The 57,671-nt window shown below is 72.0% G+C and carries 44 protein-coding genes and 1 pseudogene (2 of these 45 running past the window's edge); 26 read left to right on the forward strand and 19 right to left on the reverse strand.

Annotated elements, in window-relative coordinates:
• On the forward strand, nucleotides 1–379 hold the 3' end of the coding sequence (locus tag QSK39_RS14265; RefSeq protein ID WP_285478208.1) for a glycerate kinase. Its footprint begins 728 nt before the window's first position; 379 of the gene's 1,107 nt are visible here — the last part of the coding sequence; its start codon lies off the left edge, out of view; it ends in the stop codon at nucleotides 377–379.
• Here the strand turns inward: QSK39_RS14265 and QSK39_RS14270 are convergent.
• The gene (locus tag QSK39_RS14270) at nucleotides 358–1,353 is read right to left on the reverse strand and encodes an aldo/keto reductase (RefSeq protein WP_285478209.1); all 996 of its coding nucleotides are present in this window, start codon (nucleotides 1,351–1,353) and stop codon (nucleotides 358–360) included. The genes QSK39_RS14265 and QSK39_RS14270 overlap by 22 nt on opposite strands.
• Before the next feature lie 88 nt (nucleotides 1,354–1,441).
• Here QSK39_RS14270 and QSK39_RS14275 point away from each other — a divergent pair, with 88 nt between their 5' ends.
• Nucleotides 1,442–2,137: a TetR/AcrR family transcriptional regulator gene (locus tag QSK39_RS14275; protein ID WP_285478210.1), complete on the forward strand. Its 696-nt coding sequence runs from the start codon at nucleotides 1,442–1,444 to the stop codon at nucleotides 2,135–2,137.
• A 270-nt stretch (nucleotides 2,138–2,407) separates the two neighbouring features.
• On the forward strand, nucleotides 2,408–4,630 hold the full coding sequence (locus QSK39_RS14280; protein WP_285478211.1) for a glycoside hydrolase family 15 protein: 2,223 nt from the start codon (nucleotides 2,408–2,410) through the stop codon (nucleotides 4,628–4,630).
• Here the strand turns inward: QSK39_RS14280 and QSK39_RS14285 are convergent.
• The 5 genes from QSK39_RS14285 to QSK39_RS14305 all read right to left on the reverse strand — a co-directional run bounded on the left by QSK39_RS14285 (nucleotide 4,618) and on the right by QSK39_RS14305 (nucleotide 9,138).
• Nucleotides 4,618–5,487, reverse strand: coding sequence for a hypothetical protein (locus QSK39_RS14285; protein WP_285478212.1), 870 nt, complete (start codon nucleotides 5,485–5,487; stop codon nucleotides 4,618–4,620). The genes QSK39_RS14280 and QSK39_RS14285 overlap by 13 nt on opposite strands.
• Nucleotides 5,484–6,809, reverse strand: a complete 1,326-nt coding sequence (locus QSK39_RS14290; protein ID WP_285478213.1) for a hypothetical protein — start codon at nucleotides 6,807–6,809, stop codon at nucleotides 5,484–5,486. The genes QSK39_RS14285 and QSK39_RS14290 overlap by 4 nt, the downstream gene beginning before the upstream one ends.
• Nucleotides 6,802–7,107, reverse strand: coding sequence for a DUF6403 family protein (locus tag QSK39_RS14295; protein WP_285478214.1), 306 nt, complete (start codon nucleotides 7,105–7,107; stop codon nucleotides 6,802–6,804). Before QSK39_RS14295 ends, QSK39_RS14290 begins: the two co-directional genes overlap by 8 nt.
• 163 nt (nucleotides 7,108–7,270) lie before the next feature.
• On the reverse strand, nucleotides 7,271–8,140 hold the full coding sequence (locus QSK39_RS14300; protein ID WP_285478215.1) for an NAD(+)/NADH kinase: 870 nt from the start codon (nucleotides 8,138–8,140) through the stop codon (nucleotides 7,271–7,273).
• The gene (locus QSK39_RS14305; RefSeq protein WP_285478216.1) at nucleotides 8,137–9,138 is read right to left on the reverse strand and encodes an SPFH domain-containing protein; all 1,002 of its coding nucleotides are present in this window, start codon (nucleotides 9,136–9,138) and stop codon (nucleotides 8,137–8,139) included. The genes QSK39_RS14300 and QSK39_RS14305 overlap by 4 nt, the downstream gene beginning before the upstream one ends.
• A gap of 83 nt (nucleotides 9,139–9,221) precedes the next feature.
• Here QSK39_RS14305 and QSK39_RS14310 point away from each other — a divergent pair, with 83 nt between their 5' ends.
• Nucleotides 9,222–9,899 carry an NUDIX hydrolase gene (locus QSK39_RS14310; RefSeq protein WP_285478217.1) on the forward strand — a complete coding sequence of 226 codons (678 nt, stop codon included), beginning with the start codon at nucleotides 9,222–9,224 and terminating at the stop codon, nucleotides 9,897–9,899.
• Nucleotides 9,900–9,968: 69 nt separating this feature from the next.
• On the opposite strand, the gene QSK39_RS14315 is transcribed toward QSK39_RS14310, so the two are convergent.
• A complete protein-coding gene (locus QSK39_RS14315) occupies nucleotides 9,969–11,102 on the reverse strand; it encodes an FAD-dependent monooxygenase (protein WP_285478218.1) in 1,134 nt (377 codons plus the stop codon).
• An 88-nt stretch (nucleotides 11,103–11,190) separates the two neighbouring features.
• Here QSK39_RS14315 and QSK39_RS14320 point away from each other — a divergent pair, with 88 nt between their 5' ends.
• Entirely contained in the window at nucleotides 11,191–11,898 is a 708-nt protein-coding gene (locus QSK39_RS14320; RefSeq protein WP_285478219.1) for a TetR family transcriptional regulator, read from the forward strand.
• Nucleotides 11,899–11,917: 19 nt separating this feature from the next.
• On the opposite strand, the gene QSK39_RS14325 is transcribed toward QSK39_RS14320, so the two are convergent.
• The 7 genes and pseudogenes from QSK39_RS14325 to QSK39_RS14355 all read right to left on the reverse strand — a co-directional run bounded on the left by QSK39_RS14325 (nucleotide 11,918) and on the right by QSK39_RS14355 (nucleotide 20,531).
• The gene (locus tag QSK39_RS14325; RefSeq protein ID WP_285478220.1) at nucleotides 11,918–12,511 is read right to left on the reverse strand and encodes a hypothetical protein; all 594 of its coding nucleotides are present in this window, start codon (nucleotides 12,509–12,511) and stop codon (nucleotides 11,918–11,920) included.
• A 68-nt stretch (nucleotides 12,512–12,579) separates the two neighbouring features.
• The gene (locus QSK39_RS14330; RefSeq protein ID WP_285478221.1) at nucleotides 12,580–15,417 is read right to left on the reverse strand and encodes a glycoside hydrolase family 2 TIM barrel-domain containing protein; all 2,838 of its coding nucleotides are present in this window, start codon (nucleotides 15,415–15,417) and stop codon (nucleotides 12,580–12,582) included.
• 9 nt (nucleotides 15,418–15,426) lie between these two features.
• A complete protein-coding gene (locus QSK39_RS14335; RefSeq protein WP_285478222.1) occupies nucleotides 15,427–16,254 on the reverse strand; it encodes a carbohydrate ABC transporter permease in 828 nt (275 codons plus the stop codon).
• A complete protein-coding gene (locus QSK39_RS14340) occupies nucleotides 16,251–17,189 on the reverse strand; it encodes a carbohydrate ABC transporter permease (protein ID WP_285478223.1) in 939 nt (312 codons plus the stop codon). The genes QSK39_RS14335 and QSK39_RS14340 overlap by 4 nt, the downstream gene beginning before the upstream one ends.
• Nucleotides 17,189–18,466, reverse strand: coding sequence for an ABC transporter substrate-binding protein (locus tag QSK39_RS14345; RefSeq protein WP_285478224.1), 1,278 nt, complete (start codon nucleotides 18,464–18,466; stop codon nucleotides 17,189–17,191). Before QSK39_RS14345 ends, QSK39_RS14340 begins: the two co-directional genes overlap by 1 nt.
• A gap of 94 nt (nucleotides 18,467–18,560) precedes the next feature.
• On the reverse strand, nucleotides 18,561–19,565 hold the full coding sequence (locus QSK39_RS14350) for a LacI family DNA-binding transcriptional regulator (protein WP_285478225.1): 1,005 nt from the start codon (nucleotides 19,563–19,565) through the stop codon (nucleotides 18,561–18,563).
• A 60-nt stretch (nucleotides 19,566–19,625) separates the two neighbouring features.
• A pseudogene (locus QSK39_RS14355) lies at nucleotides 19,626–20,531 on the reverse strand (glutaminase).
• Between the two features lie 173 nt (nucleotides 20,532–20,704).
• On the opposite strand from QSK39_RS14355, the gene QSK39_RS14360 reads away from it, so the two are divergent.
• Nucleotides 20,705–22,096: an amino acid permease gene (locus QSK39_RS14360; RefSeq protein WP_285478226.1), complete on the forward strand. Its 1,392-nt coding sequence runs from the start codon at nucleotides 20,705–20,707 to the stop codon at nucleotides 22,094–22,096.
• A gap of 58 nt (nucleotides 22,097–22,154) precedes the next feature.
• Here the strand turns inward: QSK39_RS14360 and QSK39_RS14365 are convergent, their stop codons facing one another.
• The gene (locus QSK39_RS14365; protein ID WP_285478227.1) at nucleotides 22,155–22,772 is read right to left on the reverse strand and encodes a helix-turn-helix transcriptional regulator; all 618 of its coding nucleotides are present in this window, start codon (nucleotides 22,770–22,772) and stop codon (nucleotides 22,155–22,157) included.
• Nucleotides 22,769–23,890 carry a threonine synthase gene (locus QSK39_RS14370; RefSeq protein ID WP_285478228.1) on the reverse strand — a complete coding sequence of 374 codons (1,122 nt, stop codon included), beginning with the start codon at nucleotides 23,888–23,890 and terminating at the stop codon, nucleotides 22,769–22,771. Before QSK39_RS14370 ends, QSK39_RS14365 begins: the two co-directional genes overlap by 4 nt.
• 788 nt (nucleotides 23,891–24,678) lie before the next feature.
• Here QSK39_RS14370 and QSK39_RS14375 point away from each other — a divergent pair.
• The 8 genes from QSK39_RS14375 (at nucleotide 24,679) to QSK39_RS14410 (ending at nucleotide 41,565) form a co-directional block, all read left to right on the forward strand.
• Nucleotides 24,679–31,512: a type I polyketide synthase gene (locus QSK39_RS14375; RefSeq protein ID WP_285478229.1), complete on the forward strand. Its 6,834-nt coding sequence runs from the start codon at nucleotides 24,679–24,681 to the stop codon at nucleotides 31,510–31,512.
• A gap of 5 nt (nucleotides 31,513–31,517) precedes the next feature.
• Complete coding sequence (locus tag QSK39_RS53260) at nucleotides 31,518–35,798, forward strand: beta-ketoacyl synthase N-terminal-like domain-containing protein (RefSeq protein WP_285478230.1); 4,281 nt, start codon at nucleotides 31,518–31,520, stop codon at nucleotides 35,796–35,798.
• On the forward strand, nucleotides 35,795–36,100 hold the full coding sequence (locus QSK39_RS14385; protein ID WP_285478231.1) for an acyl carrier protein: 306 nt from the start codon (nucleotides 35,795–35,797) through the stop codon (nucleotides 36,098–36,100). The genes QSK39_RS53260 and QSK39_RS14385 overlap by 4 nt, the downstream gene beginning before the upstream one ends.
• Entirely contained in the window at nucleotides 36,097–36,903 is an 807-nt protein-coding gene (locus QSK39_RS14390; protein WP_285478232.1) for an alpha/beta fold hydrolase, read from the forward strand. The genes QSK39_RS14385 and QSK39_RS14390 overlap by 4 nt, the downstream gene beginning before the upstream one ends.
• The gene (locus QSK39_RS14395; RefSeq protein ID WP_285479906.1) at nucleotides 36,903–38,072 is read left to right on the forward strand and encodes a glycosyltransferase; all 1,170 of its coding nucleotides are present in this window, start codon (nucleotides 36,903–36,905) and stop codon (nucleotides 38,070–38,072) included. The genes QSK39_RS14390 and QSK39_RS14395 overlap by 1 nt, the downstream gene beginning before the upstream one ends.
• A 45-nt stretch (nucleotides 38,073–38,117) precedes the next feature.
• Nucleotides 38,118–38,567 (forward strand): GNAT family N-acetyltransferase, encoded by a 450-nt coding sequence (locus QSK39_RS14400; protein ID WP_285478233.1) that lies wholly within the window; start codon nucleotides 38,118–38,120, stop codon nucleotides 38,565–38,567.
• A 40-nt stretch (nucleotides 38,568–38,607) separates the two neighbouring features.
• The gene (locus QSK39_RS14405; protein ID WP_285478234.1) at nucleotides 38,608–39,444 is read left to right on the forward strand and encodes an SDR family NAD(P)-dependent oxidoreductase; all 837 of its coding nucleotides are present in this window, start codon (nucleotides 38,608–38,610) and stop codon (nucleotides 39,442–39,444) included.
• Nucleotides 39,445–39,525: 81 nt separating this feature from the next.
• Nucleotides 39,526–41,565, forward strand: coding sequence for an MDR family MFS transporter (locus tag QSK39_RS14410; RefSeq protein WP_285478235.1), 2,040 nt, complete (start codon nucleotides 39,526–39,528; stop codon nucleotides 41,563–41,565).
• Nucleotides 41,566–41,574: 9 nt separating this feature from the next.
• On the opposite strand, the gene QSK39_RS14415 is transcribed toward QSK39_RS14410, so the two are convergent.
• Nucleotides 41,575–42,411, reverse strand: a complete 837-nt coding sequence (locus tag QSK39_RS14415) for a PHP domain-containing protein (protein WP_285478236.1) — start codon at nucleotides 42,409–42,411, stop codon at nucleotides 41,575–41,577.
• 39 nt (nucleotides 42,412–42,450) lie between these two features.
• Between QSK39_RS14415 and ligD the strand changes: the two genes are divergently transcribed.
• Together ligD and QSK39_RS14425 are read left to right on the forward strand one after the other, a co-directional pair.
• Nucleotides 42,451–43,401 (forward strand): non-homologous end-joining DNA ligase, encoded by a 951-nt coding sequence (gene ligD, locus QSK39_RS14420; RefSeq protein WP_285478237.1) that lies wholly within the window; start codon nucleotides 42,451–42,453, stop codon nucleotides 43,399–43,401.
• Between the two features lie 34 nt (nucleotides 43,402–43,435).
• Entirely contained in the window at nucleotides 43,436–43,855 is a 420-nt protein-coding gene (locus QSK39_RS14425) for a response regulator (protein WP_285478238.1), read from the forward strand.
• Here QSK39_RS14425 and QSK39_RS14430 read toward each other — a convergent pair.
• Nucleotides 43,786–44,982, reverse strand: coding sequence for a thiolase family protein (locus QSK39_RS14430; protein ID WP_285478239.1), 1,197 nt, complete (start codon nucleotides 44,980–44,982; stop codon nucleotides 43,786–43,788). The two genes, QSK39_RS14425 and QSK39_RS14430, sit on opposite strands and share 70 nt — an antisense overlap.
• 132 nt (nucleotides 44,983–45,114) lie before the next feature.
• Between QSK39_RS14430 and QSK39_RS14435 the strand changes: the two genes are divergently transcribed.
• The 9 genes from QSK39_RS14435 to QSK39_RS14475 all read left to right on the forward strand — a co-directional run bounded on the left by QSK39_RS14435 (nucleotide 45,115) and on the right by QSK39_RS14475 (nucleotide 56,129).
• Nucleotides 45,115–45,555, forward strand: coding sequence for a winged helix-turn-helix transcriptional regulator (locus QSK39_RS14435; protein WP_285478240.1), 441 nt, complete (start codon nucleotides 45,115–45,117; stop codon nucleotides 45,553–45,555).
• A 323-nt stretch (nucleotides 45,556–45,878) separates the two neighbouring features.
• Nucleotides 45,879–49,472, forward strand: a complete 3,594-nt coding sequence (locus QSK39_RS14440) for a discoidin domain-containing protein (protein ID WP_285478241.1) — start codon at nucleotides 45,879–45,881, stop codon at nucleotides 49,470–49,472.
• A 57-nt stretch (nucleotides 49,473–49,529) separates the two neighbouring features.
• Entirely contained in the window at nucleotides 49,530–50,324 is a 795-nt protein-coding gene (locus QSK39_RS14445; protein ID WP_285478242.1) for an SDR family oxidoreductase, read from the forward strand.
• A gap of 112 nt (nucleotides 50,325–50,436) precedes the next feature.
• The gene (locus QSK39_RS14450; RefSeq protein WP_285478243.1) at nucleotides 50,437–52,737 is read left to right on the forward strand and encodes a glycosyl hydrolase family 95 catalytic domain-containing protein; all 2,301 of its coding nucleotides are present in this window, start codon (nucleotides 50,437–50,439) and stop codon (nucleotides 52,735–52,737) included.
• Between the two features lie 61 nt (nucleotides 52,738–52,798).
• The gene (locus QSK39_RS14455; protein ID WP_285478244.1) at nucleotides 52,799–53,167 is read left to right on the forward strand and encodes a DoxX family protein; all 369 of its coding nucleotides are present in this window, start codon (nucleotides 52,799–52,801) and stop codon (nucleotides 53,165–53,167) included.
• Nucleotides 53,168–53,186: 19 nt separating this feature from the next.
• Nucleotides 53,187–53,942: an alpha/beta fold hydrolase gene (locus QSK39_RS14460; RefSeq protein ID WP_285478245.1), complete on the forward strand. Its 756-nt coding sequence runs from the start codon at nucleotides 53,187–53,189 to the stop codon at nucleotides 53,940–53,942.
• A gap of 26 nt (nucleotides 53,943–53,968) precedes the next feature.
• Nucleotides 53,969–54,820: a LysR family transcriptional regulator gene (locus tag QSK39_RS14465; RefSeq protein ID WP_285478246.1), complete on the forward strand. Its 852-nt coding sequence runs from the start codon at nucleotides 53,969–53,971 to the stop codon at nucleotides 54,818–54,820.
• 20 nt (nucleotides 54,821–54,840) lie between these two features.
• Complete coding sequence (locus QSK39_RS14470) at nucleotides 54,841–55,503, forward strand: HAD family hydrolase (protein WP_285478247.1); 663 nt, start codon at nucleotides 54,841–54,843, stop codon at nucleotides 55,501–55,503.
• Entirely contained in the window at nucleotides 55,503–56,129 is a 627-nt protein-coding gene (locus QSK39_RS14475) for a GntR family transcriptional regulator (protein ID WP_285478248.1), read from the forward strand. Before QSK39_RS14470 ends, QSK39_RS14475 begins: the two co-directional genes overlap by 1 nt.
• A gap of 423 nt (nucleotides 56,130–56,552) precedes the next feature.
• Here QSK39_RS14475 and QSK39_RS14480 read toward each other — a convergent pair whose 3' ends face one another.
• The gene (locus QSK39_RS14480) at nucleotides 56,553–57,296 is read right to left on the reverse strand and encodes an NAD-dependent epimerase/dehydratase family protein (protein ID WP_285478249.1); all 744 of its coding nucleotides are present in this window, start codon (nucleotides 57,294–57,296) and stop codon (nucleotides 56,553–56,555) included.
• Between the two features lie 191 nt (nucleotides 57,297–57,487).
• On the opposite strand from QSK39_RS14480, the gene QSK39_RS14485 reads away from it, so the two are divergent.
• Nucleotides 57,488–57,671, forward strand: partial view of an HpcH/HpaI aldolase/citrate lyase family protein gene (locus tag QSK39_RS14485; protein WP_285478250.1) — the beginning only. Its footprint extends 581 nt past the window's final position; the window shows 184 of its 765 coding nt (coding positions 1–184); the start codon lies at nucleotides 57,488–57,490; its stop codon lies off the right edge, out of view.

Below are 57,671 nucleotides of genomic sequence, written 5' to 3' on the forward strand. Positions count from 1 at the left end.
GGGCTTCGCCGCGATGGCCGTGCTGGGCGCACGGATGCGGCCCGGCATCGAGCTGCTGCTCGACCTGCTCGGCTTCGACGCGGCCCTGACCGGTGCCTCGCTCGTCATCACCGGTGAGGGTTCACTCGACGAGCAGACGTTGTCCGGCAAGGCCCCGGCGGGTGTCGCCCGGGCCGCGGCGGCGAAAGGGATTCCGTGCGTCGCGGTGTCCGGACGTTGTCAGCTGTCTTCGGTGGAGCTGGCTGAGGCGGGCATCTCGGCCGCGTATGCGTTGACCGACCTCGAACCGGACCCGGCACGGTGCATGGCGGAGGCGGCGCCGCTGCTGCGCCGCCTCGCCCACCGTGTCGCGGTCGACTACTTCTCGCTGTCGAGGTGATCCAGCAGCGCGGCGGCGTAGCGGTCGCCGGCTGCGGCGCCGGAGGGGACAGCGGCCTCGATCGTGGCCAGGTCGTCGGCTGTCAGCTCGACGTCGGCGGTGCCCAGGGACTCGGCCAGCCGGGCCCGCGTGCGGGCGCCCACCAGCGGGACGATGTCCTCGCCCTGCGCGGCGACCCACCCGATGGCGAGCTGCGCGGTCGTGACGCCCTTCCCGGCGGCGAGCTTGCCGAGGGCGTCGGTCAGCGTCAGGTTGCGCTCGAGGTTGTCACCCTGGAACCGCGGGCTGTGGCCGCGGAAGTCACCGGCGCTCAGCTCCCGCGAAGGCGTCCAGTGCCCGCTGAGCAGGCCGCGCGAGAGGACGCCGTACGCGGTGACGCCGATACCCAGCTCGCGGGCGACCGGCAGGATGTCCGCCTCGATCCCGCGGGAGAGCAGCGAATACTCGATCTGCAGGTCGGAGATCGGGTGCACGGCGGCGGCGCGCCGCAGGGTCTCCGCGCCGACCTCCGACAGGCCGATGTGACGGACGTAGCCGGCCCGCACCAGCTCGGCGAGGGCACCGACCTGGTCTTCGATCGGCACGGCGGGATCGAGCCGGGCCGGGCGGTAGACGTCGACGTAGTCGGTGCCGAGGCGGCGCAGACTGTAGGCGAGGAACGTCTTGACGGCCTCCGGCCGGCTGTCGTTGCCGAGCCAGGAGCCATCCGGCCCGCGCAGCGCGCCGAACTTGACGCTGATCACCGCCTTCTCGCGGTTGCGGCCACGCAGTGCGTCGCGCAGCAGCAGTTCGTTGTGGCCCATGCCGTAGAAGTCACCGGTATCGAGCAGGGTCACACCGGCATCGAGAGCGGAATGGATCGTCGCGACCGACTCGGTCTCATCGGCCGGGCCGTAGAGGTCGGACATGCCCATCAGGCCAAGGCCGAGGGCGCTGACGGCCGGACCGGTCCGGCCGAGGGTGCGGGTATGCATGGGGGTTCTCCCTGTTTCCGTCGTTACCCAACCGACCGTATCACCGATACTAACCGAGTGCTACCGAGGATTTGTTATCATCGGAACCATGGCGACGAAGACGGCATCGGACACCCGCGAGCGCATCCTCGAAGCGGCAGCAGCGCTGCTGGTGGCAGAGGGACGCGACGGTCTGTCGACCCGCGCGGTGAGCGCAGCGGCGGGCGTCCAGCCACCGGCGCTGTACCGGCTGTTCGGAGACAAGGACGGCCTACTCGACGCGGTCGCGGCGTACGGATTCGACGAGTACCTGACGAGCAAGCGCGCCCTGGGGTCAACGGGCGACGCGGTAGAGGACCTCCGCCGCGGCTGGGACCTGCACATCGAGTTCGGGCTATCGCGCCCAGAGTTCTACGTGCTGATGTACGGCGACGCGCGCCCAGGCCGCACATCCCCGGCAGCCCGCGAGGCGGAGTCGATGCTGCGAAGCATCGTCGAGCGAGTGGCAGAGGCCGGCCGCCTGCGGGTGAGCGTCGAGCGCGCGGCGCGCCTGGTGTACGCAACGGGCATGGGCGTGGTGCTATCGCTGATCGCAACGCCGGAGGCAGAGCGCGACGCGGAGCTGTCGGCAACAGCCCGCGAGACGGTATTGAGCCGCATTCTCACCGGCACCGAGGGGTCGGCCGGATCCGACCTGCCGGAGCGCGCGATCGCGTTGCGCGCGGGTCTCGACGGCGCGGAGGTGCTGTCCAAGGCCGAGCGGGTACTACTCGCGGAGTGGCTGGACCGCATCGCCGACGCGTAGACGAACCGGCCCCGAAGGGGCTGGAACCCAGACCCCCCGCAACCCCGATCCGAAGCCAGAACACGGCCGGCGGCACCGGGTCAAGGCATCTTTCCCGCCTTGACGCGGTGCTGTCGGCCGTAGTCACAATCAGGCGTCGGGGTGGCGGAGAGCGAGAAACAAACAGGCCTGAATCGATCCAGCCCGATCGGACATTGCTTGTCACAGCCCCAACCCCCAATATGTTGCGACCCGCAACATATTAACGACATCGCCGTCGAAGGGGTCTCGATGATCAGGTGGAAAGCGATCCTGGCCTGCGCAGGAGCAGGACTCCTCCTAACCGGAGCACTACCCGGCACAGCACAGGCAACGGGCACGGCAACGGACTGCTGCGGCAGCGGAGCATCCTGGGCAACGGGCAACAAGTCAGCCCTGGGAACCTCGACGACAACAACCAGCCCGGTGTGGTTCACGGTCGCCGACGGAGTCACATCGGAGGTCTTCTACCCCCGAGCCGACATCCCGAACATGCAGGACATGCAGTTCGTGGTCACGGACGGCAGCACCTTCGTAGACCTGGAGCGCGACGCCACGAACCACGTCGTGATCATGCCCGACGAGAAGGCCCTGCAGTACACGGTCACCAACACGGCGAAGAGCGGGAAGTACCGCATCACAACGGACTACGTAACCGACCCGGCCCGCGCGACACTCATCCGGAACACCCGTTTCCAGTCCCTCGACGGCGGAAGCTACCGCCTCTACCTCCTGGCCAACCCGTCGATGGCCGGCGGCGGCGCAAACGACAACGCCTGGTGGGACGGCAGCGGCCTCGTCTCCAGCGGAACCGAGACCCTGTTCGGCGGCACCGCCACGACGGTCGTCTCAGCGTTGCGCGTCTCGACCGGCTTCACCGCACACGACAACGGCTACAGCGGAGCGGCCAGCGACTGCCTGGTAGACCTGCGCGCCGACAAGACCCTGAACAACCAGTTCGACAACATCTCCGGCACCGGCAACGTGGTCCAGTGTGGACAGATCCCGGTCGGCACCGACACGACGTTCACCGTCGCACTCGGCTACGGCAGCACCGCGGCCGCCGCCACATCCGCCGCAAGCGGTTCGCTGAGCAGCGGGTTCTCCGCCGTGGCAACGTCCTACCGCACCGGCTGGAACTCTTACGTGGGCGGCCTGAAACCCGCACCCGCCAGCGTTTCCGGGGACACGCAACGCCGTCGCGCCTACTACGTCGCGGCGATGGCGCTCAAGACCGCCGAGGACAAGCAGCACCCCGGCGCGAGCGTCGCGGGCCTGGCGACCCCGTGGGGCAACTTCACCAACGGCGACCAGCTCAACGACGGCTACCACCGCGTCTGGGGCCGCGACCTCTACCAGCAGGCGACCGGCCTGCTGGCCGCCGGAGACAGCGCGCAGGCCAAGCGGATGGCCCAGTTCCTGTGGAACTCCCAGTGGATCGGCAGCCCGACCGCGGGCGACGGCATGATGTACCCGGCGGGTTCCTTCCCGCGCTACAGCCCGGTTTCCGGTGTCGCCGGCGCGAGCGCCCAGCAGCTCGGCTGCTGCGAACAGCTCGACCAGGACGCCGACGCGATCCTGCTGGCCTGGCTGACCGGCCTCACCGACGCCTCGACCTACGCCAAGGTCAAGACGACGGCGAACCACATCGTCGCGACGGGCCCGGACACCACCGAGCGCTGGGAGGAGCAGTACGGCAAGTCGCCGTCGTCAGTCGCCGCCGAGATCGCCGGCCTGATCGCCGCGGGCGCCCTCGCCCGGGCCAACGGCGACACCGCGAGCGCGACGTCGTGGGAGTCCACAGCGGACTCCTGGCGCAATTCCCTGGCGGGCTGGACGGTCACGACGTCCGGCTACTGGGGCGGCCACACCTACTACGAGCGGCTCGACCGCGCCGGGAACCCGAACGACGGCGCGACGATCTGCTTCGACGAAGGCTGCTTCTACGAACACGACGTGACCGACTTCGGGTTCCTCGACCTGGTGCGGCTCGGCATCCGCCCGGCCGGCGACACGACGATCGCGAACTCGGTCGCGCCGACCGCGGCGGCGTCCGACGGCAATGCGGCGATGCAGGTGACGCTGCCGAACGGCGACGTCTACTTCCACCGCTACCCGCACGACAACTACGGCGAGAACACGTCGACCTGCACCGGCTGGCCTGCGGGCGGCAGCCAGCGGTTCGGGCGGCTCTGGCCGGTGCTGTCGGGGGAGCGCGGCCAGTACGAACTGGCCAACGGCCGCTCGGCCGCGGTGTACCTCAAGTCCATGGCGGACTCGGCCAACGACGGCTACTTCGTGCCCGAGCAGGTCTGGGACCGCGCCGACGTCGGCTGCTTCGGACTGGGCCGCCCGACGGGCAGTGCGGGTCCGCTGATGTGGGCCGAGGGCCAGTACCTGCGGCTCGCGCAGAGCATGGACGCGGGCTACAACCTCGACACGCCGTCGATCGTGAAGTCCCGCTACGGCACCTGAGCGGCCAGGCCCCGGGCCCGGGTCAGCAGCTTCTCGACCCGGGCCCGCAGCTCCGGGGTGTCGCGGCCGAGGTCCGGCAGCAACTTCGCGTAGTCCGCCACGAGACTCCGGTAGCTCCGGGCGAACTTGCTCGTGCCCTTCTGCTTGGCGTAGCGCTGGTCCAGGTCGATGATCGCCTGGGCCAGCACGGCCGCGGCCGCCGCCAGCTCGGTCCGCTCGTCGGCTTCCGCGTCCCGGCGTTCGCGCCGTGCCAGCGACGTCCGGGTGGCCCGGCGCGAGACGAGGTACAGCGCCAGGGAGCCCAGGACGACCGTGCCGACCGCGGCCGCGGCAATCAGGTACCGCGGCAGCGACGGGCTGACCGTGCGGCCGCCGTCGGGGATCGCGCCGGAGCGCACCAGCAGGTCGTAGTTGACGACCATCACCTTCAGCGCGTCCACCGGGCGGTCGGTGAAGGCGTCGATGCCGTTACCGATCATCGACTCCGCGACGAACGCCTTGCCGAAGTTCTCGTCGTCGCTCCCGGGCAGCCGGGAACAGCCGTACTTCTTGAAGTCGTCGCCGTCACGGCTGAGCATCACGGCGAGGGTGCCGTCGACCGCACCGCCCAGGCTGTCGCACGCGTCGCTGAGGTCCGCGCCCGGCTCGAGGAATCCGACCACCAGCCGCCGGTTGCCGATCACACGTTCCGCGGCCGGCTGGTCGAGCGTGACCCCGGGCGCGACGTACACCGACGCCGACCGGAGCTGCCGGGCGACCGCGCCGTCGAACACGCCCGCCGACCACACCGCCCAGCCCGCCAGCACGAGGCAGCCGAGCACCGCGACCCCGAACGCGGAGCGGAAGAACCGGTTCACGCGAGCCTCCCCTGCAGGAACTCGGCGGGCCGGTACTCGGGGCGGCCCAGCAGCCCGGCGGTGGTGTCCAAATCGGACTCGGCCGCGTCGAGCAGGCCGTGGACGTGCTTGTCCGGCAGCTTCTCGGTGAACGCCTCCCGGGCCGCCGTCAGCCGGGTGATCCCGCGGGTCAGGGCCGCGGCCGACGCGCCGTCGGTCAGCCCCGAGATCTCGACGGCGAGCGCGGTCAGCCCGGCCAGGCGCGCCGGCACACCCGTCCCGGCGGGCCGGCCCGGGCGCACCACGCGGCGAGCCGACAGCACGAGGAACCCGGCCGCGCAGGCGGCGAACAGCCACGGCAGCGCGGGCAGCGCGACCCGGAGCGGGTCGAACGGGGTGTAGGGCAGCGGGCGGTCGAACAGCCCGGCGTAGCGGATGGCCGTGACCCGGTCGAGCCACGCGCCCAGGACGTTGCGCTGCGGGTAGGCGTACGTGCTGAGCCGGTCCGCGAACTGGCCGTAGAAGCTCGCCGTCGCGATGTCCGCGAATGCGGCGGCCGACGGCCCGTCGTACTCCACCCATTGGCCGTACATCGCGACGATCGGGCGGCCGGGGAACTCCTTCGCCAGCGCCGGTCCGAAGTGGACCAGCGGCTGCCCGGCCGGCTGTTGCGGCAGCGCGACGTACAGCGGCTGGGCGCCGGGGAACGCGGCCGTCGTCGCCGGCGTGTCCTTCAGCGTCGCTCCCGGGGCGATGAACCGGCCGGTGCTGCGCAGCTGGGCGGTGACCTCGGCCAGCTCGGCGGCGGTCGGGTCGCGCCGGGCGAGAGCGGGCTGGTCCGGCGGCTCGGGCTGGTGGTTCAGGTGGGCGATCAGCGTGGTCAGCGACTCGGTGACGTCGCCGGTGGCGAACTGGTGGATCCACTCGCTCCCGCGGTCGGCCGAGGCCTGCAGGATCCCGCCGCTGACCTCGGTGCCGACGACGCGGACGGTCGCGGCGTCGACCTCGTGCACCCGCTGCCCGTCTTCCTTCTTCAAGCCGGGTGGCGCGACGAGGATCCGGTACTCGGTGCCGCCGGCCGCGGCTTTCACGGCCTGGTCGTCCCAGGTTGCGATCGAGCCGGGGAGCCGCACGACGGGAGCGGCCTCGACCATCGCGGTCATCTGCTCGGTCGAAGGGACGCTCGCGCCGCTCAGCTCGCCGGCCGAACCTTCGGGGATCGGGTCTTTCGCCGCCGGCGCCTGGCCGTAGCTGACCTGGGTGCTCTGCTGCTGCACGAGGAGGAACGTCACCAGCACGGCGGCGGCCGCGGCGAGCAGGACCCAGCGAATCCGGTCAACCACGGGCGGCCGCCTGCCAGAGGGCGTCGGCGCGGCGCGCGTGCTGCTCGGCGGTGTGCGCCGCTCGTTCGCCGCCGTGCGCGGCGGCGATGGTCTCCGCCCGGGTCAGCAGCTGCTCGGCTTCGGGCAGGGGAGCGTCCGCCGCGTCCCGGCTGACGCCGGCGCTGTCGATCGCCGCCCGCGCGGCCGACCAGGCGGTCCGCCGGCGCAGGTCCCGATTCCGCCACCAGGGCAGGGCGACGACCCCGGCCCCGGCGGCCGCGATCACCACCGCGCCGAGCACCCACACGAGCCACGTCATCCCGGTCACCTTCGCACTTCGATCTTCGGCGAGGACGTCATTCTGACCGCCCGGGCCCGCGAATGTGACAACGTTGCCGCATTGTGTCCCAGTCGAACACCGGACCAAGTGGACAGTCCGGGACGGGCCCGGCACGCCCCCTCGGTGTGCCGGACCCGGCTCGTCACCGGACCAGGTGGACCGTCTTCGCGGCGGGGACGAATGTCGCCGTCTGGCCACGGGTGAGGGCGACCTTGTCGGCTTCGAGGCCGTCGCCGAACGCGACCAGGCGGTCGGACTCCACTTCGATCGTCAGCGGCGCCGACGTCAGCTCCCCTTCGGTGCACGTGGTCCCGGTCGTCGGCGACGGCCACGCCTCGCGCACGAACCAGACCAGCCGGGCCTCGCCGGGCGCGGGCAGCCGGAGGCCGCTCCCGCGTTCCCGCCACACCGAGCCGCACCAGCCGGTCGCGCCGGTGCCGGTCCCGACCAGGATCCCCGACGACGCCTGACGCTCCGCCGGCCCGCCACCGACCCCCAGCCGGTAGCGGGCGGTCTGGTGCCCGGCGTGGCCCAGGTAGATCTCGTTGAGCGCCAGCAGCCGCTGGCCGTCGTCCGCGGTGAGCTCGGCCATCGTGCGGTGCTCGACGTCGCCGGTGGACCGCACGAGGTCCGCGACGGCGGCCGGCGGGTGGCGCACCAGGACCCCGGGCGCGCCGGGCGTCACGCCGATCACCGGCTGGCCGTCGAGGTACTTCGCGACGTTGGCGATCAGCCCGTCCTGGCCGACCACCACGACGACGTCTTCGGGGGTGAACAGGAACCGGTCGAGGTCCGCCCGCTCGACCTCGCCGCGGCGCCAGTCGAGCGGGATCGCGGCGGAGGCCGCGGTGAGTGCCGCGCGCACGGCGGCGTCCGCCTCGGTCACTTCGGCCAGGTCACGGCCGCGCGTGCGCAGGAAGAACTCAGCCTGGCCGCGCGTGCCGTGCCGGGCGAGCAGCTCGTCGAGTTCGGTGCGCCGGTGCACCAGCACGACGCGCGGGGCGAGGCTCACGACCGCACGCCCAGCTTCGTCAGCAGCGGCGTGAGCAGGTCCGGCGTCAGCACCAGGGTGTCGATCTCCGGCAGGTTCCCGGCCAGTTCCTTCAACGCCAGCCCGGTGAGCACGCCCTCGGGCAGGTCGCGGTACGCCGCCAGCCGGGCGGCTTCACCCGCCGCCTCCGCTTCGCCGAGCGCCCGCTTGCCTTCGGCTTCCACGAGCGTCAGGCGCTCCTTGCGCGACGCCTGCGCCTCGGTCTCGATCCGGTTCGCCGCCGCTGCTTCCTCGGCCTGGCGCCGGGCGTTGGCCCCGCGCTGGGCCACCAGCTGCTCCTCGCGACGAGCCAGCTCGATCTGGCTCTGCAGCTCGTTTTCCCCGATCGCGCGTTCGCGTTCGACGGCCAGCGCACGGCGTTCGAAGGTCGCCCGGTCGGCCTCCTGCTGCACCTTCTCCCGCGCGGTCGTCTGCAGTGCCTTCTCGACCTCCGGCTCGGCCCGGATGGCGACGACGCGGACGTCGACGACGGCCGAGCCGGTCTGCGCGAGCCGGGTGTCCTCCTCGGCGAGCCCGGCGCGGATCCGGTCGCGGACCGCCCGGACGCCGTCGACGAGCGCGGTCTCCAAGGGCGTGCGGGTCAGGACCTCGACGGCGTACTGCTGGACGTTCTCCGTCAGCAGCCCGCTGATCTGGGCGAGGGGATCGCTTCTCCAGCGCCCGGTGTCGGGGTCGATGGAGAAGTCGATCCGCTGCGCGGCCAGCGCCGGGTCCTCGATCCGGAACGTCAGCGCGAGCTGCACGGTGACGTCCTGGAAGTCGGCCGTGCGGGCGTGGAACAGCAGTGGCAGCTCGCGGTCGTCGACCGGGACCTCCGAGACGACCGCGGTCAGCGGCCGGTACCAGAACGACAGCCCGACGCCGTCGTGCGCGAGCTTGCCGCGGCGGTAGTGGCGGATGTGCACGGTGGGGGCGCCCCGCAGGTGCCGGAACCCGAAGCGGCGGTCGATGTCAGCCATGATCTCTCCTCTTATCGTCGAGGTGACGATATGCGGAGGCGACCCTAATCGTCAAGCTGACGATTACGAGGTAGGGTGGTGGCATGGGTCACCCGCCGTTCGCCGTCACCGTCGACCTCGTCGTACTCACCCTGACCGGGGACGAGCTGTGTGCCCTGGTCGTGCGCCGGGGCGTCGAGCCGTACGAGGGGGAGTGGGCGCTGCCCGGCGGGTTCGTCCGGGAGGACGAGGACCTCTCGGACGCGGCGCGCCGCGAGCTGGCGGAGGAGACCGGGCTGGCACCGGGGACCGTCCACATCGAACAGCTCGCCGGCTACGGCGCGCCCGATCGGGACCCGCGGATGCGGGTCGTGACGGTCGCGTACCTGGCGCTGGCGCCGGACCTGCCGACCCCGAGCGCGGGCACCGACGCGGCCGAAGCCCGCTGGACCCCGGTGCGGTCGCTGGGCGGCGAGCACCTGGCGTTCGACCACGACCGGATCCTCGCCGACGGCCTCGAGCGGGCCCGCGCGAAACTCGAGTACTCCCCGCTGGCGACGGCGTTCTGCGCCCCGGAGTTCACGGTCGCGGAGCTGCGGCGGGTGTACGAGCTGGTCTGGGACACGCGCCTGGACCCGCGCAACTTCCACCGCAAGGTGACCGGCGCGGAGGGACTGCTGGAGCCGACCGGCCGCACGACCACCCGCGACGGCGGCCGCCCGGCCCAGCTGTACCGGCGGGGGAAGGCCGAACTGCTCTACCCGCCGATGCTCCGCGCGTGACGCTCAGGCGAGGGCGCTGCCCGAGCTTGCCCGTTCGTGCTCGAGGTCTGTCCCGTCGCCTACGCCCGGCTAAGCGGCGCGGGCGGGCACCAGCCGTCGCGCGGCCGTGACCAGCGGGAGCAACCGCGTGCCGAAGTTGCGCACCGCGAGGCCGCCGCGCGTGGCCGGGATCAGCAGGGCCGCCGCCGTGGAAACGGTGCGCTGCTTGGGTTCCACCAGCTTCCGGTGGGCGCTCTCGTACCGACGGAACGCCGATGCCGCGTCATCCGGGGTGCGGCCCAGCTCTTCGGCCAGGGTGTACGCGCCCGCCATCGCCAGCGTCGAGCCGTCGCCGAAGAGGGACACGCACGACGCCGCGTCCCCGGCCAGCGCGATCCGGCCCGACGCCCAGCGGTCCATCCGCACGCGGCTCACCGAGTCCAGGTACAGGTCGTCCGCCTCGTGGACGCGCTCCAGCAATTCCGGTACGCGCCAGCCCGCGCCGTCGTACGCCTCGGCCAGCATCCGCTTGTGCAGCGCCGAATCCCGGTGGTCGAACCCCGGCACGGCGTCGCCGCGGAACATGAACGCCGCGATCCCGGTGCCGCGCGCCGGGTGGACCGCGACCGCCCGGCCCGGCGAGTTGTACATCACCAGTTCCGTGCGGTCGGCCGGCGGCTCGGCCAGCGGCAGTGTCGCGATGTAGACGCCCATGTGCTCGACGAACGCGTGCTCGAGCCCGAACGTCAGCCGCCGCACGGCCGAGTGCAGCCCGTCCGCGCCGATGACCAGGTCGAACCGCCGCGGAGCGCCTCGCTCGAACGTGACGTCGACGCCGCTCTCGTCCTGGTCGAGCCCGGTGATCGAGTCGTGGAAGACGAACTCGGTGTCTTCGCGGGCGGCGTCGTGCAGGATCCGCGCGAGGTCGGTGCGCGGCAGCTCGATGCCGTCGCCGCTCATCGCGACCCGGCCGGTCCGCCGCCCCGCGTCGTCGACGAACTTCAGCGACGTCACGGCGGTGCCCGCTTCGCGCAGGTCGGCGGTGATGCCCATCCGGTCGGCGACGAGCGCGGCCGGCCCGCGGACGTCCACCGGGCTGCCGCTCGAACGCAGCCCGGCGGCGCGCTCGACCACGGTCGGCCGGAAGCCCGCGCGGGCCAGCCAGTACGCCAGCGTCGGCCCGGCGACGCCCGCGCCGGAGATCAGTACGGTCTGCTCGGTCATGGTGCTACCCCCATCAAGGTCCTGACCATCGGTCAGTCCCGACCATACGCTCCTGTCCATCGGTCAGGAAAGCGGCTAGGCTCGGGCGATGACCGACGACACCCGCGCCCGGATCCTGCGGGCCGCGCTCGAGGAGTTCTCCGAGCGCGGCTTCCACGCGACGTCGGTGCGGGAGCTGGCCGAACGCGTCGGGGTCACGAAGACCGCGGTGCTGTACCACTTCCCTGGCAAGGCCGACATCGTGACGGCGCTGGCCGAACCGCTCCTGGACGGCCTCGAAGCGGCCATGACGAAGGCCGCCGACGCCGCCGACCCGCGCGCGGCGGCGATCGAAGGCCTCCTCGACGTGTGGCTCGACCACCGCTACCTGCTGCGCATGAACCTGCGCGACCTCGGGCTGACGGCGTCGAAGGCGGTGTTCGACCGCTTCCGCGACGGCATGCTCCAGGCAAACCACCTGGTCGCGGGCCCGGACGCGGACCTTGCCGGCCGCGTCCGCGCGGCCCAGGCGATCGCGATGCTCAGCGACCCGGTGGTCCTGTTCGCCGACGCCCCGGTGGACGAGCTGCGCACCACGGTCCTCGACGGCGTCGAGCGGCTGTTCGCCACGCCGGAACCCGAGGGCCGCCCCCGCACGCGCCGCGGCCGCCCGACGGTGATGAGCCCGGAGACGATCGAGGCGGCCCACCGCCTCTACGACGCAGGCCACGCCCCGGCCGACATCGCTACGGCGCTGGGGGTCTCCCGCGCCACGATCTACCGGCACCTACCCGGCCACCTACCCGGCGTCGAATAATGAGACGCATTAATGAGACTTATTGAGACTCGACCTCGATGGCCGGCAACTTCGCGAGCTGGGCGGCGGTCAGCTTCGACGCCGCCTCGAAGACCTTGGCCTGGTGTTCCTTGATGCGCTCGTCCACCAGACGGCTCAGCTCGAAGGCCAGCCGCCCGGTCTGCCGGACCGTGACGTCGTCCACCAGCGGCTGCACCGCCGACGTGATGACCACTCCCGAGGCTTCGCCGGCCGGGGATTGTGAGACGCCCACCGAGTACGTCTCGCGCGGGTTGACCGGCCCGTCGATCGAGAAGTCGCGGATCCGGCCGAGCAGCGCGTGCCACTCGGCGACCTCGCCCGGCACCTCCGTCGCCTTGACGTCGTCGAGTGTCAGGCCCATGCCGCGGTCGCCGGTGCGGAAACACCGGGCGTACGAGTTGAGCGCCGACACCCACAGCGCCTCGACGACCACCGCGTCCACCCGCGGGTGAGCCAGCTCCGTGACCAGCCGTTCGCAGCACTTGAGGGTGAACTGGAGGTCGTCGAAGATCGCGACGAGGTCGGCCAAGCCGAGCGCGCCGGGCGTGGTCAGCTGCCGGGCACTCGTCGGGGTCGTCGTGGAAGAGGTCATCCGGGACGCTCCTGTCCTGCGGCCGTGTGGACCCTCAACGACACCGCATCCGGGAGCGTCCCGGGGTCTCAATTTGCGACACCACCCGCCACGGGCCGCAGGACCAGCGTGAACGACGTCTTCTGCGGCACCAGCCGGTACCCCGGCAGCACCCCGGGCCCGCACGCCGCCGTCCCGAGGCCGTGCTGGGCGACGTCCAGCGTCAAGTGCACCAGCGCGCCGGACTTCAGCTCGTCCGTGTGCCGCGCCGCCTCCAGAGCCGCCGACGTCCAGCGGCGCGCCGTGAAGTCGAACGTCGGGTCGCCCTCGATGCGGAGGCCCGCGCCGGATGGGGTTGTGAAGCTCGCCCAGCGCGCGTCGATCCGGTTGCCGTTCTCCTGGGGGAAGACGTACGGCGTCTGCAGGCCGTCGACGCTGCTCGAAAACCGCCCGATCCGCGCGGCCTGGCGGCTGTCCGGGTACGCCTCGCCCGGGCCGCCGCCGAACCACTCCGCCGAGCCGAACGCGCCCGGGACCGCCATCGCCAGGCCGAGCCGGGGGAGCGTGTCCGGCACAGGACCGTCGGGGGTGACGTCCACGCGCAGCCGCAAGCCGCCGTCGAACGCCGTCCACGTGTAGTCCGCGAGCAGACCGAACGGCTGCGCCGGCGGGGCGACGCGCGTGCGCACCACCAGCTCGTCCCCGTCGGCGTCGACCGTGATCACGCGGTGCTGCATCCGGTGCAGCCCCGCGGCGAGCCACTGCGAAGCCTCGGACGGCCCGGGCGACGAGCCGCGGTCGTTGTCGGTGGTCGCGCGCCAGACATCCAGCCGCGGCCCCTGCACCGGGTGCCCGCCGAGTGTCGTCAGGGTGCCCGTCGCGGCGTCGAACTCGCCGGACCCGAGGATCAACTGCCCGGACGTGCGGAACACCGGCCCCCGGGTGGGCGGCAACTGCCGTGGGGGAGCCGCGGACACCGGCAGCTGTCCCCAGCCGACGACGTGCCCGGCGGGCGCCCAGGCCGTCGCCGAAGCCAGCGACGCCGAGATGGTCAGCCAGGACTCGCCGCTGGTGGTCGGCAGGGAGGGGAGCGCAACGGAAACACTCTGTCCGGAGTGGACTGTCGGGACCTCGAGGACACCGTCCGCGACGGCGATTCCCTCGTCCTCGAGCACCCAGGTGAACCTCAGGTGCCCGGTGTCGACGAAGTCGTGGTGGTTCTCTATCCGGACACCGGAGGGGTCCGAGGAGATCCGGACCGGCTCGATGATCTTCGCGAACTCCGTCAGCCCCGGCGACGGCGTCCGGTCCGGGAAGAGCAGGCCGTCGATGACGAAGTTGCCGTCGTGAAGCGACTCGCCGAAGTCGCCGCCGTAGGCGAAGTGGCCGGGCACGGCCAGACCGTGGTCGATCCACTCCCACACGAACCCGCCCTGGCAGTTCGGGTACCGCTCGAACAGCTCGCGGTACTCCAGCAGCCCGCCCGGCCCGTTGCCCATCGCGTGCGCGTACTCGCAGAGCACGAACGGCAGGTCGCGGCGGCGGGCGTTGTCGTCCTCGCGGCGCCCGATCCGCTCGACCTCGTCGGGTGACGCATACATGCGACTGTGGACGTCCACATAGGAGCAGTCGTGGTCGCCCTCGTAGTGCACTGGCCGCGTCGGGTCGCGGTGGCGCACCCACTCCGCCATCGTCGCCAGGTTCTCCCCGGTGTGGCTCTCATTGCCCAGCGACCAGACGATCACGCTGGGCCGGTTCTTGTCCCGCTCGACCGTTCGCCGCATCCGGTCGAGGTAGGCGTTCGTCCACATCGGCTCGGCGCTCGGGTTGCGGTCCCACCCGAGCGGTCCGAAGCCGTGGGTCTCCAGGTCGCACTCGTCGACCACCCACAGGCCGTACTCGTCGCACAGCTCGAGGAACGCCTGGTCCGGCGGGTAGTGGCTGGTCCGGACGGCGTTGACGTGGTGTCGCTTCATGAGCAGCACGTCGGCCAGCGCGGTCTCGCGCGAGACGACGCGCCCGGTGTGCGGGTCGTGCTCGTGCCGGTTCACCCCGCGCAGCAGTAGGCGCCGGCCGTTGACCTTGAGCTGCCCGTCCTCGATGGTCACCGTCCGGAAGCCGATCCGCACCGGCACCCGTTCGGCCACAGTGGACAGCGTCCCGTCGTACAGGCGCGGCGTCTCGGCGCTCCACGGCTCGACGGGCAGCTCCAGCGGCTCACCGGCCGGATGGCCCGCGACTCCCAGCGACGGGATGTCCAGCACGACGTCCGCGCCGGTCTCGACGCGGACGGTACCCAGCCCGGTCGTGTGGTCGTAGTCGGCGCGGACCCAGTAGTCGCCGATGCCGCCGGACGGCCGCGCCAGCAGCGTCACGGCCCGGAAGATCCCGGACAGCCACCACATGTCCTGGTCTTCGAGGTAGCTGCCGGCCGACCACTGGTGCACGCGGACGACGAGGATGTTGTCCCGTGGCTTCAGCAGCGGCCCGACCTCGAACTCCGACGGCAGCCGGCTGCCCTTCGTAACGCCGAGTTCGGTGCCGTTGAGCCAGATCCGGCCGCAGGAGTCGATGCCGTCGAAGCGCAGCAGCGCAGACCCGGGCGGCCATCCGGCGGGCAGGTCGAACCGCCGCCGGTGGTCGCCGGTCGGGTTCTCCGACGGCACGTGCGGCGGATCGACCGGAAACGGGTAGTGCACGTTCGTGTAGGCGGGCTCGCCGTGGCCGTGCAGCTGCCACAGCGACGGCACCGGCAGCTCGGCCCAGGTGGAGTCGTCGGCTTCGACCGGATCCGGGGCGGCCGCGAGGCTCGGCGAGAGCCGGAACCGCCAGGTGCCGTTCAGGGACAGCGACGGGGCGTCGGAGGTGAAGGCCGCGCGCGGGGGCACCGAACCGTGGCCGGGGCCCGGGTCTTCGACGTACGACATGGAGTCCTCTCAGCCCTTGAGGGCACCGGCGGCGATGTTGCGGACGAAGTGGCGGGCCCCGAAGGCGAAGACGACGATCAGCGGCACGATCGCCACGAGCGTGCCCGCCATGACGACGCTGTAGTCCTTGACGTACAGGCCGTTGAGCTGCGAGAGCGCGACCTGCAGCGTCACGTGGTTCGAGTCGATCAGCACGACCAGCGGCCACAGGTAGTCGTTCCAGGCGTTGACGAACGTGAAGATGCCGAGGAACGCGAGTGCCGGGCGCAGCACCGGCAGCCCGACCGTCAGGTAGGTGCGGAAGAAGCCGCAGCCGTCGATCCGCGCGGCTTCCAGGAGCTCGTCCGGGATCGCGGTCTGCGCGTACTGCCGCATCCAGAAGATGCCGAACGCGTTGGCCGCGGCCGGCACGATCAGCGCCTTGAGGTCGCCGACCCAGCCGAGGTGCGCCATGGTCGTGAACTGCGGGATCGCCGAGAGCTGCGTCGGCACGACGAACGTCGCCAGCACGGTGCCGAACAGCAGCGAGCTGCCGGGAAAGCGGTACTTGGCGAAGGTGAACGCGGCGAGTGAGTCGAAGAACAGCACCAGCAGCGTCGTCACGACCGCGACGAGCAGCGTGTTGAGCAGCGAGCCGAAGAAGTCGATCTTCGCGAACACCTGCCCGATGTTGTGGAAGAACTCGCCGCCGAACGTCCACGTCGGCGGCGACGAGTAGATGTCCGCGGTCGTGTTGGACGCCATCACGACGAGCCAGTAGTAGGGGAAGAGGGTGATCAGGGCACCGATCGTCAACGCCGTGTAGGTGACGACCCGGCCGGCTCGTGTCGTGGTCATCGGCCCGCCTTGAGGAAGCCCGGGCGCTGGATCAGCCGCCAGTTGAGGATCGCGAACAGCGCGACGACGACGAAGATGCCCCACGCGATCGCGGCGCCGTAGCCGAAGTCGCTGTTGACGAAGGCGTTGTTGTAGAAGTAGAGGACCATGGTCATCCCGGCTTCGTCCGGACCGCCGCGGTTGCCGAGCAGGATCTGCGACTCGGTGAAGATCTGCAGCCCGCTGATCGCCGACATCACCACGGAGAACAGCAGGACCGGGCGCAGCAGCGGGAGCGTGATGCGGAAGAACGTCCGCACCGGGCCGGCGCCGTCGACGCGCGCGGCCTCGTAGACGTCGGACGGCAGCGCCTGCAGCCCGGCCAGGAAGATGATCGCGTTGTAGCCGACCCACCGCCAGACGATCATGATCGAGATCGCGGCGCGGATCGCCCACGGGTCGGTCAGCCACTGCACCGGGTCGATGCCGACCAGGCCGAGGAACCAGTTGAGGATGCCGAACTCGCTGCTGAAGATCGAGCCGAAGACCAGCGACATCGCCACGATCGAGGTGACGTTCGGCAGGAAGTAGGCGATCCGGAACGCGCCCTTGAAACGGATCGAGGAGTGCAGCCCGACCGCGATCAGCAGGGCCAGCGCGGTCATCGGGATCGTCGACATCACCCAGATGACCAGCGTGTTGCCGATCGAGTCCCAGAACACCGGGTCGGTGACGAGGAACTGGAAGTTGCCCAGACCGACGAACTTCATCGGCCCGACGCCGTCCCAGCGCTGCAGCGCTAGGTAGAGCGAGTACAGCACGGGGTAGAGACCGAAGACGGCGAAGAGGACGAAGAACGGCGAGATCGCGAGGTACTGCGGGAGGTACTTGAGCCGTCGGCGAGGTGGGGGAGTCTTCACGCGAGCCGGCGCTTCGGGACGGGTGAGCGTCGCCATCAGAGCACCCCCTGCCGGGTCAGCAGCCGTTCGACGGTCCGGCGCGCGTCGTCCCAGGCCTGGCCGGGGTCCTTCCCGGCGAGTTCGACGTTGGTGAGCTCGTCGGTGAACGTGTCGCTGATCGCGATGTCCCACGGGCTGAAGTAGGCGGGCTGGATCTCGCGGGCCGCCTTGCCCAGCACGGCCATGGTGGCCTGGCCGCCGAAGAACGGCTCCGGCGCGAGCAGCCGCGGGTCGGTGAACGCCGCCGGGCTGGTCGGGAACAGGCCCGCTTCGAGGTAGGACCGCGGCTGGTTCTCCGGCGAGAGCAGCCAGCGGACGATCTCGAACGCCCGCTCCGGGTGCGGGCAGTACTTCGTGATCGCCAGGAACGAGCCGCCTTGGTTGCCCGCGCCGCCGGGAGCGCGGCAGACTCGCCACTTCCCGGCGGTGCCCGGCGCGGACTTCTTGAGCTCGCCGACGATCCACGACGCGTTGACGAAGCTCAGCTCCTTGCCCGAGTTCCAGGCGGCGTGCCGTTCGACCGAGCTGCCCGGGTCCTGCGAACCGGCGTAGCCCGCGGTCAGGCCGGACCGGAACGCGGTGAGCGCGCGGTCCCAGGCGCGGCGGACCTGCGGGGCGTCGCCGAGGTAGGCGTTGTCGCGGGTGAAGTACTTCTGCGGCTCCTGCGCCATCGAGTACGTGTAGACGGTCTTCGTGTCGGTGATCAGGTGCCGGCCGGGCAGCTTCTCCTGCAGGCGGCGGCCGAAGTCGAAGTAGGCGTCCCAGGTCGGCACGGCCGCGGCGACGTCGTCCGGTTCGCTGGGGAAGCCGGCTTGCGCGAACAGGTCGTGCCGGTAGTAGAGGGCGGCGGGGCCGATGTCGATCGGGAAGCCGAGCTGGAAACCGTCCGGGCTGGTGCCGGCCTGCCACTTCCAGGGCAGGTACTGGTCCTCGACGGCGTCCGCGCCCACGGACCGCAGGTCGGTGAAGTGGGCGGTGTCGGCGAAGTAGGTCGCGATGTCGTCGCCGAGCATCGTGATGTCCGGCAGGTACGCCTCGCCGGCGAGGGCGGCCAGGAGCCGCTGCTTGAGCTGGCCGCTGACCTGGGACGGGTACAGCTCACCGAACCGTTGCCGAGCGTCGGCGACGACGGAGTCGGCGAGGCCGCCGCTGGTGGACCAGAGCGTGAGCTTGCCGGGGTTGGCGGTGGTCGGGCTCGTGCAGGAAGCGGCGGTGCCGAGCGCCGCCACGCTCAGCCCCGCCGCGGTCAGGAACCTTCGTCGAGTCAGCGTCATCGAGGACCCTCCGGGCGCGTGCCCGTGAACGCTCCCGTGAACGTTCACGGATTGCTCGGGAGTGTGCTCGGCGGCCGGTCCGGGTGTCAAGGGATCAGGCGGATTCGCGCAGGTGGAGCGCGGCGCGGACGATCAGCTCGGCGGGTTCGAGGGGCGCGGCCCCGGTCACGAGCCGTGCCGCCTGGTCGACGGCCAGCGCGCCCAGCGTGCGGGTGTCGATCGCGACGCTGGAGAGCTCCGGTTCGACCAGGGTGCCGAGCGCCAGCCCGTCGAAGCCGATGACCGCGAGGTCGCCGGGCACCCGCAGGCCGAACCGGCGGGCCTCGCGCAGGGCACCGATGGCGATCACGTCGTTGAAGGCGAACACGGCGGTGACGTCGGGGTGCGCGGCGAGCAGGGTGGACAGCGCCGCGCCACCGCCGTCGACGGTCTGGGCGGCACGCGCGATCCAGCCGGGCGCGACGGCGATGCCGTGCTCGGCGGCGGCGCGGAGGAACCAGGTCTGCCGGATGCTGGGCTCGGGCCGGCGGTCGTGGTCGAGCATCCCGATCCGCCGGTGGCCGCGTCCGACGAGGTGGGCGACGGCCTCGCGGACGCCATCCTCGCCGTCGATCGAGATGCCGCTGAACCGCGGGGTGCGGGGCTCCCGGCCGATCAGGACCACCGGGATGCCGGGGGTGAAGCGGTCGAGGTCCTCGTCGGAGCGGCTGAAGTAGCCGACCACGGCGTCGACCTGGGTGCCGATGACGCGCAGGGTGGCGAGCTCCTGCTCGACGTCGTCGGCGGTGTCGTAGACGACGACGTGCCAGCCGCGCGCCCGGGCCGCTTGGAGCGCGCCGGAGGCGACTTCGGTGAAGAAGGGATTGAGCAGGTCGGGCACGACGAGCCCGATGGTGGTGGTGTCCTGCCGCACGAGCCCGCGCGCGAACCGGCTCGGCCGGTACCCGAGCTCCCGCGCGGCATCGAGGACCCGCTGCTTGGTCGAGCCGTCGATCTCGGCCTTGTCGTTGAGGGCGCGCGACACGGTCTGCCGCGAGACGCCGGCCGACCGGGCGACGTCGTGGATCGTCACGCGCCGGGGTTCCGTGCTCGAGGACACCGCCCACCTCCCTGTCGGAGGTCGAGTATGCCCGCCCAGGGCCGGCGCGCTACTCGAGCCTCAGAAGATGGACCAGCCGGTCAACGTCGTGAAGCGGTCCAGTGCCGACACGCCCGCCACGGAGTTGCCCCGTGCGTCCAGCCCCGGGCTCCACACGCACACCGCGCACCGGCCCGGGACCACCGCGACGATCCCGCCGCCCACCCCGCTCTTGCCCGGCAGCCCGACCCGGTAGGCGAACTCTCCCGCCGCGTCGTACGTGCCGCACGTCAGCATCACCGCGTTGATCCGCTTCGCCGCGCTCAGCTCCAGCAGGCGGGTGCCGTCGTTGCGGATGCCGTGGCGGGCCAGGAACAGCGCCGACCGCGCGACGTCCGCGCAGCTCATCGCGATCGAGCACTGGCGGACGTACTGGTCGAGCACCTACGGCACCGGGTGGCGCATGTTGCCGTAGGACGCCATGAAGTACGCGAGCGCGCGGTTGCGGTCGGCGTGGCCCACCTCGGACGCGGCCACCTCCGGGTCGACGTCGATGTCCGGCCGGCCGCTCTCCTCGCGCAGGAACGTCAGCAGCGCCTCGACCGCGTCGCCGTACTGGGCCAGCTCGTCGGTCACCACCAGCGCGCCCGCGTTGATGAACGGGTTGCGCGGGATGCCGTCCTCGTGTTCCAGCTGCACCAGCGAGTTGAACGGGTCGCCGGACGGCTCGCGCCCGACGCGCGACCACACGCCGTCGCCGCGGGAGAGCACCAGGGCCAGCGTGAACACTTTGGACATGCTCTGCACCGAGAACGGCCGCTGCCAGTCGCCGACGCCGTGCAGCGCACCGTCCACTTCGGCCACTGCCATGCCGAACCGGTGCGGCTCGATCCGGGCCAGGGCGGGGATGTAGTCCGCGACGGCGCCGCGGCCGACCTCGGGCGCGACGTCGTCGGAGATCCGGTCCAGCAGCGCCGCGCGGTCCACGGCCGTAGCGTAGAAGCCGCGTCCGGCCGGGCGCACGGCGGCCCTGTCAAATCGGCCCTGTCAAATCGAAACCGGCGAATACCAGCGAAATGCCACCGGTGATCTCCGGCACACCTTAAGTCTTCCTTAGCCCGCTTGGTGACCTGCCGCACACGCTTTAACGTCTGGCAACCATGGATTCCTCGCTGCTCACCGAAAAAGGTGAAAGCTACTCGAAAGCGCTGGGCAACCGCCAAGTGCAGATGATCGCCATCGGCGGCGCGATCGGCGTCGGGCTGTTCCTCGGCGCCGGCGGCAAGCTCCACCAGGTCGGCCCGTCGCTGGTTCTCTCCTACGCGATCTGCGGGGTGGCCGCCTACTTCGTGATGCGCGCGCTCGGCGAGCTCGTCCTGCACGAGCCGAGCTCGGGCAGCTTCGTCACCTACGCGCGGAAGTTCATCGGCCCGTGGGCCGGCTTCGCCTCGGGGTGGATGTACTGGGTCAACTGGGCGATGACTGGGATCGCGGAGATCACCGCGGTCGCGATCTACGTCCACAAGTGGCTGCCGGACGTGCCGCAGTGGATCACCGCGCTGGTCGCCCTCGGCGTGCTGCTCGCGGTTAACCTGTTGAGCGTCAAGCTGTTCGGCGAGCTGGAGTTCTGGTTCTCGGTGGTCAAGGTACTGGCCATCGTCGTCTTCCTGGTGACCGCGCTCGGCCTGGTGTTCACCAGCGCCGACATCGGCGGCACCCCCGCCGGCGTGCACAACCTGACCGACCACAGTGGATTCTTCCCGGCGGGCATCGGCATCGCGCTGATGACGCTGCAGGCGGTCATCTTCGCCTACTCGGCCATCGAGGTCGTCGGCATCGCGGCCGGCGAGACGAAGGACGCCCGCAAGGTGCTGCCGAAGGCGATCAACGGCGTCGTGTGGCGGATCGGCGTGTTCTACGTCGGCTCGGTGCTGATGCTGGCGATGCTGCTGCCCTGGCCGTTCTACAACGGGGACGAGAGCCCGTTCGTGACGGTGTTCAGCCGGCTCGGCATCCCGGGCATCGGCGACGTGATGAACGCGGTCGTGCTGACCGCGGCGCTCTCCAGCGTCAACTCCGGCCTCTATTCGACGGGCCGGATCCTGCGCTCGCTGGCCGAGAAGGGCGAGGCGCCGTCGTTCGTCGCCCGGATGAGCAGCCGGCACGTGCCCTACGGCGGCATCCTGTTCACCTCGGTCGCCTACCTGCTCGGCGTGGTGCTCAACTACCTCGTGCCGAGTGAGGCGTTCGACATCGCGATCGCGATCGCCTCGCTCGGCGTGATCACCACGTGGGCGACGCTCGTGTTCTGCCAGATGCGGCTGCGCCAGGCCGCGCTGCGCGGCGAACTGGAGCGGCCGTCGTACCGGATGCCGTGGGCGCCCTACTCGGGCTGGGCGACCTTGGCGTTCCTGGCGCTGGTGGTCGTGTTGATGGGCTTCTCGGACGGCGCCGAGAAGATCGCGTTCTACTCGATCCCGGTGCTGGTCGTGGTGCTGGCAGTGGGCTGGCGAGTGATCTCGAAGCGGCGCGAAGGCATCCCGGCGGAGTAGCGCCGGGTGGAGCGGGCCTCCTCGGGAGAAACCCCGAGCTCCCGGGGAGGCCCTCGCTTCAGCGCAGGTAGTTGTAGACGCTGGCCCGCGAGATCCCGAGCACGTCGGTCAGTGTCGGGACCGCGTTCTTCACCTCCAGGAACCCGCGCTCCCGCAATGTCCGCACCAGGTCCTTCTTGGCGGCGCCCGGGAGGCTGCGGGGGGTGTGGCCGCGCTCGGTTGCGTAGTCCTCGACCAGTGCTCGCAGCTCGCCGGTCGTGCGGGCGCGCAGGGACTCCGTCAGCGGGGCCGGCTCGTCGGCTCGGGCGAGGCGGGTCAACGCGCGGGCGGCGGAGCCGAGCAGGGATACGTCGAGGTTGAGGCACAGCGCCGCGATGTACTCGCCGGCCGAATTGCGGAGGCCGATCGACGTGCTCTTCGCGGGCCGGCCGTCGGGGAAGCGGTTCGGGTAGTTCTGCAGCACGTCGGGGAAGCCGGGGTCGGCGATCCGGGCCAGCCCCAGCTCGGTCGCCGGGTCGCCGACGGCGCGTCCGGACAGCCCGCCCTCGATCGCGCGGACGGCGTGGGCCGGGTCGCGCAGGTCGTGCAGCACGACTTCGCACAGCCCGGGGAACATCCGGCCGACGGCCTGCGCGATCTTCTCGGCTTCGCGCAGCAGGAGCTCGTCCTCGGTCATCCGATCAGCTCCCGCAGCTTGTCGGGCGCCTTCAGGCCGGAGCCGGTGAGGACGACGACGGTGGTCTCGCCCGGCCGGATGGCGCCGCGCTCCCGGAAGACGTCGATCGCCGCGGCGGCGGTCGCGCTGGTCGGCTCCGCGTAGAGGCCGAGCGACGCCAGCCGGCGGGCGGCCGCGGCGATGCCGTCTTCGGGGATGGCGGCCGTGTCGCCGCCCGACCGGCGGATCGCCGCGACGACCTCGGGGAGCCGGATCGGGTGCCGGATGGCGGTGCCCTCGGCGACCGTCGGCGCGAACTCCGGGGGCCGCCGGTCGTGGAACGCCGCGTCGATGGGGGAGCAGTTGCGCGGCTGGGCGACCAGCAGGCGCGGCCGCTGGGCGATCGACCCGGCGGCCAGGAGCTCGCCGAACCCCAGGTCGCAGCCCAGCACGATGCTCCCCGCGCCGGCCACGGTGACCACGGCGTCCGGCGCGCGGAAGCCGAGGTCCTCCCACAGTTCGTAGGCCAGGGTCTTGGTGCCCTGCAGGAAGAAGGGGTGCCAGTTGTGGCTGGCGTAGGTCGTGCGGGACGAGCGGCGGACGGCCTCGGCGGCGGTGTCGTCGCGCGTGCCGGGCACGAGTTCGACCTCCGCGCCGTACGCGCGGGCCTGCAGGACCTTCGCCGCCGACGTCCCTTCGGGAGCCAGGATGGTGGCCGCGATCCCGGCGGCGGCGCTGTAGGCCGCGACCGACGAGCCGCCGTTGCCGGAGCTGTCCTCCAGCAGCTCCGGCGCCCCGGCGCCGGCCAGTGCCGAGAGCATGACGCTGGTCCCGCGGTCCTTGAAGCTGCCGGTCGGGCTGAACCACTCGAGCTTGAACCGCACGTCGCCCTCACCCCAGGGTCGGGGGACCAGCGGGGTGCAGCCTTCCCCGAGCGAGACCGGGCGCAGGTCGCCGGGCAGGGCGGCGCGGTACCGCCAGAGCGACCGGACGCCGGTGTCGACGTCGCCGGGGGCGAGCCCGGCCAGCGGGGCGACGGTCAGCGGCGCGCCGTCGTCGCCGCGCCACCGCAGCGGGTCACCCGGGTAGCGCGTCCCCGACCGCTCGTCGGCGTACCAGTACTCCACGACCACCTCCACGACTGGACAGATGGTGCAAGTCTAGACGATGTGTACAGGGTTACCGACTGGTACGCGAAACGCTTTCAGCTTCTTCTAAGGAAAATCTGTCACCGGAGAGTGGAAAATCCCTCACGAAGATCGCCGTGGGAGACGGGAGGTACCGATGGTGTCCGGCTGAATACCCCGAGTCGTCCTGGTCGCGACGGTGTCGCAGTGGGCCGGGGCGTCCGGAGCCCGGAGTCGCCGTGCGTGTGTGAGCACGCGGATCCCGGGCCGCGAGGGAGTCCATAGTGGACTCGCGTGATCCCGCCGGGGTAATCGCGGGAGTTCCGGGCACGACTTTCGGCTGTGGGTAAAACTGCCGGGGAAATAGCCGCCGGACAATCGGGAATTCTGACGTTTCCGCATCCCGGGTGATCGGGGAGTCGTGACCGGTTTTACCGTCACGACGGTTTGTGATGCGTGGACGGCAATCATTCGGACCACCGAACGGCGTGGTCCGGTGTGATCAGTCGCACTGCGCCCACCGGGTGAGATGGCTTGCCCCATCTGGGTGTGCGTGCCACGCGGGCCGCAGGTCCGGCCACTGTGGCCGGCCGTTGTCCACAGTACAACGGCAATCGGGCGACGCTTCCCGGCGCGCGGAACGTGACGGCGGCGTTAAATTCTTGCGTCTTCCGGCTGGTCGATCCCGAATTTTCTGAACCATCGCGACGAAATCGTGGTGGGTTGTTGACGGAACCCGTGGGAACCCGCTTAAGTACACCCCGTTACCAGTCACCCATTCGTGCGTAGCGGGAGAGCCCATGCGTGTCCGGAAAGCCGACTTGGTCGTCGCCGTGTCGCCGGTGCGGTGGCCGTCGGCGCGCGGGGTCGCGGCCGCCGTGCGCGGGGGCGGGCTCGGCGTGCTCGACCTCACCGGCGCAGCGGCCTCCGACGAACTCGCGCTGCTGGGTGAGTGGGGCGTCCCGGCTTACGGCGTCCGGCTGACCGGACCGGTCGCCGACCTGCCCGAAGCCGCGACGACCGTCCTGCTGACCGAGGACTCCCCGTGCACCGCGCCGGACTTCCCCGGCCGCCGGGTGCTGGCGGAGGTCACCAGCCGGGCGTCGGCCGCGCGGGCCGTCGCCGGCGGTGCCCACGGCCTGATCGCCCGCGGTCACGAATGCGGGGGCCGGACGGGGGAGCTGAGCACGTTCGTGCTGCTCCAAGCCCTGCTCGAGAACTTCGACGTCCCGGTGTGGGCCGCGGGCGGGATCGGCCCGCACACCGCGGCCGCCGCGATCGCGGGCGGCGCGGCCGGCGTGGTCGTCGACACCCAGCTCGCCCTGCTGCCGGAGGCCGAACTGCCGTCCGCGCTCACCCGGGCGCTCACCGGGCTGGACGGTTCCGAAACGACGGTCGTCGACGGCGTCCGCCGCCTCGCGCGGCACGGCTCCGAACCGGTGGAAGCCGGCCAGGACGTCTTCCTCGCCACCCGCTTCCGCGACCGGTGGGGCACGGTGACCGCGGCCGTGCGCGGCCTGGCCGACGCCGTCGGTGAGGCTCTGCGCACCGAGGCGCCGGTGCTGGGGCCCGGCAGCGCGGGCAGCCGCGCGCTCGGCACGGCGCTGCCGATCGCCCAGGGACCGATGACCCGGGTCAGCGACCAGCCGGCGTTCGCCGCCGCGGTCGCCGCGGGCGGTGCGCTGCCGTTCATCGCGCTGGCCCTGTCCGGCCGCGAGCAGACCCGCGACGTGCTGGAACGGACCCGCGAAGCCGTCGGCGACGCGCCTTGGGGCGTCGGTGTCCTCGGGTTCGCCGCCGAGGACGTCAAGGCCGCGCAGCTCGAGGTGATCCGCGAGCTGCGGCCGACGCACGCGATCATCGCCGGCGGCCGCCCCGCGCAGGCCGCGGCGCTCGAGGACGTCGGCATCGCCACCTTCCTCCACGTGCCGTCGCCGGGACTGCTGAAGCAGTTCCTCGAAGCCGGCGCCCGCAAGTTCGTCTTCGAAGGCTCGGAATGCGGCGGCCACGTCGGGCCCCGCACCAGCTTCCCGTTGTGGGAAGCGCAGCTCGGCGTCGTCGCCGACTTCCTCGCGTCCACTCCGGACGCGGCCGTGGACCTGCAGCTGCTGTTCGCGGGCGGGATCCACGACGAGCGGTCGGCCGCGATGGTGGCTGCGCTCGCCGCCCCGGTCGCCGCGCGCGGTGCCGCGATCGGCGTGCTGATGGGCACCGCCTACCTCTTCACCCGGGAGGCCGTCGACGCCGGCGCCGTGCTGCCGCTGTTCCAGCGGAGCCTGCTCGGCGCCGAGCACACCGACCTCCTCGAAACCGCGCCGGGCCACGCCACCCGGTGCGTCCGCAGCCCGTTCACCGAGGAGTACGCGGCGATCAAGGCCGAGCTCGCCGAGCAGGGCGTGCCGAGCCGGGACGCCTGGGAGCGGCTGGAGCAGCTGAACGTCGGGCGGCTTCGCCTGGCCAGCAAGGGAATCGAGCGCGTCGGCGCGGAACTGCGCGACGTCGGGGAGGACCGGCAGCTCGCCGAAGGCATGTTCATGGCGGGCGAGGTCGCCGTGCTGCGCTCGGCCGTCACCACAATCGCCGACCTGCACCACGCGGTCGGCGAAGGTGCGAGCGCCGTCCTGCGCGAGCGGGCCGCCGCCTTCGGCATCACGACGCCGGAGCCCCCGGCACCCGAACCCCTCGAAATCGCGATCGTCGGGATGGCCTGCATGTTCCCGCAGGCACCCGACCTGGCCACGTTCTGGGCGAACGTCCTGGCCGGCGCCGACGCGGTCACCGAAGTCCCGCCGCAGCGCTGGGACACCGCTCTCTACTACGACCCCGAAGGCCAGGGCGAGAAGACGCCGTCGCACTGGGGCGGCTTCCTCCCCGAAATCGGCTTCGACCCGCTGAAGTACGGCATCCCGCCGTCGTCGCTGGCCAGCATCGAGCCGGTGCAGCTACTCGCTCTGGAAGCCGCGCACCGCGCGCTCGTGGACGCCGGTTACGAAAACCGCGACTTCGACCGGGCCCGGACGTCGGTCGTGTTCGGCGCCGAGGCGGGCAGCGACCTGTCCAACGCGATGAGCCTGCGGACCGTGCTGCCGTCCTATATGGGCGAACTGCCGTCCGAACTGGACGACCGGCTGCCGCGGATCACCGAGGACTCCTTCCCGGGCGTGCTGGCCAACGTCATCGCCGGTCGGATCGCCAACCGGCTCGACCTGGGCGGTGCCAACTACACCGTCGACGCCGCCTGCGCGTCGTCACTGACCGCGGTCGACGTCGCCTGCAAGGAGCTGACCGCCGGCACGAGCGACCTGGTGTTGTGCGGGGGCGCGGACCTGCACAACGGCATCAACGACTACCTGCTGTTCGCCTCGGCGCACGCGCTCTCGCCGACCGGGCGCTCGGCGACGTTCGACAGCGCGGCCGATGGCATCGCGCTCGGCGAGGGCGTCGCGTGCGTCGCGCTGAAGCGGCTCTCGGACGCCGAACGCGACGGCGACCGCGTCTACGCCGTGATCAAGGGCGTCGGGGCGGCTTCCGACGGCCGGGCGCTGGGGTTGACCGCGCCCCGGCCCGAGGGGCAGCACACCGCGCTGACCCGCGCTTACCGCAACGCCGGCGTGTCACCCGCGCGGGTGGGGCTCGTCGAGGCGCACGGCACCGGGACCGTCGTCGGCGACCGGACCGAGCTGGGCACGCTGACGAAGGTGTTCACCGAGGCCGGCGCGACGCCGGGTGGCTGCACGATCGGCTCGGTGAAGTCCCAGATCGGGCACACCAAGTGCGCCGCGGGCCTGGCCGGGCTGATCAAGACCGCGATGGCCCTGCACACCGGCGTCAAACCGTCGACGCTGCACCTCTCGGCGCCGAACGCGGCATGGGACGCCTCGACCAGCCCGTTCGTGTTCCAGACGGCCGCGCAGCCGTGGGCCGCGCCGCCCGCCGAGCGGATCGCCGGAGTCAGCGCTTTCGGCTTCGGTGGCACCAACTTCCACGTCGTGCTCGGCGCGCACGACAGCGTCCCGCCCGCGCTCTCCGCCGACGGGTGGCCCGCGGAGCTGTTCCTCTTCACGTCGGACGCGGCGGTCCGCGACCTGCTTTCGCTGGCCTCGGACGTCCCGGCGGGGCGTCAGCCGTGGCGGCTGCGAGATCTCGCGCTGAGCGCGTCGCGGCGGGCCGAAGCGGCCGGCGGCCGGGTCCGGACGGCCGTCGTGGCGTCCACTGTGGACGAGCTGGCCACGGTGCTGCGACAGGCACTCGCGGGTCAGGATTCTCCCGGCCTGTACCGGGCCGGAGCTGACGAGCCCGGCGATGTCGCGGTGCTGTTCCCGGGCCAGGGCAGCCAGCGGCCGGGCATGTTCGCGGAGCTGTTCGTCGCCTTCCCGGAGTTGCAGCGGTACCTGCGCCTCGACCCGCCGACGGCCGACGTCGTGTTCGGCCCGGCGGTGTTCGGCGAGCGGGCGCGGCAGGAGCTGGCCGACCGCGTCACCGACACCCGGGTCGCCCAGCCCGCGCTCGGGCTCGCGGGGCTGGCCGCCTTCCGGCTGCTGTCCCGCGCGGGCGTGCGGCCGGCGATGCTCGGCGGGCACAGCTACGGCGAACTGACCGCACTGGCCGCGGCGGGCACCTTCACCCCCGAGGCACTGCTGCAGGCCAGCCACGCCCGGGCGGCGGCGATCCTCGACGCCATCCCGGCCGGGGATCCGGGTGCGATGGCTGCGGTCTCGGCGTCGGCGGCCGACGTGAGCGCGGTCCTCACCTCGCCGTCGATCGTGCTCGCCAACCACAACTCGCCGGAACAGACGGTGATCTCCGGCCCGACCGCCGACGTCGAGGCCGCCGTCTCGCAGCTGCGCGCGGCGGGACTCGGCGCGAAGCGGATTTCGGTCGCGTGCGCCTTCCACAGTCCCTTGGTCGCCGCGGCGGGCGAGACGTTCGGGCGTGCGCTTGGCGCGATCGGCGTCGTGCAGCCCGCCGTGCCGGTTTACGGGAACCGGACCGCGGGGCCGTACCCGGCGTCACCGGAGGAGATCCGCGGCGAGCTGGCCGCGCAGGTGGGTTCGCCGGTCCGGTTCGTCGAGCAGGTCGAGGCGATGTATGCGGCCGGGGCGCGGGTGTTCGTCGAGGCCGGGCCGGGTGCGGTGCTGGCCAGGCAGGTCGGGGCGATCCTCGGTGACCGGCCGCACCGGACGATCGGGTTCGAGCAGCCGGGACGTCGTGGGCTGCCGGGCTTCCTCGGCGCGCTGGCGCAGCTGGCGGTGGCCGGGGTCCCGGTGGAGACGGGCTGGCTGTTCCGCGGCCGCGACGCGCTCGACGCGGCAACGGCCGAGCGGCCGAAGTGTCCCGGGTGGACGGTCGACGGTCACCTGCTGCGCACCGCGGACGGCACGATCCCGGCGGGTGCACTCCACCCGGCTTCGCGCATTTCCCTCGGGGTGGCTCCGGCATCCGGGGACGCGACGTCGGAGGAGATGGTCGCGGACTTCCTGCGGACCAGCCGCGAGATGATCGCCGCCCAGCGCGACGTGCTGCTGGGCTTCCTCGGCAGTGAAACGCCGGCGGTTCGCTCGATCCCGGTGGTCGAGGCGGTTCCGGTGCCCGCGCTTCCGGTGGCTTCGGTCGTTCCGGCCGCGGTTCCGGCGGACCGGCCGGTGCTGGAGACGATCGTCGAGGTGATCGGGGAGCGGACCGGGTACCCGGTGGAGATGATCGAGCCGGACCTCGATCTGGAAGCCGACCTGAGCGTGGACTCGATCAAGCGGGCGGAGATCGCGGGCGAGCTGGCGTCCCGCCTCGGTCTGGCCGGCGGCGACGTGGAGGAGTTCGCGAAAGCCCGGACGGCGGCGGCGATCGCGGAGCTGATCGGCGAGCAGCGCCCCGTCGTGGCGGTGGATGCGCCGAAGGCCGCCTCGGGACGCTCGGTGCTGGAGACCGTGGTCGAGGTGATCGGGACGCGGACGGGCTACCCGGTGGAGATGATCGAGCCGGACCTCGATCTGGAAGCCGACCTGAGCATCGACTCGATCAAGCGCGCCGAGATCGCGGGCGAGCTGACGGTGCGCCTGGGTGCGGGCGAGGTCGAAGAACTCGCCAAGGCCCGCACAGCAGCCGGGATCGCGGAACTGCTCGATGCCGGATCCGTCGCGGCCGGCGCGGACCCGGCCGCTGCGCACGGCACCGAGCCGCGGCCGGCGGTCGGCCCGGCCGTCGCAGCCGGCCCGGCGCCGGCGGTTGGCCCGGCCGTCGCGGATCGCCCGGAGCCGCAGCCGGTGATCGTCGCGCCGAAGCGGTATCTCATGACGGAGTTCGACCTCGCCCCGGCCGCCGCGCCCGACATCGCCGGGCGCCGGTTCCTCGTCCTCGGCGCCGGGACGCGAGCCGAAGCCCTCCGCGCCGAACTGACCGCCCACGGCGCCGAAGCCGAAATCGGCGACGACGTCCGGCCCGGCTTCGACGGCTACCTCCACCTCCCCGAAGGCGACACCGTCCTTCCCGCCGTCTTCCCCCAGTACCAAGCTGCTCTCGCCGAACGTCCGCGGTGGCTGCTCACCGCCGGACCCGCCGAAGGGCTCCGCGGCTTCTACCGCAGCGTCTCCCGCGAGTACCCGGACACCCTCGCGCGGGTCGTCGAAGGAGCGCACGCCGCCGAGTTCGTCGCCGAACTGTCCGGAGTGGACCGCGAACCCGTCGTGCTCCGGGAAGGACCAGCCCGGCGCGGGCTCCGGCCCGAAGCGCACGACCTCGGCCTCCTCGGCGCCAGTGGCGCGGGCCCGGCCGGTGACGGCGCCGCCGAAGCGGCCGCGATCGGGCTGGACCGGGACTCCGTCGTCCTGCTCGTCGGCGGCGCCAAGGGCATCACCGCCCGGTTCGCCGGCACCCTCGCCGGGGCGACCCGCTGCCGCGTCGAACTCCTCGGCCGGACGCCCGTCCCCGCGGGCGAAGACGAACACCCGCAGGCGAAGGACGCCAAGGACCTGCGGGCCGCGCTCATCGCGTCCGGGCTGAAGAGCCCCGCCGAGATCGAGAAGGCCGTCCGCCGGATCGAGGGCGAACGCGAGGTCCGGGACACCCTCCGCCAGCTCGAAGCCCTCGGCAGCCCGGTGCGCTACCAGTCCGTCGACATGCTCGACGCCGAAGCCGTGCACCGCGCGGTCAAGGAGATCCACGCCGAGTACGGCCGGCTCGACGGCATCGTCTACGCGGCCGGCGTGATCGAGGACAAGCTCGTCGCCGACAAGACGCCGGAGTCGTTCACCCGCGTCTACGGCACCAAAGTGGACGGTGCCAGGACGCTCCTGGAGGCGACCGCCGACCTGCCCGACGAACCGAAGTTCGTGGTGCTGTTCGGCAGCATCGCCGCCACCCTCGGCAACCGCGGCCAGTCGGACTACGCCGCCGCCAACGACGCCCTCGAAACGCTCGGCCGGCGCTGGCCCGCCGGGCGCGCGGTGACCGTCCACTGGGGACCGTGGGCGCCGACCGGCGACCACGACGGCATGGTGACCCCCGCGCTGATGCGTGACTACGCCCGCCGCGGCATCGAGCTGATCGATCCGGAAGAGGGGACCCTCGGCCTGCTGCGTGAGCTGGCCTGGGGCCGCCCGGACGTCTCCGCCGTCGTCCACACCGCATCGGGGTGGTGACCGGGATGCGCGTGGCCATCGTCGGGATGTCGGTGCTGCTGCCCGGCGCGCCGGACCTCGCGGCGTACTGGCGCAACCTGTCGGGCGGCGTCGACGCGATCACCGAAGTACCGCCGGAGAAGTGGGACGTCGTCCACTACGCGCCCGACGAGCAGCGGCGGGCCGACCGCGTGTACTGCCGGCGCGGCGGCTTCGTCGACGAACTGGCCGAAGTGGACGTCACCGGGTTCGGGATCATGCCGAACTCCGTGCCCGCCACCGAACCCGACCAGCTGATCGCGCTGCGGGTCGCGGCGCAGGCGCTCGCGGACGCGGGCGGGCCCGGCCGCCTGCCCGCGGACCGGGCCAAGGTGGGTGTGGTGCTCGGGCGCGGCGGCTACCTGACGCCCGGGCTGGTCCGGCTCGACCAGCGCGTCCGCACGGCGAGCCAGCTCGTCCGGACCCTGGGCGAGCTGCTGCCCGACCTCGACCAGACCCGGCTCGACGCCGTCCGGCAGGCCTTCACCGACCAGCTCGGCCCGGAGACGCCGGAGTCCGCGATCGGGCTCGTGCCCAACCTGGCCGCGTCCCGGCTGGCCAACCGGCTCGACCTGCGCGGCCCGGCGTACACAGTGGACGCCGCGTGCGCGTCCTCGCTGATCGCCGTCGACCACGCCGTGCAGGAGCTCGCCACCGGCCGCTGCGACGTCGTGCTCGCGGGCGGTGTCCACCACTGCCACGACATCACGTTCTGGAGCGTGTTCACCCAGCTCGGCGCCCTCTCGCCGTCCGAGCGCATCCGGCCGTTCCACCGCGACGCCGACGGCGTCCTCATCGGCGAAGGCACCGGCGTCGTCGTGCTCAAGCGCCTGGCCGACGCCGAGCGGGACGGCGACCGCGTCTACGCCGTGATCACCGGCACCGGCGTCGCCTCCGACGGGCGGACCGCGAGCCTGGCCAACCCGGACTCCGGCGGTCAGGTCCGGGCGGTGCGCCAGGCGTGGGCGGCCGCGGGCCTGGACCCGGCCGCCCCGGATTCGATCGGGCTCCTCGAAGCGCACGGCACCGCGACCCCGGCCGGCGACACGGCCGAGCTCACGACGCTCGCGGAGGTGTTCGGCAGTGCCGGCGCCGCGGTGCTCGGCTCGGTGAAGTCGATGATCGGGCACACGATGCCGGCCGCCGGGATCGCCGGCCTGATCAAGGCGGCGCTGGCCGTGCACCACGGCGTCCTGCTGCCCACCCTGCACTGCGACGACCCGCACCCCCTGCTCGAGAAGACCCGCTTCGCCACTTTGGACACGGCCCGGCCGTGGGACGCCGACGTGCGCCGCGCCGGGGTCAACGCGTTCGGGTTCGGCGGGATCAACGCCCACGTCGTGCTGGAACAGGCCCCCGGCCGCGCCACGCCGGTTGTCGTTCGCGAGCCCGAACGGGTCCTGCGGCTCGCCGCGCGGTCGGTCGGCGAACTGCGTGACCTGCTCGACCGCCCCGGCGCACGCGGGACCGGCGCCGGTCCGGTCCGGCTCGGCATCGTCGACCCGACGGAGAAGCGGCTGGCCCTGGCCCGCAAGGCGGTCGCCCGCGGCCGGGCCTGGCGCGGCCGCAACGACGTCTGGTTCGCCGACCGGCCGCTGCTCGGACCGGGCGGCGGCAAGCTGGCCTTCCTGTTCCCCGGCCTGGAATCCGAGCTGGCGCTCAACTGCGGTGACGTCGCCCGCCACTTCGGGCTGCCGTGGGCCCATGACGACATCGAGGTCGGCGACGTCGGCCGCCAGGGCACCGCGGTCTTCGAACTCGGCCGCCTGCTGAACTCCGCGCTCGGCCGGCTGGGCGTCACCCCGGACGCCGTCGCCGGCCACAGCTTGGGGGAGTGGACGGCGATGGCCGTCGCCGGCATCCACGCCGAAGCCGAGGTCGACGCGTTCCTCGCCGGGTTCGACCCGGACGCGCTCGTGGTCCCCGGCCTCGCTTTCGCTGCGATCGGCGCGCCCGCGCCCCGCGTGCTCGAAGAGCTGGCCGGCCGCGACGACGTGGTGCTTTCCCACGACAACTCGCCCAACCAGGCCATGGTCTGCGGCCCGGCGGCGGCGGTCGACACGCTCGTGACGCGGTTCCGGGACGCCGGGATCGTGGCCCAGGTGCTGCCGTTCAAGTCCGGGTTCCACACGCCGATGCTGCGGCCGTACCTCGATCCGATCCGCGAGGCGGCCGCCGGGTTCACCCTGTACCCGCCGAAGCTGCCGATCTGGTCGGCGACCACGGTGGCGGAATATCCAGCCGCCGAGGCGGACGTCCGCGACCTGTTCGTGCGGCACCTGCTGGAACCGGTCCGCTTCCGGCCGCTCGTCCGTGCGATGCACGCGGCAGGCGTCCGCGCGTTCGTGCAGGTCGGCGCGGGTCAGCTCGGCTCGCTGGTCGGCGACACGCTGCACGGCGAGGACCACTTGGTCGTGGCGGCGCACTCCGCGCACCGGCCCGGCCTCGCGCAGCTGCGCCGGGTCGCGACCGCGCTGTGGGCCGACGGCGCCGACATCGACTTCTCGCGGTTGCCCGGCGATCGCCCGGCCCCGCACCGGGCCGTCAAGCTGGACCTCGGCGGCCACGTGATCTCCCTCGACGACGAGGTCCGGGCCCGGATCTCCCTGCCAGCCACGCGCATGTCCACTGTGGACGACCTCGCCGGCAAGGGCCCACTGGCCGCGGAGTTCGCCGCCCTGCTCCAGGACACCGCCGACCTGGCGTCCACTGTGCTCTCGAAACCGGCCCGGCGCCGTCAGGAACTCACGCCGCCGAAGGACCTGGACACGACGCTGAGCGTGTCGGTCGAGGCGATGCCGTACCTGCTCGACCACTGCTTCTTCAAGCAGCCGCCCCAGGCCGACCCGGGTGACCGGTGGCCGGTCGTGCCGGCGACGACGGTGATCGACCACCTGATGGGCTTCGCCGAGCAGGCCGCGCCCGGCCGGCGCGCGGTCGCGGTGCACGACGTCCGGCTGACCCAGTGGATCACGGCGGTCCCGGCGGTGAACGTGGGTGTGCGCGTGCGGCCGCAGGGCCCCGACCGCGTGCTCGCGTCCCTCGACGGCTACTCCCAGGCCACCGTCGAGCTCGCCCAGACGTATCCAGCCGACGCACCCGCGCCGTGGCAATTTGCAGCGGAGCAGGTCCCGGAGACTACGGCCGCCCAGCTGTACGACGAACGCTGGATGTTCCACGGCCCGCTCTTCCAGGGCGTCAGCGAGCTGACCGCGGTCGGCGAGCGGCACGTCCGCGCCGTGCTCACGACGCCCGCGGCGCCTGGCGCGCTGCTCGACAACGTCGGCCAGGTGCTCGGCTACTGGATCATGTCCCGGCTGACCGAGCGCACCACGGTCTTCCCTGTCGGCATGCGCGAGATCCGGTTCCACGGCCCGCACCCGGCGCCAGGGGAGCGGCTGGAGTGCCTGGTCAAGATCACCGCGCTGACGGAGGAGTTCCTCGACGCCGACATGCAGCTCGTCCACGACGGGCAGGTCTGGGCCGAGTTCACCGGCTGGCGTGACCGCCGTTTCGACAGCACCCCGCACATCCGCCAGGCCGACCGCACGCCGGAGCGCTCGACGCTGTCGCACGAGCAGCCGGGCGGCTGGGCGCTGGTGCACGAGCAGTGGCCGGACCTGGCGACCCGCGAGCTGATCATGCGCAACTACCTCGCGGGTGCCGAACGCGACGCCTACGACCAGCGGCCGCCGCGGGGCCGGCGCCAGTGGCTGCTCGGGCGGATCGCGGCGAAGGACGCCGTCCGCCAGTTCCTCTGGGCCGGCGGCGAACCCGAGATGTTCCCCGCCGAGCTGCGCATCGGCAACGACGACGCGGGCCGCCCGCACGCGACCGGTGCTTATGGCCGTGAGCTGCCGCCGGTGACGGTTTCGCTGGCCCACCGCGGCGAGGTCGGCGTGGCGATCGCCCGGCGCGGCCGGTGCGGCATCGACGTCGAAGAGGTCGCCCCGCGTGCCGGGTCCACTGTGGACGCCGCACTCGGTGCCGGTGAGCAGGCCCTGTTCGCCGGACTGATCGGCGACCCGGAACGCTGGTTCGCCCGGTTCTGGACCGCCAAGGAAGCCGTGGCGAAGCTGCTCGGCACCGGGCTGCGCGGGGAGCCCCGGGACTTCGAAGTCGTCGCCGCGGCGCCGGATGCGCTCACCGTCCGCGCCGCCGGCACCGACCACGCCGTGCACTGCGCCGACGTCGACAGCCTGCCCGGCGCACCGCCGCGCCACTACGTCGTCGCCTGGACCGAAGAGACGAAGGAGACCGCGGAATGAGCATCGAGACCACGGCAACGGACGAGTCGACCGTGCTCGCGCAGCTCAGCGGAATGCTGCAGCAGCTGCTCGAGGAGTACGGCCTCGACGACGCCGAAATCACCATGGAGACGACGTTCCACGACGATCTCGAGCTGGAGAGCGTCGACCTGGTGGCCCTGTCCGGGCAGTTGCGCGAGCACTACGGCGAGCGCGTCAACTTCGCGACGTTCATCGCCGAGCGCGACCTCGAGGAGATCATCGCGCTGACCGTCGGCGAGCTGGTCCGCTACATCGTCGCCTCCCTGCGGGCCGCGGCGTGAGCCGGATCCGCGCGGGCGAGCTGGACGTGCACGTCCAGCGGCTCTCCCCGGAGGTGCCGCTCGACGGGGACGCGCCGATCGTCGTGTGCGTGCACGGGCTGCTCACCGACAGCCTCGCCAGCTACTACTTCACCCTCGGCCCGGCGTTCGCCGAGCGCGGCCTCGACGTGCTGATGTACGACCTGCGCGGGCACGGCCGCACGACGCGCCCGGAGTCCGGGTACCACCTGGAGGAGTTCGTCGGCGACCTCGTCGCGGTCCTCGACGCGACGGGGGTCACGCGGCCGGTGCACGTCGTCGGCAACTCGTTCGGCGCGTCGGTCGCGTTCGGGCTGGCCGCCGCCCGGCCGGACCGGGTGGCCAGCGTGATCGTGATCGAGGGCGAACCGCCGACGCAGGAGTGGACCGGGCACATGGCCGACGGGCTCGCCGACGCGAAGACCCGGCTGGCGATCGACGAGGTGATCGGCTGGATTGCCGACAACCACGGCGCGCACACCGCGCGGCTGTCGAAGGCGGCCAACAAGATTCTCCAGACCACCACGATCGCCGAGGACATCCCGCGCAGCGCGACGATCGCCGCCGACCTCTCGGCCGTGCGCTGCCCGGTGTTCGCGATCTTCGGCGGCGACTCGGGCCTCGCCGCTCAGGTGCCGCACTTCGAGTCGCACCTGGACCCCTGCCGGTGCGTCGTGCTGCCCGACCAGGGCCACTCGGTGCTGGTCGAGCGGACGGCCGAGACGATCGAGCTGATCTTCGAATGGGTCCGCGACACCTCGCGCGTCCCGGTGCGGGCGCGGTAGTGGCCCGGTTCCTGTTCGTCGTCCCGCCGCTGGTCGGGCACATCAACCCGGCCGCCGGCGTCGCGGCCGAGCTGGCCGCGCGCGGGCACGAGGTCGCCTGGGCCGGGCACGAGGAGCTGCTGTGGCAGCTGGCCGGCCCGGACGCGCTGGTGTTCTCCTGCGGCCTCCCCGCCGGGGCGCCCGAACGCCCGGCCGGGCTCAAGGGACCGGCCGCGCTGCGGTTCCTCTGGGAGGACTTCCTCATCCCGCTGGCCGACGCGATGGCCGAGGGCGTCGCCGCGGCGATCGACGCGTTCGCCCCGCACGTGGTGGTCGCCGACCAGCAGGCTCTCGCGGGTGGGCTGCTGGCCGAGGCCCGCGGCCTGCCGTGGGTCACCTCGGCGACGACGTCGGCCGAGCTGATCGACCCCCTCGCAGGCATGCCTAAGGTCGCGGAGTGGGTCGACGCGCTGGTCGCCGACCTGCGGGCGCGGATCGCGGACGGCCGCGGCTCGGCCGACCCGCGGTTCTCCCCGCACGGCGTCCTGGCGTTCACCACCCGCGAACTGCTCGGCGCGGCGACGCTCCCGCCGCGGGTGCGGCTCGTCGGGCCGGCCCTGGGTTCGCGTCCGTCCACAGCGGACTTCCCGTGGGAGTGGCTCGACCCGCTCCGCCCGACGGTGCTCGTGTCGCTCGGCACGGCCAACACCGAAGCGGGCGCGAGCTTCCTCGCGACCGCGGCGGAGGCGTTCGCCGGGATGGAGGCACGAGCGATCGTCGTCGACCCCGGCGAAGTGCTCGGGACGGTCCCGCCGAACGTCCTGGTGCGCCCGCGGGTCCCGCAGCTGCCCCTGCTGCCCCGGGTGGACGCGGTGCTGTGCCACGCGGGCCACAACACCGTGTGCGAAGCGTTGTGGCACGGCCTGCCGCTGGTGGTGGCCCCGATCCGCGACGACCAGCCGATCGTGGCCGCGCAGGTGGTGGCCGCGGGCGCGGGCATCCGGCTGCGCTTCGGCCGCGCGGGCGCGGACCGCATCGCGGCTGCGGTCGAGGAGGTGCTGACCGAGCCGTCGTACCGGCGTGCGGCCGAAACCGTGGCGACGTCGTTCCACGCGGCGGGCGGAAGTGCCGCGGCCGCCGGCCATTTGGAACAGCTCGCGCTGGAAAGCCTGGCCCATTTAAGGCCCTGAAAGTCGGCATTTACTTCGAAAAAACACGCCGTTACGGTCGAAGGCATGACTGTTTCCGTCTGCGTTCCCGAAGATGTCCCCGAACTCGTCAAGTCGGCCGCCGGGCTGTTCTCCGAAGACGCCGGGCGTCACGACCCGCGCATGGACCTCGGCTGGCCCGACCGCGACGGTGCCGCCTACTACGCGGAGCTGGTCGACGATCCGGACTGCCTGTGCCTGCTGGCCGGCGGCGGGCACCTGATCGGCCGGATGCGCCCGCCGAACGAGCTGCGGCCCGGCGCGGTGACCGCGGTGCTGGAAAGCATGCGGGTCGGTCCCGCGCACCGCCGGAGCGGGGTCGGCGCGGAGCTGGTCGCCGCGTTCGTGGCGTGGGCGAAGGAGCGCGGGGCGAACGAGCTGGCCGTGCAGGCGTATGCGCACAACGAGGGCGCGCTGGCGTTCTACCACGCGCAGGGGTTCCGGCCGTTCGAGGTCAGGCTGGCCCAGTCGCTCTGAGTGGTGCGGTCCGGACCATTCCCGGGCCACACTGGGGTGCATGGCAATCCTGGACGGCCGGGCCGTCGTCATCACCGGCGCCGGACGCGGGCTCGGGCGGGCGTTCGCGCGGCACGCCGCGGAGTCCGGGGCCGCGGTGGTGGTCAACGACGTCGACGCGGAACCGGCGCACGAGACCGTCTCCGCGGTCGAAACAGCCGGCGGTACCGCGGTCGCGAGCGTCGGCTCGGTCGCCGACGCGGACTACGCCCGTTACCTGATCACGTTGTGCCGCAACCGGTTCGGCAAGCTCGACGGCCTCGTGAACAACGCCGCAGTCGGGTACCACGCGCGGCCGTGGGAGGACGACGACGCCGAGCGGACCCGGGCCCTGGTCGAGACCAACGTCCTCGGCCCGCTGCACTGCGGCACGGCGGCCGCCAAGGTGATGGTGGCCCAGGGCCACGGTGTCATCGTCAACGTGACCTCCGGATCGATGATCGGACAGCGCGGCGCCGCGGCCTACTCGGCGTCGAAGGGCGCGGTGGCGTCGATGACGTACTCGTGGGCGGCCGACCTGGCCGGCCGCGGGGTGCGCGTCAACGCCGTCAGCCCGATCGCCTGGACCCGCCTGATGGCCGCCGATCCCAACGGCAACCCGGACGCGCACCCGCCGGAACGCGTGGCGCCGCTGGTGACGTACCTGCTCAGCGACCTCTCGGCCGGGGTCACCGGGCAGGTGCTGCGGCTGGCGGACGGGCACCTGCACGCCGTCCGCCAGCCCGCCATCATCCGGCCGGTGCTGCACCAGGAGGCCTGGACGCCCGAGGAGATCGCCGCGGCCGTCGCGGGCGAGCTCGTCCTCGAGTCACCGCCACGGGATCGCTGGACCCTTTGAGCTGGTGGGATCACCGGAACGGGTGGCTATCCACAGTGGACCGTTCGCACTAGCCTCGGAGGCCGAGCGAGGAGGGTGCGGATGACGGCCACCGCGGAGGTCGCCCACGAACCGGGGCCCGCCCCGCTGAGCAAGGCGCGGGTCAACGCCGTGTTCGGCGCCGTGCTGCTCGGGATGCTGCTGGCCGCACTGGACCAGACCATCGTCGGCACCGCGCTGCCCACCATCGTCGGGGACCTCGGCGGCGCCGGGCACCTGTCCTGGGTGGTCACGTCGTACCTGCTGGCCGAGACGATCATGACCGTCGTCGTCGGCAAGCTCGGCGACCTGTTCGGCCGCAAGCTGATGTTCCAGCTGTCGGTGATCGTGTTCGGGATCGGCTCGTTCTGCGCCGGCTTCGCCGACAGCATGGTCTGGCTGATCGTCTGGCGCGCGGTGCAGGGCCTGGGCGGCGGCGGGCTGATGGTCACCTCGACCGCGCTCATCGCCGACGTCGTCCCGCTGCGCGAACGCGGCAAGTACCAGGGCGTCCTCGGTTCGGTGTTCGGCGTGGTGACCGTGGCCGGGCCGATGCTGGGCGGGTTCTTCGTCGACCACCTGTCGTGGCGCTGGGCGTTCTACGTCAACATCCCGCTGGTCGTCGTGGTGCTGATCGTGGCGTCCTCGGCGATGCCGAACGCGCGCGCGGCGATCAAGCCGGTGATCGACTACGCCGGCATCCTGCTCATCGGCCTCGCCGCGACGGGCCTGACGCTCGTCACGAGCTGGGGTGGCACGCAGTACGCGTGGGGCTCGCCGACGATCATCGGGATGGCGATCGGGTCGGTGGTGCTGCTGGCCGCGTTCGTGTTCGTGGAGCTGAGAGCCCGGGAACCGATGCTGCCGATGCGGCTGTTCCGCAACCCGGTGTTCACGGTCGGCGGGATCATGAGCTTCGTCGTCGGCTTCGCGATGCTCGGCGCGCTGTCGTACCTGCCGACGTACATGCAGTACGTGCAGGGCACGTCGGCGACGACGTCCGGGGTCCGGCTGCTGCCGATGGTGCTGGCGCTGCTCGTCGCGTCGATCGCGGCGGGCAACGCGGTGAGCAAGACCGGCCGCTACAAGATCTTCCCGCTGGTCGGCGCGGCCGGGATGACGATCGGGCTGTACCTGCTGTCGAGGCTGGACACCGACACCGGGTTCTGGGAGGCGTCGGCGTACATGGCGGTGCTCGGGCTCGGGATCGGGCTCGGCATGCAGGTGCTGACCATCGCCGTGCAGAACACCGTGGACTACGCCGATCTCGGCGTCGCGACGTCCGGTGTGACGTTCCTGCGGTCGATCGGCAGCTCGTTCGGCGCGGCGATCTTCGGGACGGTGTACGCCAACCAGCTGACCCCGAACCTGGCGGCGGCGGTCGCGGCGCGCCCGTTGCCGCCGGGCGTCGACCCGCGGGTCATCCAGGTGCCCAGCGCGCTGCACGCCCTGCCGGACTCGGTGTCGGCGCCGGTGATCCAGGCGTACAGCGACTCCCTGCACGTCGTGTTCCTCGCCGCGGCGCCGGTCGGGCTGGTGGCGTTCGTGCTGGCGTTCTTCCTGAAGGAGGTCCCGCTGCGCGACACGGCCCGGGCCGCGGCCCCGGACCTCGGCGACGGCTTCGCGATGCCGGAGGCCCGCACGGACGACCGCGAGCTGGAACGCGCGGTCGCGACGCTGTTCTTCCGCGAGCGCCGCAAGGTGGCCCCGGCGATCGTCGAACGGGCGGGATCGGACCTCGACGAAGGCGGGATCTGGTGCCTGCTGCAGGTCCACCTGCGTCAGCGGCGGGGCGAACCGGCGACGTTGCGGGCGATCGGCGAGTACTTCGCGGTGCCGGCCTCGGTGCTGGAGCCGGCGTTCAACCGGCTGGAGCTGACCGGCCACCTGCGGTACAGCGGCGGTGGCTGGGAGTTGACTCCGCCGGGCCGGGAGGAGTTCGACAAGGTGGTCCACGCGTGGCACGACTGGCTGGCCGACCGGCTGGGCGACTGGGGAACCGGCAGCCGGGCCGAGCTGGACGCGGCGATCGGCCGGGTGGCCGCGAGGTTGCTGGACCAGAGCGCGGAGGTCCGGACGTACGGACGGCACGCACTGGCCTGACCGCCGGGGTCAGCGGCGCCAGAAGTCGTGGGGTGTGCGGCCCGGGCGGAAGCCGCCTGCCTCGACCATGGCCGCCGCCTCCGCGAAGCCGTGGCCGACCAGGCCCGGCTCGTGCGCGTCGCTGCCGAACGCCACCGCGTCGCCGCCCACCTCGAACCACCAGCGCACCACCTCGCCCGGCAGCGGCACCTTCGTGTTGACTTCCAGGGCCCGCCCGCTCGACGCCAGCGCGCGCAGCACCGTCCGGAACTCCGCCTCGAAGTCCGCCGCCACGAACGGCGGTCCCTCACCCGGCCACGACCTCAGCGCGTAGTCGATGTGCGCGAGCACCGCGAAGTCGGCCGTCGACTCCACCAGCCCCAAGACCTCGGTCAGGTACGCGCGCAGGACCTCGGCCGGCGGATCGGACACCACGGTGACCTCGTGGTGGTGGCCGTCGTCGCCCGGCAGCGAGTGCACCGAACCCAGCACGTGATCGAAGTCGTGGGCCGCGAGCAGCGCGTCGGCGCGAGGCCGGTGCCAGTGCGGCTCGCTCAGCTCGACCCCCGACAGGATCCGCAGCGACGGAAACCGTGCGCGGCACTCCTCGACGCACGCCAGGTACCCCGCGACGTCCAGGTCCGGCGGCTCGAGGACGCCGTCCGGGCGCAGCCGCACCCGGAAGTGGTCCGGCAGCAGCGGCCGGACCGGCGCCGGGATCAGCCACGGCGTCAGGTCCGCGTGCTCGGTGAACGCGACCGACGGCAGCCCCAGCTCCAGCGCCCGTTCGCACGACCCGGTCATCGACCCGGTGACCGTGTCCCACGACCATTCGGTGTGGACGTGACCGTCCGGCGGCAAGCTCACCAAGCCACCGTAACGCCGGTTTTGAAGTAGCGTCACCGTATGGCGCAGAAGTCGGCGGCGGTGGAGCTGGAGGTCGGGCCGCACACCGTGCGGATCTCGAACCCGGACCGGGTGTACTTCCCGGCCCGCGGCGAGACGAAGCTCGACCTGGTCAACTACTACCTCTCGGTGGGCGACGGCATCGTCAACGCGCTGCGCGAGCGGCCGTGCATGCTGCACCGCTTCCCGTCCGGCGTGGCGGGGGAGAAGGTCCACCAGAAGCGTGTCCCGAACGGCGCGCCGCCGTGGCTGGAGACCGTCCGGGTGACCTTCCCGCGCTACAACCGGCACGCCGACGAGCTGTGCGTCACCGAACTGGCGCACGTCGCCTGGGCGGTGCAGATGTCCACTGTGGAGTTCCACCCGTGGAACTCGCGCCGCGCCGACACCGAGAAGCCGGACGAGTGGCGCATCGACCTCGACCCGATGCCCGACTGCGGCTACGACCGCGTCCGCCGGGTCGCGCACGTCGCCCACGAGATCCTCGACGAGCTCGGCGCGGTCGGCTGGCCCAAGACGTCCGGTGGCCGCGGCCTGCACATCTACGTCCGGATCGAACCCAACCGGGGCTTCAAGGAGGTCCGGCGCGCGGCCCTGGCCTTCGCGCACGAAGTCGAACGCCGTGCCCCGGACGACGTCACGACGACCTGGTGGCGCAAGGACCGCGACCCGCGGCTGCTCTTCGTCGACTACAACCAGAACGCCCGCGACCACACGATCGCCAGTGCCTACTCCGTGCGCGGCAACCCGGAAGGCACGGTGTCGACGCCGATCCGCTGGGAGGAGATCGACGACGCCGAGCCCGGCGACTTCACCATCGCCACCGTCCCGGCCCGCTTCGCCGAGCTGGGCGACCTCCACGCCGGCATCGACAAGGCCGTGTTCTCCCTGGACCCGCTGCTGGAGTGGGCCGACCGCGACGGCGTCGAAGAACCACCCGAGTCCGACTGACGTATTTCCGGGCGGGTTCGCGGCTCTGCCCGGGGTGAAGATCGTGCTGTCCGGTGTGGACGCGGCCGCGTGGAGCCTGGTCGCGTTGCAGGTGGTGCTCGAACGCGAAGGCCACGCCGTGTGCGTATCGGCTGACGCGGCCGGTGCTTGCCGCCGTGAGCGGCCGGACTGCTTGGTGCTGTCCACGGCACACGGCGCTTCGGGCGCGGACGTCCTTCGCCGCGTGCGTGCCGATCCCGCGCTGGCCGGGCTGCCCGTGGTGCTCGGCGGCCGGCTGGGCGGGGCGCGCGCGGAACTGCTGGCGCTGGGCTTCGACGAGGTCTTCCCGGTCGCCGCCACGGATCCCGGGAGAGCCGTGGCGGCGTTGCGGGCTTACCTGGCTCGTCAGTCCAAGCGCTCGACGATCGTCGCGTTGGCGAGGCCGCCCGCCTCGCACATCGTCTGCAGGCCGTAGCGGCCGCCGGTCTGCTCCAGCACCGACAGCAGCGTCGTCGCCAGGCGGGCGCCGCTGCCGCCGAGCGGGTGGCCGAGCGCGATCGCGCCGCCGTTGACGTTGACCTTCGCCAGGTCGGCGCCGATCTCGGCCTGCCAGGCGAGCACGACGCTGGCGAACGCCTCGTTGACCTCGAAGGCGTCGATGTCTCCCACCGAAAGCCCCGCCCGGGCGAGCACCTTGCGGGTGGCCGGGATGACGCCGGTCAGCATGTACAGCGGGTCGTCGCCGACGACGGCGAAGCTGTGGATCCGGGCCCGCGGCCGCAGTCCGAGCGCCTTCGCCGTCTCCGGGCTGGTGATCATCAACGCGGCCGCGCCGTCGTTGATCGGCGAGGAGTTGCCCGCGGTGACGTGCCAGCCGAGATCCGGGAACCGCTGCTCCCAGACGTCCGCCCGGAACGCGGGCTTCAGCCCGGCGAGGATCTCCGGCGTGGTGCCCGGCCGGACCGTCTCGTCGGTCGTGACGTCGACGAGCACGCCGTCGGGACCGGGCGCCTTGAGCGGCGCGACCTCGCCGGCGAACTTCCCGTCCGCCCACGCCTTCGCGGCCCGCTGGTGGCTTTCGGCCGAGAATTCGTCGAGCTGCGCGCGGCTGAAGCCCCACTTCGCGGCGATCAGCTCCGCGCTGATGCCTTGGGGGACGAGACCGTCCGGGTAGCGGGCGGCGACCTGCGGCCCGAACGGGTCGCGCCCGGCCACCTGGCTGCCCATCGGCACCCGGCTCATCGACTCCACACCGGAGGCGATCACGACGTCGTACGCGCCGGCCATCACGCCCTGCGCGGCGAAGTGGACGGCCTGCTGGCTGCTGCCGCACTGCCGGTCGACGGTCACCGCGGGCACCGACTCCGGCAGGCCCGCGGCGAGCGCGGCCCAGCGGGCGGTGTTCATGCTCTGCTCGCCGATCTGGCCGACCGCGCCGCTGATCACGTCGTCGATCCGGGCCGGGTCGACGCCGGTGCGCTCGACGAGCGAGCGGAGCGCGTGGGCGTGCAGGTCGACCGGGTGCACCCCGGCGAGCGTTCCGTTCGGCTTGCCCTTGCCGATCGGGGTCCGTACCGCGTCGACGATCACCGCGTCCGTCATGGCGTCTGCCTCCTCGCAGATCGGGGATGTCTTCGGTATACGCCGGGTAAGTTGGATTTCACAACTGGCTTGTTCGCCAGGTCACACGCGACCGACGTGCTAGGTTGGATTTTCAACCCCATGGGAGGTGGCATGGTCCGGCGTGGTCGCGAGTGCTCGGTCGCCGAGGCGCTGGAGGTCGTCGGCGAACGCTGGAGCCTGCTCGCGCTGCGCGAGATCATGCTGGGGGAGCGGCGCTTCAACCAGATCGCCGAGAACACCGGCGCCAGCCGCGACATCCTGGCCGCGCGGCTGCGCAAGCTCGTCGACGCGGGCGTGCTCGAGAAGCGCCAGTACGAGACCCACCCGCCGCGCCACGAGTACTACCCGACCGAGGCCGGCCGCGCGCTGCAGCCGATCCTGCTCGGCCTGATGGCCTGGGGTGACCGGTACGTCCACCAGGGTGAACCGCCCACGCTGTGGCGCCACGCCTGCGGCGAGGTGCTGGAACCGGCGACCGTCTGCGCCCACTGCGGCGACCCGGTCAACGCCCCGGGCACCCACGCGATCCGGCTGGGCGCCGTCCACTCCTGACCCGACCTCCGCAAAAGGCCTCCTCGCATCCCCCGCGAGGAGGCCTTTCCGGCGTTTGGGCGTTGACTTGAGACCCCGGTCACTGTAAGTCTTGAACGAATCAGTGCAAGAACCTGACAACAGTGCGAGAAATTGCGGCAGGTGTCAGGAAGATCCCGCCCAGCCCTCGACGAAGAGGTGCCCATGACGGCTGTCCAGTGCTGCCCGCGTGCGCCCCCGGACCGGGTCCGCGCGTGCCCGTTCCCCGGTTTCCGCCGTCCCGCCGCCCACGGGACGTGCGAGCTCGAGTCGTCTCCCCTCCCTCCCCGGATCAGAGGAAACCCATGAGAACGAAGCGACTTCTGTCGCGCGCGGCGACCTACGCCGCCCTGTCCCTCCTCCTGGCCGCACCCGCCGTGGCCGCGAGCGGCGCCCCGGCCGCCGCGCCCGCCGTCCAGGCCGTCCAGCCCGCCGCGCAAGCCGCGGCCGCGACCTACACCGCGAGCAGCCAGCTCGCCGGCTACCCCGTCTCGAACGTCGGCGACGGCAACCAGGCCACCTACTGGGAGAGCACGAACAACCAGTTCCCGCAGTGGGTCCAGGCCGACCTCGGCGCGGCCACCAACGTCGCCCAGCTCGTGCTCAAGCTGCCGACCGGCTGGGAGGCCCGCACCGAGACCTTCAGCGTCCAGGGCAGCACGAACGGCACGAGCTTCAGCGACCTGAAGGCCTCGGCCGGCTACCGGTTCGACCCCGCCACCGGCAACACCGTGACCGTGGACGTCACCGGGAACACCCGCTACGTCCGGCTCAACGTCACGGCCAACACCGGCTGGCCCGCCGCGCAGCTGTCGGAGTTCGAGGTGCACGGCCCGGCCGGCGGGGACACACAGCCGCCGTCCGCGCCCGGCACCCTCGCCTACACCCAGCCGGCGAGCGGCCAGATCCGGCTCACCTGGTCGGCCTCGACCGACAACACCGGGGTCGCCGGGTACGACGTCTACGCCAACGGCCAGCTCCGCGGCAGCGTTGCCGGGACCGTCCTGACCTACACCGACAACCAGCCGGACGGCACGACCGTCGCCTACTTCGTCCGCGCGCGCGACGCGGCGGGCAACCAGTCCGGCGACAGCAACACCGTCACCCGCAACGGCACCCAGGCCGGGACGAACCTGGCGCTGGGCAAGCCGATCACGGCGTCCTCGACGGAGTTCACGTTCGTCGCGGCCAACGCCAACGACAACTCCGTGACGACGTACTGGGAGGGCGGCGGCGGGACCTACCCGAACCTGCTGACCGTCGCGCTCGGCTCGAACGCCGACCTGAACCAGGTCGTCGTGAAGCTCAACCCCGACGCGTCCTGGGGCCCGCGGACTCAGACGATCGCGGTCGAAGGCCGTGACCAGGCGTCGAGTGCGTTCACCACGCTGTCCGCCGCGCAGACCTACAGCTTCAGCCCGTCGTCCGGCAACACCGTGACGATCCCGCTGAGCGGCCGCGCCGCCGATGTCCGGCTGCGCGTCACCGCCAACTCCGGTGCCGGCGGCGGGCAGGCCGCGGAGTTCCAGGTCTTCGGCGTCCCCGCGCCGAACCCCGACCTGACGATCTCGGGCGTGTCCTGGTCGCCGCAGAACCCCGTCGAAACGGACGCGATCACCGCGTCGGCGACCGTCCGCAACGCCGGGACGGCGGCCTCGGGCGCGACGAACGTGAACCTCTACCTGGGCACGACGAAGGTAGGGACCGCGAACGTCGGGGCGCTCGCCGCCGGCGCGTCGACGACGGTGTCGGCGAACATCGGCACCCGGGACGCGGGCAGCTACCAGCTGACGGCCAAGGTCGACGAGGCCAACGCCGTCATCGAGCAGAACGAGGCCAACAACTCCTACACCGGTTCGACGGCGCTGGTCGTCAGCCCGGTGCAGAGCTCCGACCTCGTCGCGGCCACCGCGTGGTCGCCGAACAACCCGTCCGCGGGCAACACCGTCACGTTCACCACGACCCTGCGCAACCAGGGAACCGTGGCTTCGGCGGGCGGCGCCCACGGCGTCACGGTGACGATCGCCGACCAGAACGGCATCGTCGTCAAGACGCTGACCGGGACGTACACGGGTGCCATCGCCGCCGGGGCCACCGCGGCGCCGGTGACCGTCGGCACCTGGACCGCGGCCAACGGCCGGTACAGCGTGAAGACGGTCGTCGCGAACGACGCCAACGAGCTGCCGGTCAAGCAGGCCAACAACACCAGCACGCAGGCGCTGTTCGTCGGCCGGGGCGCGAACATGCCCTACGACATGTACGAGGCCGAAGACGGCGTCGTCGCCGGCGGCGCGTCGGTGGTCGGCCCGAACCGCACGATCGGCGACCTCGCGGGCGAGGCGTCGGGCCGCAAGGCCGTGACGCTGAACTCGACCGGCTCGTCGGTGGAGTTCACCACCCGCACGTCGACCAACACCCTGGTCACCCGGTTCTCCATCCCGGACTCCGCGGGGGGCGGCGGGCAGAACTCGACGCTGAACGTCTACGTCGACGGCACGTTCCTCAAGGCCATCGACCTGACCTCGCACTACGCGTGGCTCTACGGCGCCGAAACCGGCCCGGGCAACTCGCCGGGCGCCGGGCCGCGCCACATCTACGACGAGGCCAGTGCGATGCTCGGCACCACCGTGCCCGCCGGGCACAAGATCAAGCTGCAGAAGGACGCGGCCAACAGCACGAACTACGCGATCGACTTCGTGAACTTCGAGCAGGCCACCGCGGTCGCCAACCCGGACCCGGCGCACTTCGCGACGCCCACCGGGTTCACGCAGCAGGACGTGCAGTCCGCGCTCGACAAGGTCCGCCAGGACACGACGCTCACCGGCGTCTACCTGCCGGCCGGGAACTACTCGCTGTCGAGCAAGCTGAACGTCTACGGCAAGGCCGTCACGGTCACCGGCGCCGGGCCGTGGTTCACGAAGTTCTCCGCGCCTTCGGGTCAGGAGAACACCGACATCGGCATCGACGTGCAGTCGAGCGCGAACGGGTCGACGTTCAGCGGGTTCGCGGTGTTCGGGAACTACACCTCCCGCATCGACGGTCCTGGCAAGGTGTTCAACCTGACGAACGTCGCGAACCTGACGATCGACAACATCTGGGTGGAGCACCAGGTGGTCATGGTCTGGGGCACGAACGTGGACAACACCACGATCAAGAACTCCCGGATCCGCGACACCTTCGCCGACGGCGTCAACCTCACGAACGGGAGCACCGGCAACCACGTCACCAACAACGAAGCCCGGTCCACCGGGGACGACAGCTTCGCGCTGTTCGCCGCCACGGACATCAACCAGGGCAACCAGTACGACAACGTGTTCGAGAACCTGACTTCGCTCACCCCGTGGCGCGCGGCCGGGCTGGCGGTCTACGGCGGGTACAACAACACCTTCCGGAACCTCTACATCGCGGACACGCTGACGTACTCGGCGATCACGATCAGCTCGCTCGACTTCGGCTACCCGTTCCTCGGGTTCGGGCCGCAGCCGACGACGGTCCAGAACGCCTCGCTCGTCCGGGACGGTGGCCACTTCTGGGGCCAGCAGACCTTCCCGGCGATCTGGATGTTCTCCGCGTCCAAGGAGTTCCGCGGCATCCGGGTGTCCGACGTGGACATCCAGAGCCCGACCTACAGCGGCATCATGTTCCAGACCAACTACGTCGGCGGGCAGCCGCAGAACACGGTCCAGGACACGGTGCTGACGAACGTGTCGATCACCGGCGCGCACCGCAGCGGTGACGCCTTCGACGCCAAGTCCGGGATCGGGATCTGGGCCAACGAGCTGCCGGAACCGGGGCAGGGCCCGGCCGTCGGCTCGGCGACCTTCACCGGGCTGACGCTGAGCGACAACGACCAGGACATCCGCAACACGACGTCCACCTTCACCATCAACCGCAACTGAGCAACGCGCACAGGTGCCCGCCGGGAACCGTTTCCCGGCGGGCACCGCCGTGCCAGGATGACGGTGATCGCGGACGGAGGTGGGCTCGTGCGGATCCTGGTCACCGGCGGGACCGGCCAGCTCGGCAGGCCGGTCGTCGAACGGCTGCGCGCGGCGGGGGAGGAGGTCCGCGTGCTGAGCCGGCGGGCCGCGCCCGGCGTCGTGCCCGGCGACCTGCGGACCGGGCGAGGCATCGACAGCGCGGTGGCCGGCGTGGACGTGGTCGTCCACTGCGCCACCGACTTCTTCGGCCGGGAGACGGACTTCGCGCGCACGCTCGTCGAGGCGGCACGCTGGGCCGGTGGCGCGCACCTGGTGTACGTCTCGATCGTCGGCGTCGACCGCGTCCCGCTCGGCTACTACCGGGCGAAGCTCGAAACCGAGGAGTTCCTCACCGCGTCCGGGCTGCCGGTCACGATCCAGCGGGCCACGCAGTTCCACGCGCTGGTCCGGACGCTGTTCGCCGGCGCGGCGCGGCTGCCGGTGGTGCCGGTGCCCCGGGTGTCGTTCCAGCCGGTCGACGTCCGCGACGTCGCCGGGCGGCTCGCGGACCTGGCCCTGGGCGACCCGGCGGGCCGCGCGGAGGACTTCGGCGGACCCGAGGTCCTCGCGGCGGCCGAGCTGGCCCAGGCGGTCGTGGAGGCGAGTGGCCGGCGCCGGCGGATCGTCCCGGTGAGCGTGCCGGGGGAGGCGTTCCGGGCTTATGCCGGCGGCGGCCACCTGGCGCCGGAGCACCTCGACGGGAAGATCACGTTCGCCGAGTACCTGGCCGACCAGGCCGACGCTGGTGTGCTGCGCTACCGGAAGCGCTGACGTCTCGTATGTAATCGGATTAATTACGAAGAATCTTGACCTCGGATCCGGATAGGTCATATGTTTGGCGGGCTGCACGCCGGTCCCGCCTTCAACGCCGAACGGATCCGACATGTCGAACCCTCCCTCCCGTCGCACCTTCCTCAAGCTCGGTGGCGCGGTCGGCGCCGGAGTCGCCCTCAGTGGCATTCCTCCTTTCACGGCAAACGCCGACGTCCTCCGCCCGGCCGCGTCGGACCTGGTGCCCGACGGCCGCGCGACGACGCTGTGGTACCCGGCGCCCGCCGCCGAGGACAAGATCATCGAGCAGGGCCTGCCGATCGGTAATGGTCGGATCGGTGCCCTCGTCGGGGGCGACCCGGCCGCCGACTTCCTCTACCTGGCCGACGCGTCGCTGTGGACCGGTGGCGCCAACGACGTCCTCGAGGACGACGGCCAGTTCCCCTACGAGCGCGAGAAGTTCGGCACGCTCGGCCTGCTGGCGAAGGTGCGGATCTCGATCCCCGCGCACACCGGCGTGACCGACTACCGCCGGACGCTCGACCTGAGCAACGGCATCGTCGTGATCACCTACCGGCACCAGGGCGTCCTCTACCGTCGCGAGTACTACGCGAGCCACCCCGACGACGTCGTGGTCGTGCGGCTCAGCGGTGGTCCGATGACCGGGTCGGTCTCGCTCGAGCCCACTCGCGGCGAGGCGATGTCCGGCACCGCCGCGTTCACCGGCGCGTTCGGCAACGGCCTGAAGTACGCGTGCGCCGTGGCCGGTGGCGTGACTTTCAGGGGGAGCCGCGAAGTCGTCATCGTGCTCAGCGGCGGTACGAACTACGTGCCCGACGCGGCCCGGAAGTTCCTCGACGCGTCGCTCGACCCGCTGGCGCTGGCGAAGCAGAAGGCGGCGAAGGCGCTGCGGGCCGGGGGAGGGGCGCTGCTGGGGACGCACGTCGCCGACTACCGGCGGCTCTACGACCGGATGACCGTCGACCTGGGACAGTCGCCGCCGGCGAAGCGCGCGCTGGACTCGTGGTCGCGGCTGCTGGCCCGCCACGACGACCCGGCCACGCCCGACCCGGAGCTGGAGGCGAGCTACCTGCAGTTCGGGCGGTACCTGACGATCACCGGCTCGCGCGACGGGCTGCCGATGGGCCTGCAAGGGCTCTGGCAGAACAACAACACGCCGGACTGGATGAGCGACTACCACACCGACATCAACGTCCAGATGAACTACTGGCTGGCCGACCGCGCGGCGCTGCCCGGGAGCTTCACTGCCCTGGCCGACTACTGCCTCGCGCAGCTTCCCGTGTGGACGGACAGCACGAAACGCCTGTTCAACGACCCGCGCAACCGGTTCCGGAACACCAGCGGCAAGATCGGCGGCTGGGCGGTCGCGTTCTCGACCAACATCTACGGCGGCTCCGGCTGGTGGTGGCACCCCGCCGGCAACGCCTGGCTGTGCAACTCGCTGTGGGACCACTACGCGTTCACCCAGGACAAGGCCTACCTCGCACGGATCTACCCGCTGCTCAAGGGCGCGGCCGAGTTCTGGGAGGCGCGGCTGGTCCCGCTGACGGTCGACGGCCGCGAGGTGCTCGTCGACGACCACGACTGGTCGCCCGAGCACGGCCCGCAGGACACCCTCGGGAACACCTACTCCCAGGAAATCGTCTGGGACCTGTTCGAGCACTACCGCGACGCCGTCGCGGTGCTGGGCCGGGACCGCGCCTACGGCGACCGCATCGCCGGGCTGCAGAAGAAGCTGTACCTGCCGAAAGTCAGCCCGACGACGGGCTGGCTCGAGGAATGGATGTCGCCGGACAACCTCGGCGAGACCACGCACCGGCACCTGTCGCCGCTGATCGGCTTCTTCCCGGGCGACCGGATCGCCGCCGACACTTCGCCGCCCGAACTGCTCGGCGGCGTGCGTGAGCTGCTGATCGCCCGCGGGATGGACAGCTTCGGCTGGGCGTGCGCGTGGCGTTCGGCGTGCTGGGCCCGGCTGAAGGACGCCGACCAGGCCTACCAGCTGCTGCTCACGGTCATGCGGCCGTCGGTGGCCAACGGGAACGGCACCGCGCCGAACTTCTTCGACATGTACAGCCAGGGCAGCTACACGATCTTCCAGATCGACGCCAACCTCGGCGCCCCGGCGGCGATGGTGGAGATGCTCGTCTACTCGCGGCCGGGAGTCCTCGAACTGCTGCCGGCGCTGCCGTCGGCGTGGGCCCGGTCCGGCCGGGTGACCGGGATCGGCGCGCGCGGCGGCTTCGAGGTCGACCTGTCCTGGCGCGACGGGAAGGTGACGCGGGCGGTGATCCGGAGCGTCGGCGGGACGCGCACAGAGGTGCGTGCCGGCGCCTGGCGTCGCACGATCACCCTGCGGCCCGGCCAGTCGGTCACGGTCCAGCCAAGTTGAGGAGTAACCTCCGGAAAAAGGTGTAGTGTTCAATCACTTTCTTCGGACCGGAGGTCTCACCGTGAACGTCGTCCTGTGGGTCGTGGCGGGTCTGCTCGCCGTGCTGTATCTCGGCGCCGGTGGCATGAAGCTGGTGACGCCGCGGGAGAAGCTGCTGGAAAACCCGAACATGGGCTGGACGGCCGACTTCTCCGACGCGGCGATCAAGGGGATCGGCGCGGTCGAGATCCTCGGTGCCATCGGACTGATCCTGCCGCAGGCCCTCGACATCGCGCCGGTGCTCACCCCGCTGGCCGCCACCGGGCTGGCGGTGATCCAGATCGGTGCGATCATCGTGCACGCACGGCGCAAGGAGACCAAGGCGCTGCCGATGAACGTCGTGCTGCTGGTGCTGGCGGCGTTCGTCGCGATCGGCCGGTTCGCCGGCTGACAGCTCGTTCGGAGGATCGATGACGCTTCCCGGGTACACCGATCACGGCGGCGACGGCCCGGTGGTCGTGCTGCTGCACAGCTTCCTGATGGACGGCCGGATGTTCGCGCCGCAGCTCGCGGCGCTGGACGGCTTCCGGTGCGTCACGGTGGATGAACGCGGTCACGGCGAAACGCCCGCGACCGGGCCGTTCGACTACTGGGACGTGGCCCGGGACGTCCTGGCCGTGCTGGACGAGCTCGGCGTCTCGCACGCGGCGGTCGTCGGGACCAGCCAAGGCGGGTTCGTCGCCCTGCGGATGGCATTGCTTGCGCCTTCGCGGGTCTCGGCGCTCGCGGTGCTGGGCACGTCGGCCGCCGCGGAAGACCCCGCCGTCGCGGCCGGGTACCGCGCGGTGCTGGACGCGTGGGTGAGCGGTGGCGCGCCGCCCGAGGTGCTCGACGGCGTCGCGCAGATCTGCTTCGGCGGCTTTCCCGTGGACGAGTGGAAGGAACACTGGAGGTCGGTCGCGCCGGAGCAGCTGAAGCTGACCATGGGGGCGCTCGTCGACCGCGACGCCGTGCTGCCGCGGGCCGGGGAGATCCCGTGCCCGGCGCTGGTGCTGCACGGCACGGCGGACCTCGCCTACCCGGTCGAGCGGGCCGCCGAGCTGGCGGACGCGCTGCCCGCGGCCGAGCCCCTGGTCGTCGTCGACGGGGGTGCCCACTTCCTCAGCTACACCCACCCGGACGAGGTGAACCCGGCGCTGGCGAAGTTCCTCGGCACGCACGCGTAATACCCTGGAGGTCTCAGGGAGGTCGGGTGGACGTCGATCTGCGGAAGCTACGGTACTTCGTCGCGGTCGCCGAGGAGCTGCACTTCGGCCGGGCTGCCGAGCGCCTGCACATCGCGCAGCCGGTGCTGTCGCGGCAGATCCGGGCCCTCGAAGGTGAGCTTCGCGCGCAGTTGTTCGTGCGGGACAAGCGGTCCACGTCGCTGACCGAGGCCGGGCGTCAGCTGCTGGAGGACGCGCGTCCGCTGCTGGCCTCGGCGTCGGCGCTGCGGCGGCGGGTCGCCACGGCCGCGCGCGGGACGTTCACCGTGGCGTTCATGCCGGGCATCACGGTCACCGATGCGGTCCGCGCGTTTTCCTCGCGGTACCCGGATGTCTCGGTGGAGCTGCTGCGCACGACGTGGGACGACCAGACGGAGGTCCTCCACGACGGCCGCGCCGACGTCAGCGTGGTCCGCCTGCCGGTGGACCGGCGCGGGCTGAGTGTGCGGCCGCTGTTCTCCGAGCCGCGCGTGGCGGTCCTGCGGACCGATCACCGGCTGGCCGGCAAGGAGTCGGTGCTCGTCGGCGACCTGGCCGGCGAGCACCTGCTCAACGATCCGGACGCGGTGCCCGAGTGGCGTGACGTCGCGGTCGAGCTGCGGGACGGTGCGGCGCCGCGGTGGCGGGGGTTCCGGAGCGTCGAGGAGAAGCTGGAACACGTGGCGGCCGGGCGGGGGATCGCGGTGATCCCACGGTCGACGTCGGCGTACTACACGCGGCCCGACCTCGCGCACGTGCCGGTCGAGGATCTGCCGCCGAACGAGGTGTGCCTGGCCTGGGTCGCGGCGCGGCGGTCGCCGCTGATCTCCGCGTTCGCTGAGGCCTTGCGTTCGGTATAACCGTATAGCAGTCTGACGGTATGACTCGCTGGGCGACGTTCGACTGTTTCGGCACGCTGGTGGACTGGCGGCACGGCATCGCGACCGGGATCGAGCTGCTGTTCCCGGGCCGGGGTGCGGAGCTGCTGGAGGTCTACAACCGGATCGAACCGCAGGTGCAGGCCGAGCAGCCGGTGCGGCGGTACCGGGAGGTGCTCGCGGAGTCGCTGCGGCGGACCGCGGCCGAAGCGGGTGTCGAGCTGGTGCCCGACGACGCGTCCGTGCTGGGGACCGGGCTGCCGTACTGGCCGGTGTTCCCCGACGTCCGGCCGGCGCTCACGGCGTTGCGCGAAGCGGGCTGGCGGCTGGCCTTGCTGACGAACTGCGACCGTGACCTGATCGACGAGACCCAGCGGCGGCTCGTCGTGCCGATCGACGCGACCGTGACCGCCGAGGACGTCGGGTCGTACAAGCCCGGGCACGCGCACTTCACGCGGTTCGCGTCTTCGTTCGGTGCTTCACGCGAAAACTGGGTCCACATCGCGCAGAGCCACTTCCACGACATGGTGCCGGCGCAGGCGCTCGACATCCGGCGGGTGTGGATCAACCGGCACGGCGAGGGGCACGACCCGTCGATCGCCGACGCGGTGCTACCCGGCCTGGACGACCTGGTCGCGACGGTCGAGCGGGTGCACGCGTCCTGATGGTGCTGCAGACGACGAACACCCGCGACGCGCTGGTGGCGGAGGTGCGCCGCCAGATCTTGAGCGGAGTGCTGTCCCCGGGGACCCCGCTGACGGAGCAGGGCCTGGCGACGACGTTCGGCGTGGCGCGCCCGACGGTGCGCTCGGCGTTGCAGGAGCTGGTCGCCCGGCACCTGGTGGAGCGGTCCGACGGCCGGTCGCTGCGGGTGGCGGTGTTGACGTCCGCCGATGTCCGGGACCTGTTCACGGTCCGCCTGCCGTTGGAGCTGACGGCGGTCCGGCTGCTCGCCGGCCGTTCGTTGGACGGGGCGTGGACGGCGCTGTCGGCACTGGAGGCGCTGCCGCCGGGGGCGGGCTGGAGCGACCGGGTGGAGGCGCACACGGCGTTCCACCTGGCCCTGGTCGACGCGGCGGGGAGTGTGCGGTTGAGCCGGATTTACCCGCCGCTGCAGGAGGAGATGCAGCTGTGCCTGGCCCGGTTGCGGGGCTCGTACCCGGACCCGGCCGAGCTGGCGGCCGAGCACCGGCGGCTGCTGGAGGCGATCGCTTCGGGCAACCGGGCGAGTGCGGAGGCGGAGATGCGGGATCACCTCGAGCGTGCCCGGAGTGGGCTGCTGGACCTCTGACGCGGGGCGGGCCGGCGTTGCCGCACATGGCAACGTCGGCCGCACATTCAGCTCCGAGAACCGGCAGCCGCGGCGGAGGCCTGTCGCCGGCGGGTGCGGTGCTGCTCACCGCCTCGGCAGCAGCGCCGCAGGCCCGGCACGCCGTCAGCAGCCTGCCGCGGAACTTCCGTGCCCCACCTCGGCCCGGTGGCTCGTGAACAGCCCCGCCCACAGCGCCGTCCAATGCCGGGGTGCCGGGCGTACCTCGCGCCTCCGAGGGGCCGGGGGCGGCCCCGCGCGGTACTCCATCTCCACCCGCACCCAGTCGTAGATCCAGTCGCCTCGCATGTCGTTCCTCACCTAGTTCTTCCGAGGAACCCCACGTTCGTCCTGAGGGGGCTGGCGCCGCATCGGGTGATCACGTACTTCGCGGCCTCCGATCCCTTACCCGCGCAGCTCCCTCAGCGCGTCCAGGTGCCGGGGCGTCCACCCCAGCTCGCGCTGCGCCCGGGCCGGCGTCAGCTGCTGGTCCAGCGCGAACGCCTCCGCGATCGGGCCCATCCGCTCCACCGCCTCCGCGAGGGTGAGGTGAACGGTCGGACCTCCGAGTGCCGCGACGATCTCCGCGAGCGGCAGGTTCTGCCCGCTCACCCCCGCGTACACCGACTTCGCCGGAGCCTGCAAGGCGAGCGCGTACAGCTCGGCGATGTCGGCCGCGTGGACGAGCGCCCAATGGTTCGCGCCGTCGCCGATCAGGGGTACCGGGGCGCGGAAGAACGTCTCGATGAGCCCGCCGCCGAGACCGTAGACCAGGCCGGGCATGACGAGCACCGGGTGCCCGCCGTGGGACAGGACGCGTTCCTCGTTCGCGCGGCGCCACGCCGTGATCGCCGGTGGGTTCTGCGGCGCGTCCTCGTCCACGACGCCCGCCGTGTCGCCGTACACCCAGACCCCGCCCGTGTGCACGTACGGCCCGCGGTCGCCGAGCCCCTCCTGCAACGCCTCCGCCGCCGCGAGGTCGACCTCCGCCGTGTCGTCGCCGTAGTGCTGGCCGAGGTGGATGACGCCGTCGGCGGCCGCGGCGGCCTCGCGCAGGACGCCGGTGGCGGTCAGGTCGCCGGCGACCGGGGTCGCGCCCAGCCCGGTGAGCACCCGCGCCGACGCGTCGCTGCGCGCCAGGGCGCTCACCTCGTGACCGTGCCGCCTGAGCGCCCGGACCGTCGGACGGCCGACGTACCGGAGCCGCCCGTCAGGAAGACCTTCATCGCGGGACCTTTCGTGGTCGTCAGTGGTTCCCTTCCGACTCTCGGCGCCGCGGACGCCCGCGTCCAAGACCCTTTCCGGTCGCTGTGATACCCGCAGAGCATTACGCTGGCGCCGTGCCCGCGACTGCGTTCCTGTTCGTGCCCGGCGACCGTCCCGACCGCTTCGGCAAGGCCGTGGCCAGTGGCGCCGACGTCGTGATCGTCGACCTCGAAGACGCCGTCGCCCCGGCGGACAAGGACTCCGCGCGCGCCCACGTCGGAACCTGGCTCGAGGACAACGAAGCGATGGTCCGGATCA

The organism is Amycolatopsis sp. NBRC 101858 (genome assembly GCF_030269325.1).
Lineage (GTDB): Bacteria > Actinomycetota > Actinomycetes > Mycobacteriales > Pseudonocardiaceae > Amycolatopsis > Amycolatopsis ponsaeliensis.

Bases quoted from the DNA above. Each gene is read 5' to 3' on its own strand.
- QSK39_RS14280 (WP_285478211.1), top strand. From the start codon at position 2,408: ATGATCAGGTGGAAAGCGATCCTGGCCTGCGCAGGAGCAGGACTCCTC.
- QSK39_RS14405 (WP_285478234.1), top strand. From the start codon at position 38,608: ATGGCAATCCTGGACGGCCGGGCCGTCGTCATCACCGGCGCCGGACGC.
- ligD (WP_285478237.1), top strand. From the start codon at position 42,451: ATGGCGCAGAAGTCGGCGGCGGTGGAGCTGGAGGTCGGGCCGCACACC.
- QSK39_RS14435 (WP_285478240.1), top strand. From the start codon at position 45,115: ATGGTCCGGCGTGGTCGCGAGTGCTCGGTCGCCGAGGCGCTGGAGGTC.
- QSK39_RS14340 (WP_285478223.1), bottom strand. From the start codon at position 17,189: ATGGCGACGCTCACCCGTCCCGAAGCGCCGGCTCGCGTGAAGACTCCC.
- QSK39_RS14445 (WP_285478242.1), top strand. From the start codon at position 49,530: ATGACGGTGATCGCGGACGGAGGTGGGCTCGTGCGGATCCTGGTCACC.
- QSK39_RS14325 (WP_285478220.1), bottom strand. From the start codon at position 12,511: ATGACCTCTTCCACGACGACCCCGACGAGTGCCCGGCAGCTGACCACG.
- QSK39_RS14400 (WP_285478233.1), top strand. From the start codon at position 38,118: ATGACTGTTTCCGTCTGCGTTCCCGAAGATGTCCCCGAACTCGTCAAG.
- QSK39_RS14305 (WP_285478216.1), bottom strand. From the start codon at position 9,138: ATGGCTGACATCGACCGCCGCTTCGGGTTCCGGCACCTGCGGGGCGCC.
- QSK39_RS14460 (WP_285478245.1), top strand. From the start codon at position 53,187: ATGACGCTTCCCGGGTACACCGATCACGGCGGCGACGGCCCGGTGGTC.
- QSK39_RS14275 (WP_285478210.1), top strand. From the start codon at position 1,442: ATGGCGACGAAGACGGCATCGGACACCCGCGAGCGCATCCTCGAAGCG.
- QSK39_RS14315 (WP_285478218.1), bottom strand. From the start codon at position 11,102: ATGACCGAGCAGACCGTACTGATCTCCGGCGCGGGCGTCGCCGGGCCG.
- QSK39_RS53260 (WP_285478230.1), top strand. From the start codon at position 31,518: ATGCGCGTGGCCATCGTCGGGATGTCGGTGCTGCTGCCCGGCGCGCCG.
- QSK39_RS14345 (WP_285478224.1), bottom strand. From the start codon at position 18,466: ATGACGCTGACTCGACGAAGGTTCCTGACCGCGGCGGGGCTGAGCGTG.
- QSK39_RS14410 (WP_285478235.1), top strand. From the start codon at position 39,526: ATGACGGCCACCGCGGAGGTCGCCCACGAACCGGGGCCCGCCCCGCTG.
- QSK39_RS14450 (WP_285478243.1), top strand. From the start codon at position 50,437: ATGTCGAACCCTCCCTCCCGTCGCACCTTCCTCAAGCTCGGTGGCGCG.
- QSK39_RS14440 (WP_285478241.1), top strand. From the start codon at position 45,879: ATGAGAACGAAGCGACTTCTGTCGCGCGCGGCGACCTACGCCGCCCTG.
- QSK39_RS14430 (WP_285478239.1), bottom strand. From the start codon at position 44,982: ATGACGGACGCGGTGATCGTCGACGCGGTACGGACCCCGATCGGCAAG.
- QSK39_RS14360 (WP_285478226.1), top strand. From the start codon at position 20,705: ATGGATTCCTCGCTGCTCACCGAAAAAGGTGAAAGCTACTCGAAAGCG.
- QSK39_RS14365 (WP_285478227.1), bottom strand. From the start codon at position 22,772: ATGACCGAGGACGAGCTCCTGCTGCGCGAAGCCGAGAAGATCGCGCAG.
- QSK39_RS14270 (WP_285478209.1), bottom strand. From the start codon at position 1,353: ATGCATACCCGCACCCTCGGCCGGACCGGTCCGGCCGTCAGCGCCCTC.
- QSK39_RS14320 (WP_285478219.1), top strand. From the start codon at position 11,191: ATGACCGACGACACCCGCGCCCGGATCCTGCGGGCCGCGCTCGAGGAG.
- QSK39_RS14375 (WP_285478229.1), top strand. From the start codon at position 24,679: ATGCGTGTCCGGAAAGCCGACTTGGTCGTCGCCGTGTCGCCGGTGCGG.
- QSK39_RS14335 (WP_285478222.1), bottom strand. From the start codon at position 16,254: ATGACCACGACACGAGCCGGCCGGGTCGTCACCTACACGGCGTTGACG.
- QSK39_RS14385 (WP_285478231.1), top strand. From the start codon at position 35,795: ATGAGCATCGAGACCACGGCAACGGACGAGTCGACCGTGCTCGCGCAG.
- QSK39_RS14310 (WP_285478217.1), top strand. From the start codon at position 9,222: ATGGGTCACCCGCCGTTCGCCGTCACCGTCGACCTCGTCGTACTCACC.
- QSK39_RS14330 (WP_285478221.1), bottom strand. From the start codon at position 15,417: ATGTCGTACGTCGAAGACCCGGGCCCCGGCCACGGTTCGGTGCCCCCG.
- QSK39_RS14470 (WP_285478247.1), top strand. From the start codon at position 54,841: ATGACTCGCTGGGCGACGTTCGACTGTTTCGGCACGCTGGTGGACTGG.
- QSK39_RS14295 (WP_285478214.1), bottom strand. From the start codon at position 7,107: ATGACGTGGCTCGTGTGGGTGCTCGGCGCGGTGGTGATCGCGGCCGCC.
- QSK39_RS14475 (WP_285478248.1), top strand. From the start codon at position 55,503: ATGGTGCTGCAGACGACGAACACCCGCGACGCGCTGGTGGCGGAGGTG.